At 70.0% G+C, this 57671-nt stretch carries 52 protein-coding genes (2 of these 52 running past the window's edge); 32 read left to right on the forward strand and 20 right to left on the reverse strand.

The window, feature by feature from the left end; genetic code table 11:
• Together LR394_RS04265 and LR394_RS04270 are read left to right on the forward strand one after the other, a co-directional pair.
• Positions 1-168, forward strand: the 3' end of a protein-coding gene (locus LR394_RS04265; RefSeq protein ID WP_231439025.1) for a helix-turn-helix domain-containing protein. Its footprint begins 1047 nt before the window's first position; 168 of the gene's 1215 nt are visible here — the last part of the coding sequence; its start codon lies off the left edge, out of view; it ends in the stop codon at positions 166-168.
• Positions 165-908: a RibD family protein gene (locus LR394_RS04270; protein ID WP_231439026.1), complete on the forward strand. Its 744-nt coding sequence runs from the start codon at positions 165-167 to the stop codon at positions 906-908. The genes LR394_RS04265 and LR394_RS04270 overlap by 4 nt, the downstream gene beginning before the upstream one ends.
• A 6-nt stretch (positions 909-914) precedes the next feature.
• Here the strand turns inward: LR394_RS04270 and LR394_RS04275 are convergent, their stop codons facing one another.
• From LR394_RS04275 to LR394_RS04300, 6 genes are all read right to left on the reverse strand, one after another.
• A complete protein-coding gene (locus tag LR394_RS04275) occupies positions 915-1316 on the reverse strand; it encodes a hypothetical protein (RefSeq protein WP_231439027.1) in 402 nt (133 codons plus the stop codon).
• Positions 1313-2071, reverse strand: coding sequence for a glycosyltransferase (locus tag LR394_RS04280; protein ID WP_231439028.1), 759 nt, complete (start codon positions 2069-2071; stop codon positions 1313-1315). Before LR394_RS04280 ends, LR394_RS04275 begins: the two co-directional genes overlap by 4 nt.
• On the reverse strand, positions 2068-2622 hold the full coding sequence (locus LR394_RS04285; RefSeq protein WP_231439029.1) for a class I SAM-dependent DNA methyltransferase: 555 nt from the start codon (positions 2620-2622) through the stop codon (positions 2068-2070). The genes LR394_RS04280 and LR394_RS04285 overlap by 4 nt, the downstream gene beginning before the upstream one ends.
• A 49-nt stretch (positions 2623-2671) precedes the next feature.
• Entirely contained in the window at positions 2672-3439 is a 768-nt protein-coding gene (locus LR394_RS04290) for a PIG-L deacetylase family protein (RefSeq protein ID WP_231439030.1), read from the reverse strand.
• A complete protein-coding gene (locus LR394_RS04295; protein WP_231439031.1) occupies positions 3436-4530 on the reverse strand; it encodes an acyl-CoA dehydrogenase family protein in 1095 nt (364 codons plus the stop codon). The genes LR394_RS04290 and LR394_RS04295 overlap by 4 nt, the downstream gene beginning before the upstream one ends.
• An 87-nt stretch (positions 4531-4617) precedes the next feature.
• Positions 4618-4998 carry a hypothetical protein gene (locus LR394_RS04300; protein ID WP_231439032.1) on the reverse strand — a complete coding sequence of 127 codons (381 nt, stop codon included), beginning with the start codon at positions 4996-4998 and terminating at the stop codon, positions 4618-4620.
• A 718-nt stretch (positions 4999-5716) separates the two neighbouring features.
• On the opposite strand from LR394_RS04300, the gene LR394_RS04305 reads away from it, so the two are divergent.
• The 6 genes from LR394_RS04305 to LR394_RS04330 all read left to right on the forward strand — a co-directional run bounded on the left by LR394_RS04305 (position 5717) and on the right by LR394_RS04330 (position 14707).
• Complete coding sequence (locus LR394_RS04305) at positions 5717-7096, forward strand: helix-turn-helix transcriptional regulator (protein WP_231439033.1); 1380 nt, start codon at positions 5717-5719, stop codon at positions 7094-7096.
• The gene (locus tag LR394_RS04310; RefSeq protein ID WP_231439034.1) at positions 7093-8139 is read left to right on the forward strand and encodes an aminoglycoside phosphotransferase family protein; all 1047 of its coding nucleotides are present in this window, start codon (positions 7093-7095) and stop codon (positions 8137-8139) included. Before LR394_RS04305 ends, LR394_RS04310 begins: the two co-directional genes overlap by 4 nt.
• A gap of 39 nt (positions 8140-8178) precedes the next feature.
• Positions 8179-9348, forward strand: coding sequence for an ATP-binding protein (locus tag LR394_RS04315; RefSeq protein ID WP_231439035.1), 1170 nt, complete (start codon positions 8179-8181; stop codon positions 9346-9348).
• A gap of 7 nt (positions 9349-9355) precedes the next feature.
• Complete coding sequence (locus LR394_RS04320) at positions 9356-12766, forward strand: DUF5682 family protein (protein ID WP_231439036.1); 3411 nt, start codon at positions 9356-9358, stop codon at positions 12764-12766.
• Positions 12763-14127 (forward strand): hypothetical protein, encoded by a 1365-nt coding sequence (locus LR394_RS04325; RefSeq protein ID WP_231439037.1) that lies wholly within the window; start codon positions 12763-12765, stop codon positions 14125-14127. The genes LR394_RS04320 and LR394_RS04325 overlap by 4 nt, the downstream gene beginning before the upstream one ends.
• A gap of 85 nt (positions 14128-14212) precedes the next feature.
• Positions 14213-14707, forward strand: a complete 495-nt coding sequence (locus LR394_RS04330; protein ID WP_231439038.1) for an SPOR domain-containing protein — start codon at positions 14213-14215, stop codon at positions 14705-14707.
• Here the strand turns inward: LR394_RS04330 and LR394_RS04335 are convergent.
• Positions 14678-15331, reverse strand: coding sequence for a TetR/AcrR family transcriptional regulator (locus tag LR394_RS04335; protein ID WP_231439039.1), 654 nt, complete (start codon positions 15329-15331; stop codon positions 14678-14680). The genes LR394_RS04330 and LR394_RS04335 overlap by 30 nt on opposite strands.
• 187 nt (positions 15332-15518) lie before the next feature.
• Between LR394_RS04335 and LR394_RS04340 the strand changes: the two genes are divergently transcribed.
• Complete coding sequence (locus LR394_RS04340; protein WP_231439040.1) at positions 15519-17033, forward strand: MFS transporter; 1515 nt, start codon at positions 15519-15521, stop codon at positions 17031-17033.
• A 53-nt stretch (positions 17034-17086) separates the two neighbouring features.
• Positions 17087-18238: a GTPase family protein gene (locus LR394_RS04345; RefSeq protein ID WP_231439041.1), complete on the forward strand. Its 1152-nt coding sequence runs from the start codon at positions 17087-17089 to the stop codon at positions 18236-18238.
• 83 nt (positions 18239-18321) lie between these two features.
• On the opposite strand, the gene LR394_RS04350 is transcribed toward LR394_RS04345, so the two are convergent.
• Complete coding sequence (locus LR394_RS04350; protein ID WP_231439042.1) at positions 18322-18924, reverse strand: PH domain-containing protein; 603 nt, start codon at positions 18922-18924, stop codon at positions 18322-18324.
• Between the two features lie 208 nt (positions 18925-19132).
• Between LR394_RS04350 and LR394_RS04355 the strand changes: the two genes are divergently transcribed.
• From LR394_RS04355 to LR394_RS04365, 3 genes are all read left to right on the forward strand, one after another.
• Positions 19133-20467 (forward strand): FAD-binding oxidoreductase, encoded by a 1335-nt coding sequence (locus LR394_RS04355; protein WP_231439043.1) that lies wholly within the window; start codon positions 19133-19135, stop codon positions 20465-20467.
• Between the two features lie 42 nt (positions 20468-20509).
• Positions 20510-21274: an SDR family NAD(P)-dependent oxidoreductase gene (locus LR394_RS04360; protein WP_231439044.1), complete on the forward strand. Its 765-nt coding sequence runs from the start codon at positions 20510-20512 to the stop codon at positions 21272-21274.
• Between the two features lie 117 nt (positions 21275-21391).
• Positions 21392-21958: a GAF domain-containing protein gene (locus LR394_RS04365; protein ID WP_231439045.1), complete on the forward strand. Its 567-nt coding sequence runs from the start codon at positions 21392-21394 to the stop codon at positions 21956-21958.
• 217 nt (positions 21959-22175) lie between these two features.
• On the opposite strand, the gene LR394_RS04370 is transcribed toward LR394_RS04365, so the two are convergent.
• Together LR394_RS04370 and LR394_RS04375 are read right to left on the reverse strand one after the other, a co-directional pair.
• Positions 22176-23183: a hypothetical protein gene (locus tag LR394_RS04370; RefSeq protein ID WP_231439046.1), complete on the reverse strand. Its 1008-nt coding sequence runs from the start codon at positions 23181-23183 to the stop codon at positions 22176-22178.
• Position 23184: 1 nt separating this feature from the next.
• On the reverse strand, positions 23185-23934 hold the full coding sequence (locus LR394_RS04375) for a hypothetical protein (protein WP_231439047.1): 750 nt from the start codon (positions 23932-23934) through the stop codon (positions 23185-23187).
• Positions 23935-24529: 595 nt separating this feature from the next.
• Between LR394_RS04375 and LR394_RS04380 the strand changes: the two genes are divergently transcribed.
• The gene (locus LR394_RS04380; protein WP_231439048.1) at positions 24530-26824 is read left to right on the forward strand and encodes a putative bifunctional diguanylate cyclase/phosphodiesterase; all 2295 of its coding nucleotides are present in this window, start codon (positions 24530-24532) and stop codon (positions 26822-26824) included.
• 3 nt (positions 26825-26827) lie between these two features.
• Here the strand turns inward: LR394_RS04380 and LR394_RS04385 are convergent, their stop codons facing one another.
• The 4 genes from LR394_RS04385 to LR394_RS04400 form a co-directional block, all read right to left on the reverse strand.
• The gene (locus LR394_RS04385) at positions 26828-27367 is read right to left on the reverse strand and encodes a GNAT family N-acetyltransferase (protein WP_231439049.1); all 540 of its coding nucleotides are present in this window, start codon (positions 27365-27367) and stop codon (positions 26828-26830) included.
• 108 nt (positions 27368-27475) lie between these two features.
• Complete coding sequence (locus LR394_RS04390; RefSeq protein WP_231439050.1) at positions 27476-28027, reverse strand: GNAT family N-acetyltransferase; 552 nt, start codon at positions 28025-28027, stop codon at positions 27476-27478.
• Between the two features lie 141 nt (positions 28028-28168).
• The gene (locus LR394_RS42685; RefSeq protein WP_407936982.1) at positions 28169-28849 is read right to left on the reverse strand and encodes a CPBP family intramembrane glutamic endopeptidase; all 681 of its coding nucleotides are present in this window, start codon (positions 28847-28849) and stop codon (positions 28169-28171) included.
• 113 nt (positions 28850-28962) lie between these two features.
• Positions 28963-29919, reverse strand: coding sequence for an NAD(P)H-binding protein (locus LR394_RS04400; protein WP_231439052.1), 957 nt, complete (start codon positions 29917-29919; stop codon positions 28963-28965).
• A 218-nt stretch (positions 29920-30137) separates the two neighbouring features.
• On the opposite strand from LR394_RS04400, the gene LR394_RS04405 reads away from it, so the two are divergent.
• Complete coding sequence (locus LR394_RS04405; protein ID WP_231439053.1) at positions 30138-30539, forward strand: adenylyltransferase/cytidyltransferase family protein; 402 nt, start codon at positions 30138-30140, stop codon at positions 30537-30539.
• Between the two features lie 421 nt (positions 30540-30960).
• Here LR394_RS04405 and LR394_RS04410 read toward each other — a convergent pair whose 3' ends face one another.
• The 3 genes from LR394_RS04410 to LR394_RS04420 all read right to left on the reverse strand — a co-directional run bounded on the left by LR394_RS04410 (position 30961) and on the right by LR394_RS04420 (position 34679).
• The gene (locus LR394_RS04410; protein ID WP_231439054.1) at positions 30961-33009 is read right to left on the reverse strand and encodes a potassium channel family protein; all 2049 of its coding nucleotides are present in this window, start codon (positions 33007-33009) and stop codon (positions 30961-30963) included.
• Positions 33009-33395 carry a DUF6394 family protein gene (locus tag LR394_RS04415; RefSeq protein WP_231439055.1) on the reverse strand — a complete coding sequence of 129 codons (387 nt, stop codon included), beginning with the start codon at positions 33393-33395 and terminating at the stop codon, positions 33009-33011. Before LR394_RS04415 ends, LR394_RS04410 begins: the two co-directional genes overlap by 1 nt.
• 84 nt (positions 33396-33479) lie before the next feature.
• The gene (locus LR394_RS04420) at positions 33480-34679 is read right to left on the reverse strand and encodes an MFS transporter (RefSeq protein WP_231439056.1); all 1200 of its coding nucleotides are present in this window, start codon (positions 34677-34679) and stop codon (positions 33480-33482) included.
• 98 nt (positions 34680-34777) lie between these two features.
• On the opposite strand from LR394_RS04420, the gene LR394_RS04425 reads away from it, so the two are divergent.
• Complete coding sequence (locus LR394_RS04425; RefSeq protein WP_231439057.1) at positions 34778-35674, forward strand: phosphatase PAP2 family protein; 897 nt, start codon at positions 34778-34780, stop codon at positions 35672-35674.
• Here LR394_RS04425 and LR394_RS04430 read toward each other — a convergent pair.
• Positions 35663-36547: a LysR family transcriptional regulator gene (locus LR394_RS04430; RefSeq protein WP_231439058.1), complete on the reverse strand. Its 885-nt coding sequence runs from the start codon at positions 36545-36547 to the stop codon at positions 35663-35665. The genes LR394_RS04425 and LR394_RS04430 overlap by 12 nt on opposite strands.
• Before the next feature lie 69 nt (positions 36548-36616).
• On the opposite strand from LR394_RS04430, the gene LR394_RS04435 reads away from it, so the two are divergent.
• The 13 genes from LR394_RS04435 to LR394_RS04495 all read left to right on the forward strand — a co-directional run bounded on the left by LR394_RS04435 (position 36617) and on the right by LR394_RS04495 (position 52873).
• On the forward strand, positions 36617-37543 hold the full coding sequence (locus tag LR394_RS04435) for an EamA family transporter (RefSeq protein WP_231439059.1): 927 nt from the start codon (positions 36617-36619) through the stop codon (positions 37541-37543).
• Positions 37544-37551: 8 nt separating this feature from the next.
• Positions 37552-39897 (forward strand): GGDEF domain-containing phosphodiesterase, encoded by a 2346-nt coding sequence (locus LR394_RS04440; protein WP_231439060.1) that lies wholly within the window; start codon positions 37552-37554, stop codon positions 39895-39897.
• A 335-nt stretch (positions 39898-40232) separates the two neighbouring features.
• On the forward strand, positions 40233-41393 hold the full coding sequence (locus LR394_RS04445) for an LLM class flavin-dependent oxidoreductase (protein ID WP_231439061.1): 1161 nt from the start codon (positions 40233-40235) through the stop codon (positions 41391-41393).
• On the forward strand, positions 41390-42541 hold the full coding sequence (locus LR394_RS04450) for an acyl-CoA dehydrogenase family protein (protein WP_231439062.1): 1152 nt from the start codon (positions 41390-41392) through the stop codon (positions 42539-42541). Before LR394_RS04445 ends, LR394_RS04450 begins: the two co-directional genes overlap by 4 nt.
• 25 nt (positions 42542-42566) lie before the next feature.
• Positions 42567-44192 (forward strand): ABC transporter substrate-binding protein, encoded by a 1626-nt coding sequence (locus LR394_RS04455; RefSeq protein ID WP_231439063.1) that lies wholly within the window; start codon positions 42567-42569, stop codon positions 44190-44192.
• A complete protein-coding gene (locus LR394_RS04460; RefSeq protein WP_231439064.1) occupies positions 44189-45169 on the forward strand; it encodes an ABC transporter permease in 981 nt (326 codons plus the stop codon). Before LR394_RS04455 ends, LR394_RS04460 begins: the two co-directional genes overlap by 4 nt.
• An 11-nt stretch (positions 45170-45180) precedes the next feature.
• Positions 45181-46062, forward strand: a complete 882-nt coding sequence (locus LR394_RS04465; RefSeq protein WP_231439065.1) for an ABC transporter permease — start codon at positions 45181-45183, stop codon at positions 46060-46062.
• Positions 46059-47681 (forward strand): dipeptide ABC transporter ATP-binding protein, encoded by a 1623-nt coding sequence (locus tag LR394_RS04470; protein ID WP_231439066.1) that lies wholly within the window; start codon positions 46059-46061, stop codon positions 47679-47681. The genes LR394_RS04465 and LR394_RS04470 overlap by 4 nt, the downstream gene beginning before the upstream one ends.
• Positions 47678-48727 (forward strand): ketopantoate reductase family protein, encoded by a 1050-nt coding sequence (locus LR394_RS04475; RefSeq protein ID WP_231439067.1) that lies wholly within the window; start codon positions 47678-47680, stop codon positions 48725-48727. The genes LR394_RS04470 and LR394_RS04475 overlap by 4 nt, the downstream gene beginning before the upstream one ends.
• Positions 48705-49559, forward strand: a complete 855-nt coding sequence (locus LR394_RS04480; protein ID WP_231439068.1) for a sulfurtransferase — start codon at positions 48705-48707, stop codon at positions 49557-49559. The genes LR394_RS04475 and LR394_RS04480 overlap by 23 nt, the downstream gene beginning before the upstream one ends.
• 70 nt (positions 49560-49629) lie before the next feature.
• The gene (locus LR394_RS04485) at positions 49630-49995 is read left to right on the forward strand and encodes a rhodanese-like domain-containing protein (RefSeq protein WP_231439069.1); all 366 of its coding nucleotides are present in this window, start codon (positions 49630-49632) and stop codon (positions 49993-49995) included.
• A 342-nt stretch (positions 49996-50337) separates the two neighbouring features.
• The gene (locus LR394_RS04490) at positions 50338-52350 is read left to right on the forward strand and encodes an acyltransferase family protein (RefSeq protein WP_231439070.1); all 2013 of its coding nucleotides are present in this window, start codon (positions 50338-50340) and stop codon (positions 52348-52350) included.
• A gap of 157 nt (positions 52351-52507) precedes the next feature.
• Positions 52508-52873: a response regulator gene (locus LR394_RS04495; RefSeq protein WP_231439071.1), complete on the forward strand. Its 366-nt coding sequence runs from the start codon at positions 52508-52510 to the stop codon at positions 52871-52873.
• A 187-nt stretch (positions 52874-53060) separates the two neighbouring features.
• On the opposite strand, the gene LR394_RS04500 is transcribed toward LR394_RS04495, so the two are convergent.
• The gene (locus LR394_RS04500; RefSeq protein WP_231439072.1) at positions 53061-53429 is read right to left on the reverse strand and encodes a response regulator; all 369 of its coding nucleotides are present in this window, start codon (positions 53427-53429) and stop codon (positions 53061-53063) included.
• A gap of 134 nt (positions 53430-53563) precedes the next feature.
• Complete coding sequence (locus LR394_RS04505) at positions 53564-54136, reverse strand: TetR family transcriptional regulator (RefSeq protein WP_231439073.1); 573 nt, start codon at positions 54134-54136, stop codon at positions 53564-53566.
• Between the two features lie 142 nt (positions 54137-54278).
• On the opposite strand from LR394_RS04505, the gene LR394_RS04510 reads away from it, so the two are divergent.
• The 3 genes from LR394_RS04510 to LR394_RS04520 form a co-directional block, all read left to right on the forward strand.
• Entirely contained in the window at positions 54279-54857 is a 579-nt protein-coding gene (locus LR394_RS04510; RefSeq protein ID WP_231439074.1) for a TetR/AcrR family transcriptional regulator, read from the forward strand.
• Positions 54858-54959: 102 nt separating this feature from the next.
• Positions 54960-56693 (forward strand): ABC transporter ATP-binding protein, encoded by a 1734-nt coding sequence (locus LR394_RS04515; RefSeq protein WP_231439075.1) that lies wholly within the window; start codon positions 54960-54962, stop codon positions 56691-56693.
• Positions 56690-57671, forward strand: partial view of an ABC transporter ATP-binding protein gene (locus LR394_RS04520; RefSeq protein WP_231439076.1) — the 5' portion only. It continues 755 nt past the right edge of the window; the window shows 982 of its 1737 coding nt (coding positions 1-982); the start codon lies at positions 56690-56692; the stop codon falls past the right edge of the window. Before LR394_RS04515 ends, LR394_RS04520 begins: the two co-directional genes overlap by 4 nt.

Here is a 57671-nt window from a genome sequence, read left to right on the forward strand (position 1 = left end):
GACGTGGGTTCCTCGGCGCTGGAGATCGCGGTGGACACCGGATCGCGGCGTACGCTGGACGAGCTGCAGGCGATGACCGACGTGGCGGCCGACCAGGACATCGCCGACCGGCGGGTGATCGAGTTCGGCGAATCGCTGGTCGGGGCCGTGCAGGCGGGTTCGCAGTGACGCTGACGCTGGGCCGTACCATCGAGGATCTGGTCGGCCGGGACGAGTGGGCGGCGGTGAACGAGCTCGGCCGGCCGTTCGTGGTGTACAAGTTCGCCGCCACGCTGGACGGCCGGATCGCGGCCGCGGACGGCACCAGCCAATGGATCACCAGTGCGGCCAGCCGGGCCGAGGTGCATCTGCTGCGGGCCGGTTGCGACGCCACCGTGGTGGGTTCGGGCACCCAGCAGGCGGACGACCCGAACCTCGCGGTCCGGGGGAACGACGACCCCCGGCTGGACCTGTCCGCGGTGCAGACCAAAGGGCAGCCCTACCGGGTCGTGGTCGACACCAATGCCCGCACACCCGCGTCCGCCAAGGTGCTCGACAACTCGGCGCCGACGATCATCGCGGTGGCGCCCGACGCGTCCGCCGGTCATCTCTCCGGGGTGGAAGTGATCCGGATCCCGCGCGCTCCGCAGGGGCTTTCGGTTCCGGACCTACTGGATGTGCTCTACCGCAAGGGCATCCGGGCGGTCTTCCTGGAAGGCGGCCCCACGCTGGCCGGTTCGTTCATCGCCGACCGGCTGGTCGACCGGGTGATCAACTACGTGGCCCCGGCGCTGCTCGGCTCCGGCAAGAGCGGTCTGCTGAACGCCGGGATCGGCACGATGTCCGACATCCTGCGCCTGGAACTGCTCGACATCGCCCGCTCCGGGCCGGATCTGCGCCTGGTCGCCCGGCCCGCGCAGACCTACTGAGCCGGATCAGGCCGCGGCACAGGCCTGGTCGCGGGTACTCGCGGCCAGCGCCTGCCCGCTCTCGCCGAGCACGTCCACCGCGGTGACGGCCTGGTCGGCGTAGGCCAGTTCGGCGGCGGACGCGCAGACCAGCAGGGCCAGATCCACCTGCTGCCCGGTCAGCGCAGTGCTCACCGCGATGCTGTGGCAGTCGCCGACCACCTCGACCTGGGTGACCCGCGGATCGCTGAGTTCGTGCGCCAGGTCGGTGCCGGTCGCGCACTCGGCGGGCAACTCCTGGCCGGTGCTCGGCATCGGGCTCGGGACGGCCTGGTCGGGCTTCGGTTCCGAGGAACTGCTGCAGGCGGCCAGCGTCACCGCGGCGCCGGCGACGAACCAGCCCCTGATCAGGATCCCCGAGAACTTCATGAGCGGGAGCGTAGTACCTGCCGAGGGATAATCAGCGCATTCTGCCGCTCGTCCCGGGCCAGTCGGCTGAGCAGGCTGCCGAGGCCACCGTCGGCGCGCGGCGCAGTGCGGCCGCTGGTGTTCACGACCACCTCCGGTGCGCTGGCGACCGGCCAGCCCTTCGTCCGCAGGGCGGCCAGCAGCGCCGAGTCCTCACCCGGAACCTGTTCCGGCCAGCCGCCCACGTCCAGATACGCGTCGGCACGCACGGCCAGATTGGCGGCGTAGACGTGGTCGTGCCCGTCGCTGCGCAGGCCGGCGTGAACGATCTTCTGGTAGGCGTGGTTGCTTTCCCAGCCGTTCACCCGAACCATTCCGGCGACCGCGGCGCTGCCGGATCCGAAATACGGCCGGTAGCCTTCGATCCAGTCGGGCGGCACCCGGCTGTCCGCATCGGTGGACAGCAGCAGAGTTTCCTCGAACGGGATGCCATAAGCGGCGAGCAGGTAGAGCCCGGCCATCGCCCCGGCCGAGCGCGCGGTGGCCACGTTCCCGTCGTTCAGCCGGAGCACCATGCCCTCGGTGAGGCCCCGGGTTCTCGAGAGAATCTGCCGGGCAACGTTTTCGGTGGAATCGCTGCAGTGGTGGGCGACCAGGACGACGGCTACCGGCCGACGGGTGGCGGCGGTGGCGGCGAGGACCGAATCCAGGCAGTCGCCGACCAGGCCGGCCTCGTCCTTGGCCGGGATCACGATCGTGAAAGCTTGTGGTTTCATGGTTTTCTGAAGACGTCGAGGACGAATTCCTCGTCCTGGTGGGTGATCAGATGCTGCCAGCCGGTCCGGGAGCGCAACTGCCGATGAGTCTCGTCCCCGGACAGATAGGTGTCCTCGGCCGACCGCCGCCAGTGCACGACGACCAGGTCGCCCTGGCTCTCGAGGGCGTCCCAGGCCTTGTGCAGAGTCTGATCGCGATCGGAATCGTCGAGATAGTAGAGTATTTCGGAAAGGACGACGAGGTCGGCGCCGGTGGGTGCGGGAGAGTCGGGCAGCTTTTGGACGCTCCACGCGACATTGGCGGGAACGTCACCGGAGCGGGCCTGGGCCACCGCGGTGGGGCTGAGGTCGGAGGAGATCACTTCTTCGGCCCGGGTGGCCAGCAGCCGCGTGAGAACCCCGATCGAGCAGGCCGGTTCCCAGACCCGGCGGTACCGGCGGCGGGGCAGGCAGGCTGCGGTGACGGCGTACTTGCGCTGCTCGTACCACGAGTCGCGATAGTTCCAGGGGTCGATGTCCGTCTGATAGCGCTGCTCGAAATCGGTAGTCACCGGTGGTTCTTTCGGCAAGGGCCCATTCCTTGTCGTGATGCGGGACTCTTCAGGGGTGGAGCGGGCGGAAGAACGGTTCCAGGCCGTCGGCGAACAACTCGAGCACGTGGTCGGGCAGAACCGGGCCGAAACGCGGGAAGGGCGAGTGGAGCTGGCTGACGTGTGCCTCGACCGCCCGGCGTTTGGCCTGCCGTTCGGCGGCCGACAGGCAGACCACGGTGAGGTCGGCGGCCAGCACCCGGGGATCGTCGGGCCGGATGGAGTGGCGCATCCAGATCGGGTACTGCCACAGCTCCACCCCGGCTCGCACGGTGGCCAGGCGGGCGGCCCGGCCCACGGCCTGATGGTCGGGATGCGGATCGTCCGGCCAGGGAGCCAGGACCAGGCCGTCGGCGGGCAGGAGAGCGGCGATGCGCTCGGTCACCTCGTCCTCGTGCTGGGTGGCCTCGCCGTCGGCGATGTCGAAGAACACCGGCTGGGCGCCGTTTCGGCACAGATGCCGGATGGCGTCCCAGGTTTCGCGTCGTCGGGTGCGGATCAGGTCGCGGCGCTGGGCGGTGGTGGCCCCGGGGTAGCCGGCTGAGCCGTCGGTCACGATCACCACCGTCGGGGTGCAGCCGGCCGTGGTCAGGCGGTGCAGAACTCCACCGGCGCCGAGGGATTCGTCATCCGGATGAGGAGCGATCACGGTGACCGGGCAGCCCGCGGTGATCGGCAGCAGGCGGGGTGCGGGGGCGGCTTCCAGAGTGGGGCGCCACAGACTCGGCGGCAGGCCTTGGGCGGTGACTTCGACCGGGGCGGGGAGCTGATCGGTCACCGGAAGGACCGCCCGAGCAGCGTGCCGTGTTCCAGCAGGTGCGTGCCGAGCAGCTCGTAGTCCGCCTCCGCGTGGTGCTGGCGCACGTAGATCTCCAGATCGGCCAGCCGGTGGGCGATCTCGCCGTTGCGGCACAGACCGTTGGGGCCGGTGACCCGGGGCGCGCGGGCGAGCACCTCGTTCACCGCCTGCTCCACCGCGGTGCGGGCGGCGGTCATGTCCGTCGCAGTTGGGTCTTCGTCGGTCTCGCGGGCTTGGCCGGCCTCGTGGCCGAGCTGGGTGAGCAGCGCGTCGGCGGCGGCGATCGCGGTAGCCATCGCGCCGAGGTGGGCGCGCTGGTGTGCGCTCGCGCGTTCCGGATGAGTGGTGGCCAGAACCGCATTGAGGACGCCGTGGGCGCCTCCCAGCCAGACCGCGGCAACGCCGGCCCCACCGAGCGCGAAACCCGGACGATCAAGGTAGAAACCGGGCTCGCCGACGGCGGCCGCGGCGGGCACCTTGAGATCACGCACCTCGATGTCCACGCTGCGGCTGGCGTCCATCCCGAGGGCCGGCCAGGTGTCGTCGAGCCGGGTGAGCGCCGGGTCCTGCACATCGATGTCGACCAGCAGCTTGCCCTGGTCGGTGGCGACCACGGTGAGGGCACGGTCGAGGAACCAGGCGCCGGAGCAGAACCGCATCGTGCCCTCGACCCGCCAGCCCTGCTCGTCGGCGGTGGCCCTCAGCCCGGTGCCCCCGGAAGCGGAGGCCCAGACTCCGTAGATCGCCTCGGCCACCGGTTCCCGCCCGGCCTCCCGCAGGATCCGGACCGCGTCGATGTGCCCTTCGGTCAGCCGGGCCACACACAGGTCGGCCCGGCCCAGAGCGGCCAGCGTCTGCCACAGCCGGGGCACCGGCGCGTTCGCGTCTACGCCACGGGCCTGCTCACGAACTGCTTCGGCCACTCGTTCGGCGGCGTCCGGGGCCGTCCGGTCCACGTGGGGGCGGCCGGCCGGGGCGAGCAGCGTTCTCGGCGTTCTCGGCCCGGAGCCGGGACCGGCAGGGGTCTGCTCCGGGGGTGTCGTCAGGGTCGGATCTGTCAGCACTCCCACGCGATGAATCCTGACGCGGGAGCGGCGATCCGGCCCGTCCAGATGCCCCGCTCACCGATCGCGGGCGCCCGGACGGGCCGGCGGCCCTCAGATCACGTTGTCGAGCCGCTGCACCACGAAGTCCGGCACGGCGTAGGTCAGGCCGCCGATGACGATGTAGATGCCGTCGGCCTCGCTGGTCCACACCACGTCGTCGACCGGCAGCGGGGTACCCGGGCGCAGCAGCCAGTCGCGGAAGTCACCGCGGTCGATCACGGCGCGCTTGCGGGTGCCGTAGGTGATCGTCAGCTCGGACAGGTCGACGTCCACCACCACGGTGCCCACCCGCCAGCCGCGGCCGTTCTTGGCATCGAAGGTGAGGCGCCCCGTCCAGGCCTCGAGGTTGATCGTCACCGCGCTCTCGCGGATCGGGCTGTAACTGGTCGAGACACCCCCGACGGCGCCTGCACTCCTGCTCACCTGGCTCATGACCGGACCTCCATGACCTGCTGATCGGTATTGCTCACTGCTGTTCGTCACTCCTGCCATCAATCGGTGCCATCTGAGATGGCGAAGAGTCACTGGGTGCGCTATCGGTGAAAGAGCGCCTTCCGTTACGCCCCGTCGGAAACTGGGCCGAACGGGCGGGGTGCTCTTCATCCGGTGGTAGGGAATTCCACTCACGGTTTCCGGAAGCTGCCTGAGAGTCATCGCAGGATTCACCCAGAACGGTGATCGGTCACCCGGTATGGAAGCTGCTCCCGGGGTGCACCGGCGTTGCCGTGAGGCCCCTGGGGTTGCACTTCCGGATGGCAATGTTTCGTCCCGGCCGCCGAAGCGGCGAGGCCCCCGTGGACTCGCCGCTTTCGGGCCGAACGGGCGCCGGGACGGGTGGAGGGTGTCGGCGGGTGACTGTCACCCGTCCCGGCGCTGTTGGAAGAGCATTGCGCCCGGGCCGTCGCGGCGTACAGCCGTCGTGTGGAACGGCTCTCCTCCTCGCGCTGCCTACCGCCGGTGACTCGCCCGGCTAGGCGGCTCGGCAAGGCAGGGTGAATCTATCGGATATAGAGGACAAACCGGATGTATTCATCGACTGCCTAGTCGGACTAGTCGGCTTGGCTACATTCTTTTTCAGTCGTTAGCCAATCCGTGACGGATCCCCTACCGTCGGTCAAGACGGGGAAAACGGGGAAACAGGAGTCGAGCGATGAACGTGGAGCCAAGAAGTCCACTGCCCGCCGGCGAGGTCTGGGAACGCCTCGACATGCGTCGTGCGCTCGCGGCCCGGGACCTCGGCACGGTGTTCCGGTTGCTGCAGAAGCACGGCACGTCGCAGCGCACCATCGCGGCCCTCACCGGGATGTCCTCGTCCGAGGTGTACGAGGTGCTGCGGGGCCGCCGGGTGATGGCGTACGAGGTGCTCTGCCGGGTGGCCGACGGCTTCGGCGTCCCCCGCGGATACCTCGGCCTCGCCTACGACAACGACACCGCCTCCTGGCTGGACCAGAACCTGGTGCCGGCCCAGACCCGCACCGACCACGAGGACGACGCCCGGGGACACGCGCTGCTGGCCTACGCGGCGGAAGTGACCGTGGGGACGGCCGGTGAGCTGTCCTCGGAATGGTCCACCGTCCCGTCCGCCGCCACCCCCTTGCCCGGGCAGGTCGGCCCGGAAGACGTCGAGCAGGCCGAGGCGGTCACTGCGCAGCTGCGCCACCTCGACTACCGCTTCGGCGGCGGGGCCTGCCGCGACGCGGTCTCGGCGCACGCCCGCTGGGTGGACAAGCTCTGTGATCTGCCCAGCCGCCCGGCCACCGGGACCCGACTGCGGGTGGCGGCCGCCGACGTCCACAATCTGGCCGGCTGGACCGCGTTCGACGTGGGCCTCTACAACGTGGCCGGGCGCCACCTCGCGCTCGCTCTGGACTTCGCCCGGCAGGCCAAGGTGCCGTCGCTGACGGCCAACGTGCTCTACCGGGCCGGGCGGGTCTACCTGCACCGCAAGCGGGTCAGCGAGGCACTGCGGTTCTTCCAGCTGGGTCAGCTGGCCGCGCAGGACTCCGGCTCGCGCCGCACGGTGGCGATGCTGTGCGCCAACATCGCCTGGACGTACGCCGAGATGGGCGACGAGGCCCAGGCGATCACCCACCTGAACCGGGCCGCCGACGAGTTCTCCCGGGCCGAGGACGCCGACAGCGAGCCGTGGGTGCAGTTCTTCCACGAGCTGGACGTGATGGCGCTGGAGGGGATGACCCGGCTGGCCATGGCCCGGACCAACGAGGTCTACGCCACCCCGGCCCGGCAGGCACTGGAGCGCAGCGTGGCCGAGCGCACCGACAAGATGGCCCGCAGCCTGGCCTTCGAGCAGGGGGCCCTGGCCACGGCCTGTCTGCTCACCCACGACAGCCAGGCCGCGCTGGAGTTCGGCGAGCTGGCCCTGGACCAGGCCCACCGGTTGCGTTCGCGCCGGGTGACCGACCGGCTGGCTCCGCTGCAGGAGCTGGCCCTGGACTGCCCGGACCGGGGAGCGCGCGGCGACGAGGTGCGCGACCTGGGCCGGCGGATAGAGCAGGTACTGCTGCCGTGAGTCAGGCCGAGTCCAGTCCCGGGCTCGATCGTCCGGCGCTGGATCCGGCTGAGATCACCAGTACGGTGACCGCGGCCTGCCGGATCCTCGGTCTGGACCCCCGGGACCACACAGTTCTGAAGTTCACCAACAATGCGGTGCTGAGGCTGCCGCACGCCGGGGTGGTGGTGCGGATCGCCGGTTCGGCGGCGGTCGGTGACCGGGCCCGGCGGGTGGTGCACGTCGCCCGGTTGCTCGAGCAGCACGGGGTACCCGCGGTGCGACTGGCTCAGCCGGCCGACCAGCCGATGCTGGTGCGCGGGCACGAGGTCACGCTCTGGCACGACGTGCAGCCGGTGCGCGATCCGGTGCCCGAGGACCTGGCCGAGCTGCTCAAGGCGGTGCACGCGGTGCCGATCGAGGCGCCGGCCGCTCCGGTGGTTCCGGCCCGGCGGGGGCGCAGCCGGCGTCGTCCCTCGGTGCCGGGGCAGAACACCGGGCCGTTGCCGGTGCAGTCCTCCTCCGCGGCCGACGGTGAGCTGGTGCGCTGGGGGCCGGTGGCCGGGATCCGCCGGCGGATCGCCTCGGCCGGTCTGGTGCCCCGCGAGGACCTGGCGTTCCTGCAGGCCGAGACCGATGCGGTGGCCGAGGAGCTGGCCGCGCTGAGCGAGCTGGAGCCGTTGCTGCCGGCCGGGCTGATCCATGGGGACTCGTTCCTGGGCAACGTGATCGTCGGTGAGAACGGGCCGGTGCTGTGCGATTTCGACTCCACCTGCTGGGGGCCGCGGGAGTGGGACCTGACCCCGATCGCGGTCGGGGCGCTGCGCTTCGACTACGGCGGCGACCTGGCCGCCCGGTTCGCCGCCGGGTACGGGTACGACGTGCTGTCGTGGCCGGGTTTCCCGACCCTGCGCCGGCTGCGGGAGCTGCAGCTGGTCACCAGCGTGCTGCCGGTGCTGGCGGCCAATCCCGGGTTGCAGCCGCAGTGGCGCTTCCGGGTGGACAGCCTGCGGCGCGGTGACCCGGAGGCCCGCTGGAGCACCTACGGCCAGGTCGCGGTCTGATCCCCAAGACTGTCGGAGGGCGTTGATAACGTCCGCTGTGTGACTGGGAACCAGACGGCGGGCAGTGCGCCCCGGCAGGTCGATCCGCCGGAGCACCGGTATGCCGCCGAGCTGCAGTTCCTGGCCGCTTATGACGACGGCGCCCGGCCTCCGGGGTGGTTGCTCACCCCGCGGGCCGTGGTGACCTTCGTGGTCGGCAGCGACGAGCGCCCATTGGTGTTGCCTGCGGGCACTGCGGCGCCCGAGGGAGTGCCGCCGCAGCTGGCGATCTCGGAAAAGTTCGTCGGGGAGCGGGCTCTGGTCGAGCGCTGCGTGGTCACGCTGGCCGGCGAGCGCGGCCTGCTGCTGGTCGGGGAACCGGGTACGGCCAAATCCATGCTGTCCGAGCTGCTCTCGGCCGCGGTGTGCGGTACCAGCGCTCTGGTGGTGCAGGGCACCGCCGGTACCACCGAGGATCAGCTGCGCTACGGCTGGAACTATGCGGCGCTGCTGGCCCAGGGTCCTACCCGTGGCGCGCTGGTTCCTTCACCGGTGATGAGCGCGATGTCGGCCGGTGCGGTGGCGCGGGTCGAGGAGGTCACCCGCTGCCTGCCCGAGGTGCAGGACTCGCTCGTGAGTATCCTGTCCGACCGGCGGATCGCGGTTCCGGAGCTCTCCGGTGAGGACTCGGCGGTGCCCGCTGCCCCCGGCTTCTGCCTGATCGCCACCGCCAACCTGCGCGACCGCGGGGTTTCCGAGATGTCGGCCGCGTTGAAGCGGCGGTTCAACTTCGAGCAGGTACACCCGATCGCCGACATCGAGCTGGAGACCGCATTGGTACGGCGCCAGGCCGCGGCGGTGCTGGAGCGGGTCCATGCGCCCTTCGCCGTGGACGATGCGGTGCTCGAGGTCCTGGTCACCGCCTTCCGCGACCTGCGCACCGGGAGCACGGCCGAGGGCTGGGAGGTGGAGCGCCCGTCCACGGTGATGAGCACGGCCGAGGCCGTTTCGGTGGCCGCGGCGCTGGGCCTGGCCTCGGCGTACTTCCCGGCCGGGCACGATGCGCTGGCTCTGTTGCCGGGGCACTTGCTCGGGGTGGTGCGTAAGGACGACCCGGCCGACGCTGCGCGCCTGCTGGGCTATTGGGACGGTGCGGTGCGGCGTCGGGCCGAGCAGGGTGGCCAGTTGTGGCGCCAGGCCTGGGAACTGCGCGAGCAGCTGGAACTCTGAGGGTGCCATGTCTCGTTCCTGGCCGGAGCCGCAGGCCGCGGTTGCCGAGTTGGTTTCTGCTCAGCCCTTTCTGATCGGAGTGCGGCATCATTCGCCTGCCCTGGCGGCCGTGATTCCGGCGCTGCTCGATGCCCTGCAACCAGACGCGCTGCTGATCGAGTTGCCGCCCCAGTTCGCCGATTGGCTGCCTTGGCTGGGGCATCCGCGCACGGTTGCCCCGGTGGCGCTGGCCGGGTCGGGGGAGCCGTTGCCGTTCTACCCGTTTGCGGACTTCTCGCCGGAACTGGTGGCCATCCGCTGGGCGGTCCAGCGCGGTGTGGAGATTGTGCCGTGTGACCTTCCTTTGGGCGATGCGGGATGGGCCGAGCGTGGCCCGAGGAGGCGGAAGAGCTTTGGCTCTCCTTTCTCCCAGGCGCTACGGAAAGCTCAGACCGGCCGGGACGGTGACGACCTGTGGGATCGGGTGGTCGAGGCGCCGGCTGCGGGCTGCACTCCGGAGCAGGTGCGGCGGGCGGCACTGGCGGTGGGTTGGGCGATGCGGGCCGATGAGGCTGCCGACGGCCGGGTTGCCGGGGTGGACCTGCGGCGGGAAGCGCAGATGCGGGCGGTCGTCCAGGATTATCGGCAGCAGCATCATGAGGCACGGATCGTATTGCTGGTCGGTGCATTTCATGCTCCGGCGTTGATTGATTCTGCAACGGTGGACCCGGCTCGGGAATACAGGGTCGCGGCGCTGGACGAGCCGCGGCCGGTCCTTCAGGTGGTCACCAGCCTGGTTCCTTATGCAGATCCGTTGCTGGACAGTCGTTCTGGCTATCCGGCGGGCATTCGAGACCCACGGTGGCAGGCGGAGACGGTTAAGGCGGGCGGTGATCCGGTCAAGCTTTCGGCTGCGGCGGCTCGGGTGGCCGTGGAGGTCTGTGCGGCGGTCCGGGAAGGCGGGCATCCGGCTGGGCCGGGAGAGGCTCGCGAAGTTGTCCGGCTGACCGAGGATCTCGCTCGGTTGCGGGGACTGCCGGCTCCCGGGCGCAGCGAGATCGTCGAGGCACTGACCACGGTGCTGGCGCAGGGCGAGACGCTGGGGCGGGGGCGAGTGGTGGCTCAGGCGATGGAGCAGGTGCTGATCGGTGAGCGTCGGGGTCGTCTGGCGCCGGGCACTCCCCGGTCGGGGCTCGGGCCTTCGCTGGAGGCCCTGCTCAAGGAGCTGAAGTTACCGAATCCGGATGCGCCGCTGCGTAAAGAGCTCCGGCTGGATCCGCTGCGCAGTCCGCTGGACCGCCGCCGCGAGGTCACTCTGCAGCGTATTCAGGCCTGCGAGATCTACTACGCCCTGGCCGCCGAGGTTCAAGGGGTTGGCGCGGCGGCGGCCCTGACCACGCACTGGCTCGCCGCCTGGACGCCCACCTGTGCGGCGCTCACCGAGGTCGCCGGTCTGCTCGGCGTGACTCTGGAGCAGGCGTCCGAGGGCACCCTTCGGCGTCAGCGGGAACGTGAGCGGGCCGATGGCGGAAGTACCGCCCAGCAGGTGCTCGACGGATTGCTGGCAGCCGCCGAATGTGGCCTGTCCGCGCTGGCTTCCGACCGGCTGGACGATGTGATCCGGGTGTTGCCGACCACGGCCACCCTGCCCGAGCTGCTCACCGGCCTCGATCTGCTCAGCCGGCTGGAACAGGGTACCGTGCCCGGCATGGTCGGTCACCCGATCAGCGCTCTGGGCTCGGTCGTGGAGGAGGTGCACACCGCGGCGATTCGCCAGGTCGACGGGCTGGCCGGTTCCACCGATCTGGCCGATGCCCGGGCCCTGCTGGCTCTGGTGGTCCGCCACGACCAGATCGGCGCCGGGCTGCGGCTGGATGCAGCGCTGAAACGGCTTGCGGGTGAGGGCAGTCCGCTGATGCGTGGGGCCGCAGCGGCGGTGCGGGTGCTGCTCGGGCTGGACGAGGCGGCCGAGCTCGGTGACCGGGCGGCGGCGTGGCTCGACCTGGATGCCCCGGGTGAGATCACGGCCCGGTTGTCCGGCCTGCTCATCGTGGCCGGCCCGCTCCTGGAGGCCGGTGGCGACGTGCTGGATCCGTTGCTGGCCCGGTTGGAGCAGATGCCCGAGACGCTGTTCCTTCGGCGGTTGCCGGCCGTGCGGGGCGGCTTCGACGTGCTCACCCCGGCCGCCCGCAGCCGGTTGCTCACGGCGGTGGAAGCCCGGCTGGAAGATCGGCTCGACCTGGGCGTATCAACCGATCCGGGGTTGCTCGGGCGCTGGGCCCAGGCCGATGCGCACGCCCTGGAGGTTCTGCGGGAACGCGGTCTGGCCAGTTCGGTCGCCCTTGCTCCGGCCGATCGCTGGCGGCTGGTGCTCGGTCAGAAACAGGAGCAGTTGCCCGCCCAGGCCAAGCGGTACGGCGTGGCGTTGGACGAGCTCTACGGGCAGGACCGGGGCGAGGGAGCGGGCGGCGATCTGCGGGGGCCCGGTGCCGGAGACGGATCCGGGTATCCGGGCGTGCGGGAATGGTCCGAAGAGCTCACTCACCTGTTCGGCGCCACCGTGCGGGAAGAGGTGCTGGCCGCCGCTGCGTCCGGGGGCCGGGTGGATGCCGCCCTGGCGATTGACCCGGCTCTGGCCAGGCCTTCGGTCGAGCTGCTGACCAGTGTGCTTTCGCTGGTGGGGGCCTTGCCGGAGCGAACGGTGGCTCGGTTGCGCCCCCTGGTGGCCAAGGTGGTCGCCGACCTGACTCAAGACCTCGCTCGCACCCTGACTCCGGCTCTGACCAGTCTGACCTCACCTCGGCCCACACGTCGTCCGGGCGGTCCGATCGACCTGCACCGCACCATCCGGGCCAACCTCCGGACGGTACGCCACGGCCCCGACGGCACGCTCACGGTGATTCCCGAGCACCCGGTGTTCAAGACCCGGAGCAAACGCACCACCGATTGGCGGGTCATCCTGCTGGTCGATGTCTCCGGTTCGATGGAGGCTTCCACGGTCTGGTCGGCCATCACCGCTGCCGTGCTTTCCGGTGTGCCCGCGCTGACCACGCATATGCTGGCGTTCTCCACCGACGTCATCGATCTCACCGGCGTGGTCAGCGATCCGCTGTCACTGCTGCTGGAAGTCGATGTCGGCGGCGGAACTTCGATCGCCACCGGGCTGGCGGCCGCCCGTGAACTGGTCACGGTGCCCAGCCGCACGATGGTCGTGGTGGTGAGCGACTTCGAGGAGGGCGGGGCGATCGGCCCGTTGCTGGCCCAGGTGCGTCTGCTGGTGGATGCGGGGGTGCGGGTGCTGGGTTGCGCCGGCCTGGATGAGACGGGCGCGGCGCGGTACAGCGTCTCGGTGGCGAGTCAGCTGGTGGGGGCCGGCATGCCGGTCGCCGCGCTGAGCCCGTTGGAGCTGGCGCGCTGGGTCGGGGAGCAGGTCCGGTGAACCTGCCCTGGAAACCGGCGGAACGGGCTGCTGCTCAGCTGGTTTGGGACGCGGCCGGGCAGTTGCTCGATTGCGGGCTGGCAGGAGCCGGGGCTGCGCTTCAGGGGCAGCTGCTGGCCGGAGTGCACCAGGCTCGGTTGCGTGCGTTGCATCGGCTGGCCTCGGCGACGACCAGGGTGGCCAGCGGGATTCGGGCGGCGCAGGCCGATGACGGGGACTTCTCGCTGCCGTCGCTCACGGCCGATCTGCTGGAGGTGCTGTCGGTTGCCCATGCCGTGATCAGCGGGCGCGGCGATCCGGGGGAGTGGCGGGGGACGGCGCGGACGGTTTACCAGGGTGTGGGGGATCTGCGGCTGGCCGGGTTGTGCATGGAGCCGGTGGTGAGTTCGGCGGGGTACGCGGGGGTGGTGGTCTGGCTGATTGATGCGGACGGACGGCTGTGGTCGGTTTCGGACGTCAAGCCGGGTGGGGCGGAACGCGTGCCGGGGTCGGCGGCCGGTGCCGTGGCGGTCGGGGAGACCGGGCTTTCGCACCGGGAACTGTCGCGCGCGGGGATGATCATGACCGCTGCTACTGCCAACAATGATGGACGTCTCGGGTCGGGTCACGCGGTCGGGGCGGTTCGTGCGGCAGGGCTCGCCTGGACGCAACCGCAGCTCGTGAGGCGGTTCGGTGTAGTGAACGCCGGTACTGCCCGGGCGAACGTTCCTCGTCTGCTGGATCTCACGGTCTGTGGCCACGAGCGCGCTGCCGTCCTGGCGGTGGACCGGGCGGGTACCGGGGTTCGTCTCGTTGCGCCGCCCGGGCCGGTGCCGCAGGACAACCTGCGGGTGCTGGCGGGCAAGGCCGGTCTGCGATTCCTGGCGGTCGCCCGGCCGCGGTCCGACGACGTCAACGCCTCGGCTCGATTCCTCGGGGTGCCAGGCACGATGGAGCTGGTCTCGGTCGGTGGTGCGGAGCTACGGCTGCCGGCGGTGCTGAACGGGCACGCCGACCTGGGGTTCGATCGGCTGAACGCGCGCTCGCTGCGGCCCTCCGGCCCGGTGCCGGAGTATCCGCAGGTGAGTGATGTCACCGATCCGCTGCTCGGGTACCGGCGCCGGCTGGAGCGGGTGGTCTCCGGAGGCAGGCGCACGCTTTCCGTTCCGGGGGTGCCCCAAGAGGTCCGGTCGGAAGCTGCGCGCCTGCGCAGTGAGCAGCTGACCACCGCGGCCACCCTGCTGGAGAACCTGCTGCAGGCGGCTCATCCGCACCGACGGGATGAGTTCGGCCGGCTCGCCGGTCCGGCCGATGACGCTCTGGCGAAGGCCTGGTTGGCCGCCGCTACTTATCGGCGGGCCCTGCTCGGAGCGCCCTTGTGATTCTTGGTGAATTTGAGGCTGGAGAGGCTGTGGCCTGGGCGGATTTAAGGGAGCGCGCCGAAGTAGCGCCTAGACTCCGGTCATCGTGACGGAGTTGAGCAGCGCCTCCCAGCCGGAGGCCGAGCAGGAGCAGGCGGCTGAGGGCGATTCCGTCGCCGTCTCGCGGTGGTCGCTCCAGGCCCCGGGGATCGACGTGTTCTGGCCGATTCTCGCGGCCGTTCTCACCACCATCGTCATCGTGGTCGCGTTGGTGGCGCACTCTTCGATGGCGGCGGTCGGCGTGGGTACTCCGCGGACCGACTGGGCGCCTCGGCCCACCCCCGAGGCCGACCAGCCGTTCGTGGTGGTGCAGGTGGCCAGCTTCCCCAGCCGGGACGAGGGGCAGAGCGAGGTGCGCAAGCTGCGGCAGTCCGGCCTGGACGCGGCGGTGCTGAAGTCCGACCGCTACGCCCCGATGAACGAGGGCTGGTACGTGGTCTACATCGGGCCGTTCACCGCGGACGCCGAGGGCCGGGCGCAGGCCAAGAAGTTCACCAAGGACATCGAGGGCTCACTCGTGCGCACTCTCCACCGGCGCTGAGAGCCCCACCGCGGGCAGGATCACGTGGTCGATCAGGCGCAGCATGCTCTCCCGGGAGGGCGCCTTCTGGTGGTACAGCGCCCGGAACATGCCCATGGCCGGGCCGAGTGAGGACATCAGCTCGACGTCCACCCCGTCCTCGATCTCGCCGCGCTCGATCGCCCGCTGGAACACCGTTTGGTAGGCACTGGCCCGCGGCCGGAGCATGATGTCGTTGATCGCCTCGAGCAGTTCCGGGTGGGCGGAGATCATCGAGGCCACGCCGAGCATGATCCGCAGGTGGCGATTGCTGTCGCTGACCGCCTTCGGCTTCACCATCGCCACCAGGTCGCCGCGCAGCGTGCCGGTGTCCGGCGGCAGGAACACCTGGCCCTGGCCCGGGCCCGGATGCTGCTTCATGCAGGCGATCGCGTCGATCACCAGCTCGGCCTTGGACGGCCAGCGGCGGTAGAGCGTGGCCTTACCGGCCTTGGCCCGGGTGGCCACCATGTCGACCGTCATGCCCTCGTAGCCGACCTCGGCCAGGACGTCGAGCGCGGCCTCGAGGATCTCCGGGTCGCGGGAGTGGTCGCGCTTGCGACCGACCCTGCTCGGCCCGGCCGGCTTCGCCGTCGGCGTGGTCATCTCGGTGGCACCTCGGTTCGTTGTCCGGACTGCGTTCGCGTTGCCCGTCAGGACAACGACGCCCCGAGGCAAAGAGTACCCGGGATGTTCCGGAACTGCCCGGTTGCGGAACTCCTGGGTACCGGAACGGAGCAGTCCCGGAACTTTCTTGTTCCGGAACTGATGAGTCTCGTATATGGTGGCCGTCATGTCCATGACCACCGCGGCGCCGTCCGCATCCTCCGGCCGGTGGCTGACCCTGACCACGGTCGCGTTCGCCCAGCTGATGGTCGTGCTGGACACGACCATCGTGAACATCGCGCTGCCCTCCGCCCAGGCCGACCTCGGCTTCTCGGACGGCGACCGGCAGTGGATCGTCACCGCCTACGCGCTCACCTTCGGCAGCCTGCTGCTGCTCGGCGGCCGGCTCTCCGACCTCATCGGCCGGCGCCGGGCCTTTGTGATCGCCCTGATCGGATTCGCCGTCGCCTCGGCTCTCGGCGGCGCCGCCTCCTCGTTCGGCTGGCTGGTCGCGGCCCGGGCCCTGCAGGGGGTCTTCGGCGCCCTGCTCGCCCCCACCGCGCTGGCCGTGCTGGCCACCACCTTCACCGACCCGGTGGAACGCCGCCGGGCCTTCGGCATCTTCGGCGCCATCGCCGGTATGGGCGGCGCCATCGGCCTGCTCCTGGGCGGCTTCCTGACCGAGCACTTCGACTGGAGCTGGACGCTCTACGTCAACTGCGTGATCGCGGTGATCGCGGTGATCGGCGCCCTGTTCTTCCTGCCCAACGTGCAGCGCACCGGCTCTCGCCCGCGCCTCGACGTGCCCGGCACCGTGCTGGTCTCGGCCGCGCTCTTCTCGCTGGTCTACGGCTTCTCCCACGCCGAGACCGAGGGCTGGTCCAACGGCCTGACCATCGGCCTGCTGATCGCCTCGGTGGTGCTGGGCACGGTGTTCGTCTGGTGGCAGACCCGGGCCGAGCACCCGCTGATGCCGCTGTCGATCGTGCTCGACCGCAACCGCTCGGCCTCGTACCTGGCGGTGCTGCTGGCCGGTATCGGGATGTTCGGCATCTTCCTGTTCCTGACCTACTACCTGCAGCTCACCCTGGGCTACTCGCCGATCCGGACCGGTGTCTCGTTCCTGCCGATGATCGTGGCCCTGGTCTTCACCGCGCAGATCTCCAGCAACTTCCTGCTGCCGCGCTTCGGCCCCCGGGTGATGGTGCCCTCCGGCATGTTGTTCGCCGCCGTCGGCGCGTTCTGGCTGACCGCACTCGACCTGAACAGCTCCTACGCCCCGGGCATCCTGTTCCCGCTGATCCTGATGGGCATGGGCTTCGGCCAGATGATGCCCGCCGCGATCCAGACCGCCACCCTGAACGTCGACCCGCGCTTCGCCGGCGTGGCCTCCGCCCTGGTGAACACCGGCCAGCAGGTGGGCGGTTCGCTCGGCACCGCGCTGATCAACACCCTGGCCGCCTCCGCCGCCACCTCGTACCTGGCCGGCCACCAGCCCGCCACGACGCAGGTGCTGGCCGAGGCTGCGGTGCGCAGCTACAGCACGGCCTACGCCTGGGTCGGCGGATTCTTCCTGGCCGGTGCCCTGCTGTCCGCCCTGATGTACCGCTCCCGCACCTCGACGATGCAGGTCACGGCCACGACCGGCGCCCCGGCCGGGTCCGGCGCAGCCGACGATGCCGAGCCGGTGATCATGCACTGAACCGATCTGGTTCCTGACCTGCGGGTCCTCGCAAAGATGCGAGGATTACCCGCATGGCACCGGCTCCTCGGGATTGGTTCAGCAAGCAGTTCGGCGACACGTTCGACGAGAAGGCGCGCGAGATCGGCCGGTTCAACCTGGCCATCTTCGGCAAGACCGGGGTGGGCAAGAGCACGCTGGTCAACGCCATCTTCGGGGAGGACGTGGCCGAGACCGGGATCGGGCAGCCGGTCACCCAGGACAGCCACCTCTACATGCACGCCGACGGTCACTTCGGGGTGCTGGACACCCGTGGCCTGGAGATCGGCACCGACGACGAGACCATCCTGTCCGAGCTCAAGGACTACGTGCGCCAGATGCGGCGCCGGCCGCAGGCCGAGCAACTGCACGTGGCCTGGTACTGCGTGCGCTCGCTGGACCGGCGTTTCGAGGAGACGGAAGAGCACTTCATCCGGGAGCTGGACCGGCTCGGCCTGCCGGTGCTGCTGGTCCTGACCCAGGTCCCGATGCGCGAGGGCCGTTGTCACCCCGACGCGGTGGCGCTGCGCGACGACATCGCCGCGCGCGACCTGCCGCTGGTCAAGGACGAAATCTTCCTGACCAACGCCAAGGCCGACGACTTCGCCGGCCTGGAGGCGCACGGGCTGCAGGAACTGCTCGATGCCACCTTTCGCGTTGCCCCGGCCGGAGTCGAGGAAGCGCTGGTGGCCGCTCAGAAGATCGACCTGACGCGGAAACGGGAATCGGCGAACAAGGCGATCCGCACCGCGGTCGGGGCGGCCGCCGCGGCCGGGGCCACGCCGATCCCGTTCTCCGACGCCGCAGTGCTCGTGCCCATCCAGCTCACGATGATGGCGTCGATCGCGCACATCTACGGGGTGGGTGTGGACCGGGCCACGGCGGCGGCGCTGGCGGCTACCGCGGCGGCCACTGCTGGTGGGCGTTCCCTGGTGACCGGGCTGATCAAGTCGGTACCAGGGGCGGGCACGCTGATCGGCGGAGGCATTGCCGCGGCGGTCGCCTCCAGCGTGACCTGGGCGGTGGGTCAGGCCTGGACCACGGTCTGCTCGCACCTGTCGCAGGGCAAGCTCACCGGGGTTTCCGGAGCGCTGGACAGCGATGCGATCCGAGAGCTCTTCCTGGACGAGTTCCGTGGGAACATGCGCAAGAAGCTCCCCGGCGGCTACAGGCAACCAGGCGACTGAGACACGTCCTTAAGCTCTGAGACCCAAGGTGCCGGCCAGACGTCCGCAAGCTCCGCAACCAAGGTGGCAACGGACGTCCGCCATCAGTTCTTGCGACGCCACCAGGCCTGCTCGGGCTCGGAGATCGGCACCCGCGAACCCGGTGCGGCCGCCTTCTGCGTGACCTTGCCCTCCGAGGGCGCGAAGATGATCTGCGAGATCTGCTGGTAGTGCAGGTCCGAGTCCGGGATGTAGTTGATCGTGCTCAGCGCCTGGTCCTGACCGGCCGACTCCATCACGAACTTGCCGTACCCCAGCAGCTGGCCGGTCACCGTCCGGTCGTACCGCATGTCGGTGACCTTGCCCATCGGCATGATGTCGACCTGACGGGTGATGATGCCGTGGACCAGCATCAGCCGGCGGTCGGTGGCCAGGAACAGCTCCTCGTACCACTCCCAGGCCCGCAGGATGGTCCGGGCCAGCAGGAGCAGCCACAACCCGGTGAGGATCTGGGTGAGCAGGCCGGGCACGTTGTCCAGGCTGCTGGCCCAGGCCAGCAGGATCATCCCGAAGACCGACGTCGCCACCGGCTCGGCCAGCACCACCCAGTGCCGGCGCAGCATGAAGACGATCTGCTCGCTGGGGATGAGGTAGCGGTCCAGTTCTTTGGGGACGCCTGGGCCGAATCGTTCTGAATGCCCGACCATGCGGGTCACTCTAGGGCAGCTCAGCGTGGTTGTGGCTGATCAACTCGGGAATGTCACGCCTCGATATTCCCCTGAGGCAACTGTCGGCACTGTCGTCTCACTGCACCACAAGAAATTATGTCGACAGGAAAAATCGAGAAAGGGGTGTGTCATCACTACGAGCAAACTCCAGGCGCTCCGGGCCGCGCTGCCCGAGGCGAACCTGATCGTGGACGGCGACGTCCTGGCGAGTCTCAGCCAGGACGACGCGGAGTGGGCACCGGTCGGCCGGGCCCTGGCGGCGCTCCGGGCGACGAGCACCGACGAGGTCAGCCGGGCCGTGGCCGCCTGCGCCGACCTGGGCATCCCGGTGGTCAGCCGGGGAGCCGGCACCGGCCTGTCCGGCGGTGCCAATGCGGTGGACGGCTGCCTGGTGATCGATCTGTCGCGGATGAACCAGGTGCTCGAGATCGACGTGGAGAACATGATCTGCGTGGTCCAGCCCGGCGTGGTCAACAACGACCTGAAGGCCGCGGTCGCCGAGCACGGCCTGTGGTATCCGCCCGACCCGGCCAGCGCGCCCTGGTCGAGCATCGGCGGCAATGTCAGCACCAACGCCGGGGGCCTGTGCTGCCTGAAATACGGCGTGACCCGGGACTACGTCCTCGGCCTGGAGGTCGTGGTGGGCGGCCCGGCCGGCGCCTACGGCACGGTCACCCGGCTCGGCCGCCGGACCACCAAGGGCGTGGCCGGCTACGACCTGACCGGCCTGTTCGTCGGTTCGGAAGGCACGTTCGGCGTGATCACCGAGATCACCCTGCGCCTGCGCCCGGCCCGTCGGGAGGCCCCGCGCACCGTGGTCGGTGCCTTCCCCAGCCTGGTCGCTGCCGGTGCGGCGGTGGCTGCGGTCACCGCCGCCGGCCTGTTGCCCACCGCGCTCGAACTCCTCGACCGCGCCTGCCTGGAGGCGGTCGAGGACTGGAAGCACCTGGGCCTGGAAGCCGACGCCGAGGCTCTGCTGCTGGCCCAGATCGACACCCCGGGCGAGTCCGGCCAGCTCGAGGCCGCCGCCATGGCCGAGGTGTTCGAGAAGGCCGGTGCGCTGTGGGCCGCGGTCTCCACCGACGAGCAGGAGGCCGAGGCGCTGTTCGCCGCCCGCCGGCTCGCCTACCCGGCGCTGGAACGGCTCAGCCCGGTGCTGACCGAGGACGTCTGCGTCCCCCGCTCGCAGGTGCCCGCCATGCTGGCCTCGATCGTCGAGATCGGCGAACGGCACGGGGTTTCGATCGCGACCATCGCGCACGCCGGGGACGGCAACCTGCACCCGCTGATCCGTACCCCGGCCGGTGACGAGGCCGCGCGGGTGGCCGCTCAGGCCGCGTTCGAGGAGATCCTGAGCTCGGCGCTGGCCAAGGGCGGCACGGTCAGCGGGGAACACGGCATCGGCCTGCTGAAACGTGAGGGCCTGCGTAAGGAACTGCCGGCCGAGGTGCAGGCGATGCAGCTGGCGCTCAAGCAGACCCTGGACCCGCTGAACCTTTTCAACCCCGGCAAAGCGATCTGAGGCCCCTTTCGCCCGGGTGCCGGCCCGGATAAGACTGACGGCATGCGGAGCTTCGTTGTCACCGGCGGCGGCCGAGGAGTTGGACGGGCGGTCGTGGAACGGCTGTTGCTGGGCGGCGATGCGGTGGTCGCGGTCGAGCTGGACGCCCGCGCCCTGACCTGGATCGAAGCGGCGGGTGGGAAAGCGGTCGCGGTACGTGGAGACGCCTGTCTGGAGGAGGTGGCCGAGCGGGCGGCGCATCTGGCCGAGGAGATCGCGCCGCTGGCCGGCTGGGTCAACAACGCCGCGCTGTTCCGCGACGCCTCGCTCGACACCGACGATGCGGCAACCATTCTCGACCTGATCACCAGCAACCTCGCGGCCGCGGTGACCGGGTGCGCGGTGGCGGTGAAGCATTTTCTGGCGGCCGGGAGCGGGGGCGCGATCGTGAACGTCTCCAGCCACCAGGCCCAGCGGCCGGTGCGCGGGGCTCTGCCCTACGCCACCGCCAAGGCCGCGATCGAAGGGCTGACCAAGGCTGCCGCCGTCGACCACGGCCCGGCCGGGATCCGGGTGAACGCCGTGGCCCTGGGCTCGATCGAGACCGAGCGCTACCAGCAGTTCCTGGCCGGGCGGAACGCGGCCGAGGTGGCGGTGGTGAACGCGCAGATGGCCGAGCTGCATCCGCTGGGGCGGATCGGGCTGGCCGGTGAGGTGGCCGACGCGGTGGCCTACCTGCTCTCCGACACGGCCTCGTTCGTGACGGGGGCGGTGCTGCCGGTGGACGGCGGCCGGGCGGTGCGCGGCCCGGATCCCGAAGAGAATTAGGGACGAGGTGCTCACCTGAGCAGATACATGACTGTATGCATGTTGTTGCTCACGAACAGTGGTCTAGGATCGCCGCGTACTGCTGCATACCGGTCCGATTCGGGGAGGCCACCCTTCATGAGCACGGATGTCCCGCAGACCGCTGAGCCCACCGTCACCGGTGCTCCGGAGATCACCGACCCGCGTCTGGCGGCGGTGCACAAGTTCACCGACGAACTGGGTGCCCCGCAGGACGGCGCCTTCGACCGGATCGCGCAGATGGCGGCCAAGATCTTCGGCACGCCGATCGCCACGGTCAGCATCGTCGACGAGGACCGGGTCTGGTTCGCCGCCACCGAGGGCCTGGACGGGGTGGCCCAGGTCGGCACCGAGCCCGGCCTGTGCGCCTCGGTGGTCCACCAGGAGGGGCCCTACATCGTGCAGGACGCGCAGAACGACCCGCGCACCGCCGACCACCCGCTGGTCACCGGCGACCTGGGGCTGCGCTTCTACGCGGCGGCGCCGATCGAGGTGGAGGGGCACGCCCTGGGCACGGTCAACGTGATCGACCAGAAGAGCCGCCCGCAGCTCGACCCCACCCAGATCAGCCTGCTGGTGGACCTGGCCGCCACGGTCGCCCAGCTGATGGAGATCCGGCTGGTCGCGCTCACCGCGATGAAGGAACGCAAGGTCGTCCAGGTCTGAACGTTAAGACCTGATCAGGCTGCATTCATAAAGTCTCCACATGAATTGACCGGCCCGGCGGCGCCGGTATTACATGGGCGGCAGGCCCGGTGCGCAACCTGGTGACGCGGTTTCCGCAGCCTCGGAAATCCGCTGTCTCCGGCCGGTTTCGCCCGGTGCCCGGCGGCGGCGTGACCGCTTCGCGACGACCCTGACCGTCGCGCAATCGGTCACGCCGTCAATCAGCCCGTTCCCGGCTGGCCCGGGTCAGGTCCACGATCAGGTCCAGCCCGTCGGGCGCCGCGGATCCCCGCCCGAACGCGGTGCCGAGCACCGAGTCGTCACGGTGCACGCTGAGCCCGGGCGCGCTGCCCGAACGGCCCTGAAGCCGGCCGAAGATGTCGGGCAGGACGTTCGGCCCGGTGTAGCGGATCAGCTGCCGCAGGATCGCGATCCGCCAGATGTCCTGATGCCCGGTGTCCTCGCGCAGCCGGCTGAACAACGCGTCGAACAGCGTGAGCAGCTCGGCGAACCGGTCGGTCTCCAGCGGGTTCCCGCTCTGCCGGGGCACGAACGCGACCGCGCTGTCCACCGTGCGCTTCAGCTCCTCCGGGTCCATCTCCCGGGCCTGCGGCAGCAGCGCGTGCGCCAGCTCGGCCACCTGGTCGCGGGCGGACTGCTGGGTGGCGTGCGAGCGGGTCAGCAGCGCCTTCTCCAGGATGCTGAACTCGGTGATGCAGTCCGGGTCCAGATAGCCGGACGAGGACAGCGGCGCCACCCGCCGGATCCAGCGGGCCAGGCGCAGGTTCGCCCGGCGCTCGGCATTGTGGGCCAGCAGGTAGAGGGAGAGCGCGAACCCGGTGAGGACGGCGACCGCGGGGGCGTAGGGGAGCCAGCCCAGCGGGGTGAAGGCCTCGGGCCCGAAACCCAGCCACCAGAGCCCGGCACTGCCCAGCGCGGCCAGCCCGGTGATCCAGGCGAACAGATCCACCACCAGGACCAGGAACCCCCGGCCGCCGCGGCGGACATGGCGTTCGGTGATCTCCTCGGCGGCCAGGCGTGCGCTCTGGTCGAGATCCTCCACCCGGTAGGGGCGGATCGCCGCGCTGATCGCGTCCTGGGCCAGGGCCCGCCGCAACCGCCGGATCCCGGCCCGGCAGAGCCCGAAGGCCAGCACCGCACCGCCGAGAACCACGCCGAGCCAGAGCGTCTCGCCGCTCAGCCGGGCGGTCAGTTCCGCCCCCACCTCAGGTCACGTTCTCGGTGACGGCGTACGCGTAGCAGACCCGGTCGCCGCGCAGGTGGCTGCTGATCCGGCCGCTCTGCTGCAGCACGATCAGGGCGTGGGCCACGTCGTCCCGGTCGAACTGGGTGCCCAGGATGATGTCCACGACGTCGAGTTGCAGCCACGGACGCCGGGCCAGGTAGGTCATCACGGTTCGCGCGGTGGCGATGCGGTCCGCGTTGGGGACGAACCCACGAGCGGACGCGGACGGGCGGCGCTGCGGGGTACGTCGGGGCGGCGTCTTGTCACGCAAGGACGTCCGTGGTGAACGTTGTGAGGGAACCGCACCGGTGTTGTTCAGGGGCAGCGGGGCAGCGGACATGCCCGTCCGGCTCACGGTCGGCGCGGACCGTCGGCGGAGCGGCTGAACAGGAGACGGTTGCGCCGGGAGTACGGCCAGTTGCCCGGGCTCCTCGTACCTGCCTACCCGCGCGCTGACATCGTCCTCTGGTGGTTCTTCTTCCTCCTGATACCGGCGGGCCAGGGTCCGCTGGTAATCGGCCTGGTAGGCCGCCCGGTCGTCCTCGACGGTCTGGTTGTAGGGCTGGTGATACACCTTGTCGAACTGCGGATTACCGGCCGCCGGCTCGTCGTCGTAGTACTCGTCCTCGTCGAAGTCCTCGTCCGGCTGCGAATAGTCCGGGCCGGGATAAGCCTCGGGGTAACCGTCGGAGGATGTTTGACTCCGAAACGATTCTTCGTCGCCGGCCATTGTCCCGAGTGATTCACCGACCGGTCCGGAATCGGGATTTTCACCGGCTTCGTAAGAATCTTCCGGCCATTGTGAACTGGAATGGCGGGGTCGACGGCGATCGCGCCGGCGCGGGTACGGCGTCGCGGAAGAACCCGGATCCCCGGCTCGGTAAGAGTTGGGGGCGGGGAAGGGGTCTGGGCCTCCGACGGGCGAGCGGTACTCCGGCACGGCGCGACTATAGCCCTGGGTATTTGCCTGATAGCGCTATGTGTTCACCGCGCCACGCCGCAACTTGCCGAGTGCCGGGAGTTATCGGCTAAACCGGGCGGTCGAGATCCGGCGACCGGGCATTGCAGCGCCGGTGCCATGGCCTCCGTCATCCTTTTCCGGTAATTTTGGCCCGAAGTTTCGTAAGGCACCGAGCAGGCGCTATCGCGGGACTTTGTCCATGGCGCCCGTTCGGACGGTGAGTTCGTATTCCGGCCGCAAAAAACCGGCGCAAACGCCCGGAGCGTCTTATATTGACTTCGCCCAGCGGCTGCTTCAGCTTCAGGCACCGGGGGAGTGCGTCGAAGAGCCAGGTAACTATCTGACCGCTTCCGGGAGGACATCGGTGCTGGACGCTCGCCGTGCCTCGTACTTGGTCGTGTTCGTCGGCCTGGTGCTGGCCGGGCTGTACGCCCTTCAGCTCGGGCCGACCGTCGAGGCGATCAGTTCGGCAGTCGTCGGGGTGGGGACCCTCGCGGTCATGGCAGTCGGGTTCCTGGTCCACCGCCCGGAGCACCGGCCGCCCTGGTTCGTGCTGTTCCTGGGCGCCATCAGCTTCCAGATCGGGGTCCTCGCCCGGCCGTGGGCCACCGAGCAGTCCGGTCCGGCCTCCTTCACCGCCGACATCTTCTCCGTCGGCGGGTACGCCCTGGCCATCCTGGCCCTGCTGCTGATGTTGCGCCGGCAGGCCGGGCTGCAGCGGCACGCCGTGGTCGACGGCGTCATCGTGGCGCTCGGGGCCGGGCTGATCGCCGTCGAGTTCTTCGCGCTGCCGGCCGCCCGGCTCGGCAACCGGCCCGAACTGGTCTCCCTCCTGGCCGGCCTCTACCCGCTGTGGGACATCGTGATCCTGCTGCTGGTCGTGAACCTGGGTTTCACCACGGCCACCCGGCTACCCAGTTTCCGGTTCCTGGCGCTGTCCCTCACGGCTGTGTTCGTCGGTGACATCGGCTACGCGATCATCGGCGCCCGTGGCCAGCTGACCGGGTCCGCCTTGCTCGACCTGCCGTTCCTGATCGCCTTCCCCCTGCTCGCGGCCGCCACCCTGCACCCCTCGATGATCGAGATGAGCTTCATCCGGCCGCGCCAGGTCCAGGCCTGGTCGCCGCTGCGGCTGGCGCTGATCCTGCCCGCGCTGGCCACTCCGCTGGTGGTCATCGTGGTGATCCACGGCAACGAGAGCAACAACCTGGTCCTGGCGCTGGCCACCGGCGGGCTGATCGGCGCCCTGATGTTCCGCTCGGTCTCCGCGGTCCGCAGCAACGCCGAGATCCAGCGCGGGCTGGTCTTCCGGGCCACGCACGACCCGCTCACCCGGCTGCCCAACCGCGATCTGCTGGCCCAGCACGTCGACGAGATGCTGCAGGCCCGCCGGCAGGACGGGATCTGGCTGCTCTACCTCGACCTGGACGGGTTCAAGCTGGTCAACGACCACTGGGGGCACGAGGTCGGCGACCTGCTGCTGGTCGAGGTGTCCAAGCGGCTGCACGAGATCACCCAGCCGTTCGCCGTGCTCGCCCGGATCTCCGGCGACGAGTTCGTGGTGGCCGACCACGGTCCGGCGGCCCAGGCCGAGACGATGGCCGAGAAGATCCAGGCCGAGCTGACCAAGCCGATCGAGCTGCCCGGGATCGAGCTGGTGACGGTCGCCTCGATCGGGATCGCCCAGCTGACCGACCAGCGCGACGCCGAATCGCTGCTGCGCGACGCCGATCTGGCGATGTACCGGGCCAAGTCCGAGGGCCGGGGCCGGATCAAGGTGTTCGACGCCGGGATGCGCCAGACCGTGCGCGAGCGGGTGGAGATCGAGCTCGCCCTGCGTCAGGCCGTGCAGCGCAACCAGCTGTGGCTGTCCTACCAGCCGATCGTCGACCCGCTCACCGGCCGGGCCGGCGGTGCCGAGGCGCTGATCCGCTGGACCCACCCGGAGCGCGGCCCGATCTCACCGGTCGAGTTCATCCCGGTGGCCGAGGAGACCGGCCTGATCGACCAGATCGGCACCTTCGTGCTGGAGGAGTCGCTGCGGCAGATGGCGCTGTGGCGGGACGAGGGCCTGCTGCCCGAGCGCTTCTACATGTCGGTCAACGCCTCGGCCCGGCAGTTGCGCGACCACACCCTGCGCGGCCAGATCGCCGACGGTCTGCGGGTCTACCGGCTCGGGCCGGAGCGGCTGACGATGGAGATCACCGAGTCCATCCTGGTCGGCGACAGCACCCAGGTGGTGGACGTGCTCAACAGCCTGCGCGGGCTGGGGGTCGGCCTGTCGGTGGACGACTTCGGCACCGGCTACTCGTCCCTGAGCTACCTGAGCCGGTTCCCGGTGACCACGGTGAAGGTGGACCGGGCCTTCGTCACCGGCCTGGGCGTGGACCCGGGTGACGAGGCGATCGTCCGGGCGATCGTGGCGATGTCGACGGCGCTGCACCTGAACGTGATCGCCGAAGGTGTGGAGACCACGGCCCAGCGCGACGCCCTGATCGCCCTGGACGTGTCACGCTGCCAGGGCTGGCTGTGGGGCAAGGCGGTGGCTCACGACGAGTTCGCCGAGAAGCATCTGCGGGTGCTGCAGGACGAGTCGGCCTGGACCCCGCCGCTGCAGCAGACCGCCGGAGCACCGCAGTCCGGGGTCAGCAACAACTGACAACTAAGCGGTCTTCGGCTCCGGGAACTCGTAGCCCCAGAAGACCTGGGCGTCGAGCCGGACCCGCTGGACCCCCGGCAGAAAGTTGTCGGTCAGCTGCTCGAGGACCCCGGCCAGCCGCGCCCGGGTGGCGTGCTCGCAGATGTCCAGGCAGATCAGGCCGGCCGCGCCCTCGGCATCCCGGCAGACCATCTCGATCAGCTGGGTCATCGCGCCGGTGCCCTGGTAGGCCGGGTCCACCGCGACGAAGCTGACGTACCAGATCCGCTGCTGCTCATACAGGTTCGGCCAGCGTCGCTGGAAGTACTCCGGCGAGATCAGGTGTACCGCATCGAGATTGGTGGTCACGGCCGCCAGCGCGGCGGCCCGCCCGAGCTCGGGATCGCGGATCGCGTACTTCGTCACCCGCTTGTCCTGCATCAACTCGTCGAACTCGGCCCGCAGCATCAGGTGCCGCTGGACCGCCAGGCTGCGCAGGTCGTCGAACGCGTTCTCGTAGAGGGACCAGTAACCGCCGTCGTCGTCCTCGAGTCTGCCGGACACGATCTGCTCCACCGCCGGAACCCCTCTTCCCACGCGACCTGATCGAATGACACCACTTCGTGCAGACGATACGCGCTGAAAGCGAGGTTTATGGGTGTTTCTACCCTTTTAGGCAGCCGTCGCGTCCGGGAACTCGTAGCCCCAGAACACCTGGGCGTCCAGGCGCTTGCGCTTGAGGTTGGGCAGGTGCTGGGCCGCCATCCGCTCGATCCCGATGGCGAACATCCGGCGTGAGCGGTGCTCGCAGATGTCCACCACGAACATTCCGTCGGCGGCGTTGACGTCGGCGCACATCCGCTCGATCAGCTGGCTCGCGGCCGGGCTGCCCTGGTAGTCCGGCGCCACCGCGAGGAAGCCGATGTACCAGATCCGCTGCTGGGCATACAGTTCCGGGTACTGGTGCTGGAAGTACTCGGGGGAGACCAGCGGCACGGCGTGCAGATCGTTGGTCATCGTGGAGAGCGCGACGAGCCGGCCGGTCTGCGCGTCGCGGACCATGTACTTGGTCACCCGCTCGTCGAGCATGACCTCTTTGAACTCGGTGTCGTACATGAGGTGGCGCTGGACCGCCTGGTGCCGCAGGTTCTGGAAGGCGTCCTGGTACAGGGCCCAGAATTCGCCGTCGTTGTCCTCGACGCTGCTGGTGACGATCAGTTCCACCGTAGTTCCTCCGCACGTTCCGTTGTTCGTGAGGATGACGTTAGGTGGTCGCGAGGGCGACAGGTAGTGAGCTAGAGCCCAGCTGAGTGACTTAGCGTGCCCAATTGCCCCCGCTGGGACGTCAGTGGTTACTCGCTGTTGCTAGCTGAACAACTGAGGGAGAGTGATCAGCATGATCAGTGACCAGGTGGCGTGGGTGGCCATCGGCGCCAGGATCCCGCCGGTGGCCCGGCGCTCCAGGCCGAGCACGGCCCCTAGCACCAGGGCCGCGAACACCAGCATCGGATTGCGGGTGGCGATCGTGGCCACCGCGTAGACCAGCGTCGAGATCAGCACCGGATGCCGGCGGCCGATCGCCGCGAACAGGGCGCCGCGGAAGAACACCTCCTCGGCCAGGCCGTTCAGCAGGGTCACCGCCGCCACCAGCAGCACCGCGCCCTCGCGTTCGTGGGCCAGCACGTGCGTCACGAAATCACGCAGCGGCGGGATCTCCCGCACCACCAGAGCGCCCGCTACGAAGATCGCCCCGGCCACCAGTCCCAGCGCGATTCCATTCAGCAACGGACGTCGCAGGGCGCCTTCGCGAGTCGTCCAACCTAGGTGCAGTGGTCCGGAGGCCAGCCCGCCGACCGTCCAGATCACGGCGACCAGCAGGGTAAGGGGGTAGAACACGGGGTCGCCCGGTTCCACCGACAGGGAGATCCCGAGCAGGACGGCCCCAAGGACGAGCGTGACTGCGGTGACGATGCGCCGGCGGCGAAAGCGCGAGTCCGGCTCCCAGTGATCGCGCGGCACTCTTTCAATCAGGGACGATCGCAGCAGGTTCTCGACGGCCCGTCCGGTTGCGGTACGGCGTAGGTAGCGGTGCGACTGCTCGAGCCGGCGGCTCGCCCGGGCCTCCAGCCCCGAACGGGTCGGGTTCTGGGTGCCCTTGGTCACGACGAGGTTTCCCGCGCCTCGCCCTGCTCAGGTTCGCGCTGGTCCGGTTCGTGCTGCTCTTGTTCGGCCCGTTCGCGTTCGGCCAGGGCCAGCCGGACCGCCTCGTCGTAGCCGATCGAGGGCCCGGGGACGATCTGCTCGATCGAGCGGTCGCGCACCACCACCTCGTTGATCATCGAGTCCACCAGGGTGCGCCCGGTGGCCGTGTCCACGTCGGTGACCAGGGCCAGCCAGCGCGAGGAGAGGCCGGGCGTGAGCAGCGGCACGGTGACGTTGGGCAGCCGTTTGTCCATGATCTGCGCGGCCCGGGCCAGCATGTCCTTGTAGCGCAGCACCTCCGGGCCGCCGATCTCGAACACCCGGCCCCGGGCCGCCTCCGGCTCCAGCACACCCTCGAGGTAGCGGATCACGTCGGGCAGGGCGATCGGCTGGGTCCTGGTGTTCACCCAGTGCGGCGTCACCATCGCGGGCAGGTGGTCCACCAGCTGGCGGGTGATCTCCCAGCTGATCCCGCCGTGCCCGACCACCACGGCGGCCCGCAGCACCGTCACCGGCACCCCGGCCAGTGGCAGCAGCTGCTCCACCTGGCGGCGCGAGCGCAGATGGGCCGAGAGCTGCCCGTCGTCCTCGCCCAGCCCGCCCAGGTAGACGATCCGTTCCAGCCCGGCCCGGGCGGCGGCCTCACCGAAGTTGAGGGCGGCCTCGGCGTCCTTCTGCTCGAAGTCCTCGGACTCCAGCGAGTGCACGAGATAGTACGCGGCGTCGCAGCCGGCCATCGCCGCGGCCAGGCTGTCGGTGTCGGTGACGTCGCCGAAGACCGCTTCGCCCGCTCCGGAGTAACGATCCGGCTTCCGGGTCATCGCCCGCACGGTGTGACCCTTGCGTTCCAGACGCTGCGCCAGGTGTGAGCCGATGAACCCGGAGGCGCCGGTGACCAGCACTGTTCTTGCCATGTGCCCAGTCTCGCGGCGCCGGGCGGATCGGGCACCCGCAGTCCGCCCGGCCCGTTTGCTCCCGATCGGCCCAGAGCTGGTGATCCCGCCGCGCCCGGTGAGGCAGAATAGTTCGCTCACCGGACATACCTCGTTCACCGGTTCGACGGCCCGGAGCCATCGACGGCCCGGGGATGCCGGACGGCCTGCGTCCCCCTGGTTCTTACGGAGCTCGTGCAATGAAGACTGTGATCACCTTCGGCACCTTCGATGTCCTGCACATCGGTCACCTGCGCATCCTGGAGCGGGCCAAAGCGCACGGCGACCGGCTGGTGGTCGGCGTCTCCTCGGACGCGCTGAACATGAGCAAGAAGGGCCGCAACCCGATCTTCAGCGAGACCGAGCGCAGCACCCTGATCGAGGCGCTGCAGGTGGTGGACGAGGTGTTCGTCGAGGAGTCGCTGGAGCTGAAGGCCGAGTACGTGCAGAAGTACGGCGCCGACGTGCTGGTGATGGGCGACGACTGGGCGGGCCGGTTCGACTGGATCAAGGAGCACTGCGAGGTGGTCTACCTGCCGCGCACCCCCTCGATCTCGACCACCGCGGTGATCGAGAAGATCTCCAAGCTGCCCAGCGCCTGAGAAGCCGCACCGCCCGGTGTCCGGTTTAGCTATTTATGCTGAATTTAGCGCCGAATCGGTGGACGCCGATCAGCGTGGCGCGTAGATTTCAGGGATAGCGAAAATCAGATTCGGGGGCGTCTGAACAGGGGTTGATCCGGCGGTTCTGGCCACATTTGTGCTGGTCAGCGCGAGTCAAAGGGGCGGCTCGCCGGAGATCGGCTTTATCGACCGAAATGGCAAGGCGCATTCAAGTTGTGCCGCTTTTGTCGGTATTGCCAATAATTCTTGTTCAGCTGAAGGCGTCAGCCGGAAACTTTTCGTCAGTGGGCTTTCAGTCCACGCCGCACAGGCCCTCGGGCGGTGCTCCGACCCCTCCCGGAGCACTGCCCGAGTCTGCTGTCCAGGCCCGCCGGGCGGGCAACCGGTAGGAGCCGTCGCTCTACTGCGGCAGCCGCCGGCCGGCCAGCTGCCGCCAGATCCAGCTCTCCGGCATCCGCGCCCCGGTGACCACGTACTGCGCGGTGCCCTCACTGAGCAGCGTGGTCTGCAGCTCGCGCTGCGCCACCCGGGTCCCGGCCACCAGCAGTTCGTCGTTCAGGTGTAGTTCGGTGTCGTCCGCCGGGGCGATCGTCGCCTCCCCGTCGCGCAGCAGCATCAACGGCACCACCGGCAGCCGCTCGTCCCGGTCGTCCGGGTCGCGGAACAGGTCTCCGATGGTCAGCGGCACCCGGCCCTCCTGACCGGCGTGCCGGCGCTGACGCTGGCGCGGCGGAACCGCCTCCGGATCCAGGTATCCGGCCAGGGCGGGCGCCTGCCACGACGTCAACTCGACGTTCCAGACGTCCTTCATGAACTGCCCGCACCGGTCCTTGATCCGGTGGATCAGATCGATCGCCTCCTGCTCGCCCCGCTGCGGCATCTCCTCCAGGAAACGCCAGAGCGTCGGGGTGGAGAGCCGGGCGTACGCCTCCCGGGCCACCATGTCGGCCGGCACCAGCAGCATGTCCAGGTGCATGGCGGTGAACAGCGACTGGTTGGTCGGCAGGTTCTGCCGCCCGGCCACGTACAGGTCGGGGTTGCGCTGCCGGGCCGCGGCGATCAGCGAGAGGTTGGTGGTGTCGTCGTCGGTGCCGGCCACGAAACCCACCGCGTGGTCGATCCCGGCCTCGTCCATCACCTCCGGCTCCGAGCCGTCGCCGTGGATCACCTTCGGCAGGCGCTCGATCGGGATTCCCAGCTCAGCGGCCAGGAACTCGTCCGAGGGCGGGTCCGGCTCGATCACCACGACGTCCAGGCCCTCGGCAAGCAGGTCGCCCACCACCTCCTGGCCGAACCGGCCGTAGCCGCAGACCACCCACAGCCCGTCGGCCGGTGGGGAGCCCGGCGGCGGCTGCTCCGAGCCCGGGCCGGCCTCCAGCCAGGAGTACAGCCGGAACGAGGCCGGGGCGCTCAGCGCCATCCGCAGGTGGTCGCCGAACCGGTCGAACGGGTTGATCACGGTGGGCGAGCCCCAGGCCAGCATCCGGTCCTCCACCGGGGCCGAGATGGTGCGGGCGATCACCGGCAGGTCCGGCCGCAGCAGCGCCGCGGTCATGGTGATCGCCAGGTTCACGTCGTCGTCGTCGGTGAGCGCCAGCACGGCCTCGCAGTGCGGGTTCTTCAGCCCGGCGAGCTTGAGGTTGAACGGGTTCGAGGCATCGGCGTTCAGCCCCGGCGGGTCGGCGTAGTACTGGTCCACGTCGAGCGACTCGATCCGGGTGGCTTCCTTGTCCACGGCCACGAAGTTGCGCCCGAGGTGGTCCCAGGCCTGGCCCAGTCGCTGCCCGGTGTGCCCGTAGCCGGCGATCAGCAGGAACGGCTCGCGCATCCGCTCCACCCGGCCGGTGAACCGCCGCATGTCCAGCGCGGTCCGGAAACCGCGGTCCTGCAGCAGCGACAGCAAAGTACCGATGGCGTACGCCCAGCCGACCACGCTCAGGTAGATGCTGGCGGTCATCACCAGGCGCTGCTCGGCGGTGAACGGGTACGGGATCTCGCCGAAGCCGATCGTGCTGGCCGTGTAGGTGATCACGTAGAAGGCGTTGAACATGCCCATCCGGTGCGGCTCGCCCTCGGGCGTCTCACCCGGGGCCACCGCCAGCGCGAACGTGGTGATCGCGACGATGATGATCAGCACGATCAGCGGGGTCCGCATCCGGCGCATGATCAGGAAGATCGGCGCCGAGACGGCCTCGATCCCGCGCGAGCTGAGCGGGCCGCCGCTCGGGCCGGGCAGGTCACCGGCCTGCCGGAACCGGGAGATGGCCTGCCACCGGCCGGCCCCGGTGATCAGCGCGTTGGTGGCCACCGGGTCGTGGTTGAGCGGGGCCGGCTCCAGCGGGGCGCCGGGTTTGCGGGCACCCGGCGGCCGGCGGGTGCCGTAGCGCCGGCCCGGATGCCGGTCGTGCCAGCGCTCCTGCTCGGTCCGGGGTCTTTCGGGCGGGTGCATCAGCGGCGGTGGAACGAAACGGTCTCGATCACCAGCAGCACCACCGAGACCAGGTTGGCCAGCAGGGCACCGCCGGACAGCGACACGATGCTGGCCATCGCGTGCTCGTCGAGACCGGAGGTGGAGATGTAGTCGGCGTAGATCCAGACCAGCGTGGCGGCGATCAGCTGCAGGTCGGCGACCAGGCTGGTGGCCAGGTGCACCGCGCCGATCTGGGTGCGGTCACCGAACTTCAGCACCGTGGTGATCAGGCTGACCACCACCGCGGCGTACAGCTCGTACTCACTGTGCAGCTCGTGGTTGGAGATGTCACCGATGAAGAAGCCGAAGTTCAGCGTGGCGGCAAGCAGCACGAAGAAGCCGAAGATCACTTTCTCGAGGTTCATCGACCCCTCCGGTCGAACGGTGCACGACGGTGTACGTGATGAAACAGGACGGATGCATCCTGCACCCCACCGATGCGTGAACGCTCATCGGGATGCCGCAGTGCCCGTCGGCCGGGCTCCGATCCCCAGCGATCCGCCCACCGCCATCACCACGATCATCCCGGCGACCAGCAGCATCGGCGGGACCCAGGAGCCGGTGGCCGCATGCACCGCTCCGACGATGATCGGCCCGAGCGCGCCCAGAATGTAGCCCACGCCCTGCACCGTCGCGGACATCCGCCGGGCGTCGTCGGAGTTCAGCGCCCGGGCCACCACCACGCTGAAGATCACCGTGAAGCCGCCGCCCTGGGCGAAGCCGCCCAGGCAGGACCACAGCACCCACAGCGCCGGGGCGAAGGCCAGGCCCAGCGGGAGGCTGATCCAGCAGGTGCAGACCAGCAGCAGGGCGGCCCGGCTGGACAGACCCCGCCGGATCGCCCAGGGCAGGCCGAACGCCGACACCAGGGCGAGCATCTGGAACAACGAGGCGCTGCCGCCGGCCTGGGTGGCGCTCAGGCTCTGCTGATCGGCCAGCAGGGTGGGCAGCCAGGCGGTCACGCCGTAGTAGCTGAACGACTGCCCGGCGAAGCAGAACACCATCCCGGCCACCAGACGCCGGTTCATCGGGGTTTTCGAACTGGGGACGCCGGTGGGCTCGGGGGGTGCGCTCTCCTGGGTGACCGGGGTGGCCCGTTTCCAGGCCAGTGCGGCCAGGAGCACCACCAGAGCCCAGGTCAGCAGGGCCCAGCGCCAGGTCAGCCAGCCGGCCAGCGGCGCGCCCAGGGTGGTGGCGGTCATCGCGCCCAGGTTCATCGCAGCCGTGTAGAAGCCGGTGACCTCGGTGGTCCGCCCGGCGAAGTCCCGCCCGATGATCACCGGCACCACCACGTTGGCGATGGTGATGCCCAGCCCGATCACCACGGTCCCGGCCAGCGCGGCCCCCAGGCCACCGGCCGAGCGCAGCACGATCCCGGCCAGCACCACGGCCAGCGCGATGTGCATCGAGTTGTTGATCCCCGAGCGTCGGGTGAGCACCAGCACCAGCGGGGTGGCCAGGCCGAAACAGATCACCGGCAGGGTGGTGAACAGCCCGGCGGTGGCGCTGTCGATGTCCAGAGCGGCCTGGATGTCGGCGATCGCCGGGGCCACGGAGATGAACGGGGCCCGCATGACGAACGCGATCAGCAGCAGTCCGGCCAGGAGCACCAGGGGCAGGGTGGTGCGCCGGGTCTCGGTGATGGTCACGGGCGCCGAGTTTAGGCAAATTCGTAGGATGAATTTGCCAGGGGCCTCGCGCCCGGCCTGGTCACCGGCCCGTACCCTGCCGTTCATGTCCTTGCGCAGTGCCCGTCGAACCCCTGCGGGGAATGCCCGGTGAACCCTGGCAGGGAATGCCCGTCGAACCCCGGCGGGAACCGATGACCTACCTGCACCCGAGCTGGCAGCTGTCCGCCGGCTGCGCCGTGCTGCTCGCCGTCCTGTGGGGCGCACTCTCGCTGAGCCCGCGTTCCGGCCCGGTGGAGGTGCTGCGCTCGTTCGCCCGCGAGTTCGCCGTGGTGATGACCCTGCTGGGGATCTGGCAGTACGTCGGCCGGCTGGTCCGCACCCGGGTCGACGGCGCCTACCAGCACGCCGAGCAGGTCCAGGAACTGCAGCGGCTGCTGCACCTGCCGGACGAGCTACGGCTGCAGGAACTGGTCCTGCCGCACGACTGGCTGGTCCAGGCGATGAACGTCTACTACGCCTTCGCCCACCTCAACGGCATGGCGATCTTCCTGGTCTGGATCTGGTGGCGACGCCGCGAGTCGTTCCGCGCGGTCCGCAACACCCTGGTCGGCACCACCCTGATCTGCCTTCTGGTGCAGATGATTCCGGTTGCCCCGCCCCGGCTGCTGCCCGGTGCCGGCTTCGTAGACACCGCCCTGCAGTACGGGCAGTCGGTCTACGGCGAGTACGCCACCGGCGTGGCGGCCCAGCTCACCGCCATGCCCTCGGTGCACGTGGCCTGGGCCGCGATCGTCGGCTGGTACATCACCGGACTCGGCCGGGGCCCGCTGCGCTGGATCGGCCTGACCCACCTGGTGCTCACCGTGCTGGTGGTCGTGCTCACCGCCAACCACTGGTGGCTGGACGGGATCGTGGCCGCCGCGATCATGCTCGCCGTACTGACCGTGCAGCGGCTGGTCTCGACCGCGCTCGCCCGCAGGCCGGAACCCGAGCCGGTGCCCTCACCGGTGTGACGCGTACAGCTCCTTGGCCAGGGTGACCAGTTCGCGCACCAGCAGGGGAGTTTCGTCGCGGCGCCAGGCCAGCCACACTGGTGAGGGCTCGGCGTCGCGCACCGGGCGGTAGACGACGCCCGGCCGCGGGTACTGCGCCACCGTCGCCTCCGACGTCATGCCCACGGCCTGACCGGCGGCGATCATGGTCAGCCACTCGTCGACCGAGTGCGAGTCCAGAACCTGGGCCGGACCGGCTCCTTCGGGCCACAGGTCCAGCGTGGTGGTGCCGGTGCGCTGGTCGACCGAGATGGTCCGCCCGGCGAAGTCCCGCAGCCGGACGAAGCGGCGCCGGGCCCACGGGTCGTCGGTCGCCACCGCGGCGAAACGGGCCTCGGTGGCGATCAGTTCGGTGGTGATGTGGGCGTGCCGGGACCCGGGCAGAGGCCGCCGGATCACCGCGACATCCGCGGTGCCCTCGGCCAGCCCGGCGGTCGGGGTGTTGGACTGCACCAGAGCCAGCCGGGTGCCGGGATGCTGCCGGGCCCAGGTGCGCTGCAGGGCCACGGTGTGCCGGCCGAGCGCCGACCAGGCAAAACCGAGCCGCAGCTGCGGATCCACGACGTGCTGCAGCTCGGCCACCTCGGCCAGGATCCGGCGGGCCCGGGCGATCACCGTGACCCCGACCGGGGACGCCTCGACGTGCCGGGTGGTGCGGTGCAGCAGCACCACGCCGAGCTCGGCCTCCAAGGCCGCGATCGAACGGGAGACCGCGGCCTGGGAGACCCCGAGCTCGATCGCCGCGTCGGTGAAGGTCCCGTTCTCGGCCACCGCCACCAGGCTGCGCAGCTGGCGCAGCTCCAGACCCGGTCTCGGGGGCCGCTGGGGATTCATGACTTCATCGTATGAATAGCGACTGCGCTGCATTTCTCCAACCCGCCGCAGGAGTCGCACAGTGGCGGTATGACGACGGTAGAAGACCTGATCGAGCCCCGCCGGGCCGAGCGCGACGGCTTCCACGGCAGTCTCCCGATCTCCATCGCCACCATGCTCTTCAGCGGCACCAGCAGCCAGGTCGGGGCCGCCGTGGGCGCCCAGGCGTTCGGCGCGATCGGCCCGGCCGGAGTGGTCGGGGTCCGCCAGCTCGTGGCCGCGGCCGTCCTACTGCCCATCGCCCGGCCACCGATGCACCGCTTCACCTGGCGCCAGTGGTGGCCCACCCTGGCCCTCGGGGTGGTGTTCGCGGTGATGAACCTGGGCCTGTACACCGCGATCGACCGGATCGGCCTGGGTCTGGCCGTGACCCTGGAGTTCCTCGGCCCGCTGAGCGTGGCACTGGCCCGCTCCCGCACCCGGCTGGACGCCGCCTGCGCGGTCCTGGCCGGAGCCGGAGTGGTGGTGCTGGTGGCGCCCGGCCCGAGCAGCGACTGGCTGGGCATCGGCGCCGGACTGCTCGGCGCCCTGTGCTGGGCCGCCTACATCCTGCTCAACGCCGAGGTCGGGGCCCGGCTCCCAGGCCTGCAGGCACCGGCCGCAGCCTCCACGGTGGCGGTGATCCTCTACCTGCCGGTCCTGATCACCCTGGCCGTGAACGAGAAGTTCACCCTGGCCGCGTTCGCCGTGGCGGCCGCGGCCGGCCTGGGCTCCTCGGCCGTGCCCTACGCCTGCGACCTGATGATGCTCCGCCGGGTCCCGGCCCAGTTCTTCGGCGTCTTCATGAGCGTCCAGCCGGTCCTCGCCTCGGTGGTGGGCATCGTGCTGCTGGGTGAACTGCTCGGCGCCCGCGAATGGGCCGGCGTGGTCATGGTCATCGCCGCCAACGCGATCACCACCACCCGCTCGTACACCCGGGCCCGCAACGCTCAGGCCGGGACCGGAATCAGCCGATAGACCTTCCTGTGGAGACGGGCCGCGAGGGCGGAGCCGACTTCGGGTCGGCGGCCCGGGGCGTGCTCGCCGACCTGCGTGCCTGGGTCGGCCTGGAGAGCTGGGCGATCCTGCGCCGCGACGACGAGGAGCTCGTCGTCATGCTCACCATCGACGACACGTTCGGCCTGTTCGACGGCCAGACCCGGCCCTGGGCCGAGTCGTACTGCTGCCAGGTGGTGGAGTGGGGCCGGCCCGAGGCGGTGCCCGACGCCGCCGAGAACCACCTGCTGACTCAGGCCTTCAAGAACGACCGGGTGCTGGCCGGTGCCGCGCTGATGGTGCCGTTGCGATCCCCCGAGGGCAAGGTGCTCGGCGCTCTGAGCGGGCTCTCGGCCCGGCCGGTGCCCGATCTGGAACGCCACCTGCCGGCCGTGCGCCGTCAGGCCGCCCTGCTCGGGGCCCTGCTGGGCTACGAGCTCTCCGTACAGCGCGAGGACCGCCGCGACCAGAGCCCTCCGGTGGAGTTCACCGACCTGCTCACCGGCCTGGCCAACCGCCGGGCCTGGGACGACGCGCTTCGGGCAGAGGACGCCCGGGCCACCCGTTACGCCGGCTCGGCCGCGGTGCTGGTGCTCGACATCGACGGCCTGCGCCGGGTCAACTCCGGCACCGGGCACGCCAGCGGCGACGACGTACTGATCACCACCGCCACGGTACTGGCCGGCCGGATGCGCTCGGTCGACTTCGTGGCCCGGATCGGCGGCGACGAGTTCGGCGTGCTGATGCCCGAGACCACCGCCGAACAGGCCAATATCGTGCTCAGCGACCTGCGCAAGGCCCTGGCGGCGGCCGGGGTGACGGCCTCGTTCGGGGTGGGCCAGCGGCGCAGCAACACCGGCCTGCAGGCCGCCTGGCGAGCCGCCGACGTCGAGATGTACGCCGACAAGATCCAGACGGCCGGCCGCCGGATCCCGCGCCAGCCGAGCGTCTCCTCCGAAGAGGACGGTCCGAAGGAGCCCTACGTCGGCCCGGAACGGCGCCGCAACGTGGGCCGTCGTGACGAGGACGAGGCCGTCCGGCAGATCCCCGAACAGCCCAAAAAATCTGCTGAAGAACAGATCCCGGGGCAGGCCGAGGCCGAGGCCGTGCAGGCGCTCGCGGTGGAGACCGTAGGGCGCCGGCTGACCAGCGTGGACGCCCTGCTCCAGCTGGCCAAGGACCAGCTCGGGATGGACGTGGCCTTCCTGGGCACGTTCGAGGGCAGGACCGGGCAGCAGCGGGTGCGCAACCTGGTGGCCTCGATCGACGTGCCGGTCAGCGTCGGCCAGCTGCAGCCGATCGACGACACGTACTGCAAGGCGCTCACCGACGGCCGGCTCGCCTCGGTCATCCCGGACACCGCAAAAGATCCGGTCACCCGGGCCCTTTCGCTGACCCGCGAACTGTCGATCGGCTCGCACGTGGGGATACCGCTGCACCGGCGCGACGGGCGGCTCTACGGCACCCTGTGCACCTGGTCCACCGCCCCCGACGAAGCCCTGCGCGAACGCGACGCCGAGGTGCTGCGGGCGATCGGCACGGTGGTGATGGACCTGGTCGACATCGAGGACCGGACCGAGCGCGACCGGCACCAGATGCTCGACCGGATGGACCGGCTGATGGCCAACGGCGGGCCCGGCGTGGTGTTCCAGGCGGTGCACGCCCTGGAGGGCCTGAGTACCGTGGGCGTGGAGGCGCTGAGCCGGTTCCCGGCCGGCAGCGGCCGCCCGGACGAGTGGTTCACCTCGGCCAGCCGGGCCGGGGTGGGCCTGGAGCTGGAACTGGCCGCGGTCCGCAACGCCCTGACGATTCTGCCTGCGCTGCGCGGGTTCCTGGGGATCAACGTCTCCCCGCGTACCCTGGTCTCGCCCGCCTTCGGCCGGCTGGTCACCTCGCTGCCGCTGAGGAGCATCGTCATCGAGATCACCGAGCACGAGGCGGTCGACGACTACGACGCGCTGAACGAGGTGCTGCGGCCCTGGCGGGAGCGCGGGATGCGGGTGGCGGTGGACGACGCCGGGGCCGGCTTCGCCAGCATGCGGCACGTGCTGACCCTGGTCCCGGACTTCATCAAGCTGGACATCTCGCTGGTGCGCGGCATCGACGAGGACCCGGCCAAGCGCGCCCTGGCCGGGGCGCTGGCGGCCTTCGCCCAGAAGATCGGCAGCAGCGTGATCGCCGAGGGGATCGAGACCGCGGCCGAACTGTCCTGCCTGCGCAGCCTGAAGGTGGAGTTCGGCCAGGGTTACCACCTGAGCATGCCGGGCCCGCTGGCCGACGAGATGCGCAAGGACGGCGAGAGCCTGCCCGAGCCGGCGACCCATCACCAGACGTGATGGCTGACCCTCGTCGCTGTGATGCGTCGGGGTCTGGACAATCTCTACTGTCTAGGTAGAGTAATCGACATGGAACAGGTGAGCACGTCGACGGCGGGGCCGTGTCCCGCCGCTGCGGCCGGTTGTTGTTGTCGCTGCTGACTCTTCGAGAGATCACTGCCTGAGGACGCCGGTGGGCGCCCGTCCTTCGTATCGTCCGGTTCCGTCCGGCCCGGGTTCCGGGTGACCGGCGGACCGTCCTGAAAAAGCACTGAAAAACGCACGCCACCCGACTTTTGCCGGTCGGTGGTGCGCTGCCGCACGGCCACATCCATGATCCGGGGAGACGGTGCACCATGTCTGTCGAGTTCATCAGCGCGATCAACGTCAATCCGGCCAACGAGATCAACCGGCTCGGCCGGTTCGACATCGACGTGCCCTACCTGAAGCGCTACTCCCGCCTGCTGGAGGACGGCGGCTTCGACTACACCCTGGTGCCCTACGGGTCTCCCGGGCACGACCCGTTCACCATCGCCTCCGCGGTGACCCAGTACACCGAGCGGATCAAGCCGATCGTGGCGCTGCGCCCGAACACGCTGTACCCCACGGTGGCGGCCAAGGCTCTGGCCACGCTCGACCAGCTCTCCGGTGGTCGCGCAGTGGTCCACTTCATCGCCGGCGGCAGCGACCATGAGCAGCTGCGCGAGGGCGACACCCTGGACAAGGTGAGCCGTTACGAGCGGCAGGAGGAGTACATCCGCATCCTGCGCCGGGTCTGGAGTGAGACCGAACCCTTCGACCACGAGGGAAAGTACTACCGGTTCAAGGATTTCGTCTCGCGGGTACGGCCGGTCAACGGCACCGTCCCGGTCAGCGTCGGCGGTTCGTCGGACGAGGCCTACCGGGTGGGCGGTGCGCTCGGCGACATCTTCGGCCTCTGGGGCGAGCCGCTGGCCGAGACCGCGCAGCAGATCAGCCGGTTCAGCGAAGAGGCACGTAAGGCCGGGCGTAGTGACGTGCCGCGTACCTGGGTCACCTTCCGCCCGATCATCGCCCCCACTGAGGAGCTGGCCTGGGAGAAGGCGCACCGCACGCTGGAGGTGCTGAAAGGTACCACCCAGGGCGCGAAGTCGTTGTGGTCGCAGGCCAAGAACTGGAACGGCCCGGAGGGGCCGGCCAACGTCGGCTCGCAGCGCCTGCTCGAGATCGCCTCGAAGAAGGATCTGCACGACCGCGCGTTGTGGACCCCCACGGCCACCGCGACCGGCGCGGCCGGGGCGTCCACTGCTCTGGTGGGCAGTTACGAGACGGTGGCCGCGGCCATCCTCGACTACATCGACCTCGGCGCCGATCTGATCTCGATCCGCGGCTACGACAACCTGAACGACGCGGTGGACTACGGTCGCTACCTGATTCCGCTTGTGCGGCAGGAGCTTGCGCACCGTGAGGCCACTGGTGAGCGCGGTACCGTGGTCCGGCAGGATCCGCTGGAGAACAGTGGCCTGGTGACGTCGTGACGCTGCAGATCGCTGATGTCGAACTGGGGGACGACCTGCTCCAGGACGTCAAGGAGCGGCTGGCTGAGGGGGCGGCCGAGAACGATCGCACGGGCGAGTTTCCGTGGGTCGGCATTCAGATCGTGCACGATGCCGGGCTGCTGCGGGCGGGGATCGGAAAGGAATACCAGGGAGCGGGTCTCAGCGCGGTCGACAGCGTTCGCCTGTTCCAGGCACTGGGGGCCGGCGATCCGTCGGTGGCGCTGCTCACCGCTATGACGGTGTTCCAGCACCAGGCACAGGCCAAGGCGCCGTGGTGGCCGGAGGAGTTGTACCGCCAGGTGGTGGCCGACTCGTACGACCGGCCGGTACTGCTGAATGCGGTGCGGGCCGAACCCGAGTGGGGTGCCCCGGCCCGGGGTGGCCTGCCGGCGACCACGGTGCGCAAGGTCGAAGGCGGCTGGATCCTGAACGGCCGCAAAGGTTTCGCGACCGGTTCGGAAGGGTTGGCCTATCACCTGGTGTGGGCCACCACCTCCACCGATCCGGACGACAACCCGCTGCTCGCCCACGCCGTGGTTCCGGGTGACGCCCCGGGCATCGAGATCATCCGTACCTGGGACCATCTCGGCCTGCGGGCCAGCAGCACCCACGACGTGATCTACACCGACGTCTTCATCCCCGAGGACAACTTCCGCGGGGTTCCGCTCTCCGAGCAGGGCCGCGACCTGCCCGGCGCGCTGGGCCTGGGCCTGTCCGCGCTGTACGTCGGCGTCGCCCGCGCCGCCCAGGCCTGGTTCGTCAAGTTCGCCAACGAGCGAATCCCCACCTCACTCGGCCGCCCGATCGCCAGCACCGAGCGCATCCAGTCGGTGGCCGGTGAGATCGAGGTCCAGCTCATCCAGGCCGAAGAGGTGCTGCTCGGCCTGGCCGCCGGCCTCGATGCGAACGACCCCAGAGCCGGCCGCCGGGTGCTCAGCGCCAAGATCATCGCCACCCGTAGCGCGGTCATGGCCGTGCAGACCGCCGTGGCGGCCCTCGGCAACCCGGCGCTGACCCGGCACAACCCTCTGCAACGCCACCTGCGCGACGTGCTCTGTTCGAGGGTGCACCCGCCCCAGGACGACGCGGCCCTGCTGATCGCCGGCCGCACCTCCCTCAAACGCTGAGCCCGCACAGGAAGTGACCCCAAAGATGAGATACAGACGTCCTCTGCTTGCCCTGACCGCCCTTGCCACCCTGGCCGCCTGCGGCGGGGGAGCGGACGCCGCGAACGACGGCGACGGTGGCAACCCGGTCAAGGGCGGCACGCTGCGCATCGCCTTCTGGGACGACGCCCAGGGCTGCATCGATCCCAACCAGGTGTACTGGATCGAGAGTCGTTCGCTGAACCGGCAGTTCGCCGACTCGCTCACCGACCAGGATCCGGAGACCGGCAAGATCGTGCCCTGGCTGGCCGAGAGCTGGGAGGTGAACGACGACGCCACCAGCTACACCTTCAAGCTCCGTGACGACGTCACCTTCTCCGACGGCACCAAGTTCGACGCCGCGGCGGTCAAGACCGCCTACGACGCGACCCACGCCCTGGGCGCCAAGTCGCTGCTCGGCCTGACCTACACGGCCGGTTACAAGTCCACCGAGGTGGTCGACGACTACACCGTCAAGGTCGACTTCGACCAGCCGAACAGCGCCTTTCTGCAGGCCAGTTCGACCACCACGCTGGCGATCCTGAGCCCGGAGACGTACCGGCAGACCCCGGAAGAACGCTGCACCGGCGACAACCTGGTCGGTACCGGCGCCTTCACCCTGGACAGTTACACCGCCGCCACCGAGGCCAAGCTCAGCCGCCGCGACGGCTACGCCTGGCCCTCGGAGCTGATCGAGAACCAGGGCGACGCCTACCTGGACGCGATCGAGGTCAGCTACATCAAGGAGGACAGCGTCCGGGTCGGCAGCCTGACCAGCGGTGCGATCGACATCGCCTGGCCTCGCCTGCCGATCTCCGAGGCCGACCAGAAGGTGATCGAGGCCACCGGCGCCGGCATCGAGTCGCGTTCGCTGCCCGGCATCAGCAGCAGCTACTTTCCCAACGTCGGCGCGGGCAAGCCGCTGGCCGACGTGAAGGTACGTCAGGCGCTGCAGAAGTCGATCGACCGTAAGAGCTACGCCAGCACCGTGTTCTGGGACGGCTACCCGGTGGTGAGCGGGCCGTTCGACAACACCACGCCGTACGCCACCGACTCCTCCGGCGTGCTGGCCTACGACCCGGAAGGTGCCAAGGCCCTGCTCGACGAAGCCGGCTGGACAGCTGGGGCGGACGGCTACCGGGCCAAGGACGGTGAGCCGCTCACCCTGACCATCCCGGCGCAGAACACCACCCCGGGCGACCAGCTCGTGCAGGACCAGCTCAAGCAGGTCGGGATCAAGGTCGAGCTGAACGTGCTCACCCTGGCCCAGTACCAGGCCGCGGCCGCCGACGGCGACTACGACCTGCTGGCCACCTACTACACCCGGGCCGACCCCAGCGTGCTCGGCTCGGTGCTGGACTCCGGCGTGAGCCAGGCCGGCACCGCCCAGCTCTCCCAGGACCCGGCCACGAAGAAGGAGATCAGCGGGCTGTTCGCCGAGGGCCTGCAGGACGTGGCCGAGGACAAGCGGGCCGGTACCTACGCCGATCTGCAGAAGCTGATCCTCGAGCAGGGCGTGATGTTCCCGCTGTACGAGCGGGTGCAGACGGCCGGGGTGGCCTCGAAGGTGCACGGGTTCGCCTGGACCAGTGAGGCTTTCCTGCGCGCCAACGACATCTGGATCAGTCAGTGACGTCGGTGAAGTGGCTGACCAGCTCGACGGCCAGGTACCTGGCCGGGCGGGTGCTGCAGGCGGTGATCGTGCTGTGGGCGGTGTACACCGTCACCTTCGGCATCCTCTACCTCCTGCCCAGCGATCCGGTGGAGCTGCAGCTGGCCGCGGCCAACGTGCAGGTCGACGAGCTCAGCCCGGCCGAGCTGGCCGCGGCCAAGCAGCAGTACGGCCTGGACCAGCCACTGGCCACGCAGTACTTCGACCAGCTGGGCGGGTTGCTGCGCGGTGACTTCGGGCAGTCCATCTCGCTGCACCGCCCGGTCGGTGAGCTGCTGGCCGAAAGGCTGCCCTCCACCCTGGCTCTCGGCGCGACCGCGATCGGCCTGGCCCTGGTGCTCGGGGGCACCCTGGCCTACCTGGCCGCCTACGTTCGCGTGGCCTGGTTGAAGACGGTGCTGAACCGGCTTCCGGCCGTGGGGGTCTCGCTGCCGCCGTTCTTCGTCGGGCTGCTGCTGATCCAGGTGTTCGCGTTCGAGCTGGGCTGGTTCCCGGCCACCGGTACCCAGGGCGCGTCCAGTCTGGTCCTGCCCGCGATCACCATGGCCGTGCCCACCGCGGCGATGCTGGCCCAGGTGCTCACCCGCAGCCTGGACGACCAGCTCGCCGAGCCCTACGTGGCCACCGCCGCCGCCCGCGGTCTGAGCCGTCAGTATGTGCAGGCCCGGCATGCGCTGCGAAATGCTCTGCTGCCCACGCTGACTCTGCTCGGGTTGCTGCTCGGCGCCACGGTCACCGAGGCCGTGGTGGCCGAGACAGTGTTCTCCCGGCCCGGGGTGGGGCAGATGGCCCAGCAGGCGGTGCTGGCCCAGGACGTGCCCCTGGTCCAGGCGATCGTGGTGCTCGCGGCCGCCGTGTTCGTGGTGATCAACCTGCTCATCGATCTCGTGTACCCGCTGTTCGACCCGCGGATCACGCACACCCCACGGGTCTCTTAGGAGAGTTGGTCATGTCGGTCGATCTCGCACCAGAACTGGGGACGCGGGTGGTCCCCGAAGTCGCTGCCGGGCAGCGGAGTCCGCGGAGACTGGGACTGCTCACCGCCCGTCCCGGGCTGATCCTGGCCCTGCTCTTCGTGGGTTTCGTACTGGTCTCGGCGGTGGTGCCGGGCTGGTTCACCCGCTACGACCCGAACGCCACGGCCGGGCCGGACAAGCTGCTCGCCCCTTCGGCCGAGCACTGGTTCGGCACCGACGAGCTGGGCCGCGACCTGTTCAGCCGGGTGCTGCACGGTTCCACCCTGACCATCCAGGCCACCCTCGGCGCGATCGTGATCGCCGTGGTGGTGGGCCTGACCCTGGGCGTGGTCTCCGGCTTCTTCGGCGGCTGGCCGGACTCGGTGCTGATGCGGGTGGTCGACGTGCTGCTGGCGATCCCGCGCCTGCTGCTGGCCCTGACCATCGTCACCGCCCTGGGTTTCGGCACGCTACCGATCGCGGTGGCGGTGGGGGTGGGCATCGTGCCCGGCTTCGCCCGGATCACCCGCGCCCGGGTGCTGAGCATCAAGGCCCTGCCCTACATCGAGGCGGCCCGCACCGGCGGCGCCTCGTGGACCCGGGTGCTGGTGCGGCACATCCTGCCCAACAGCTGGGGGCCGGTGCTGGTGCTGGCGGTGCTGGACTTCGGCGTGGCCATCCTGGCGATCTCGGCGCTCAGCTTCCTCGGCTTCGGGGCGGCCCCGCCCGCCGCCGAGTGGGGCACGCTGATCTCGCAGGGCCGTAGCTACCTGATCACCTCACCGTGGCTCACCCTGCTGCCCGGGCTCTTCGTCGGGCTGACGGTGTTCAGCCTGAACCACATTTCCCGCAGCCTTGAGGAGCTTCAGCGATGAGCGCGATTCTGGAGATCCAGGGACTGTCGGTGGCCTATCGTCCGCATCGTCACCGCCCGCCGGTACCCGCCGTCCGGGACATCTCGCTCAGCATCGGCCGGGGCGAAACCGTTGCCGTGGTGGGTGAATCCGGATCGGGCAAGAGCACTCTGGCCGCAGCGGTACTCGGCCTGCTGCCCGGAACCGGAGCGGTGACAGGCGGTTCCATCACCGTTGCCGGCAAACCGGTCACCGGCGCGAGCGAGCGCGCTTTACGTGATCTGCGCGGCCGCGTGGTAGCGCTGATCCCGCAGGACCCGACGGTCACGCTCAACCCCACTCGGCGGATCGGCCCGCAGGTGGCCGAATCCGTACGCCGCAGACAACCGGAAGTACCAAAAAGAAGTGTGGACGCGGAGGTCTTGGCTGCGCTGTCGGCTGCCGGTCTGGAGAACCCGGAATTGCGGGCCCGGCAGTATCCGCACGAACTCTCCGGCGGCTTGCGGCAGCGGGTGCTGATCGCGGCCGGCCTGGCCGGGGAACCGGAGCTGCTGATCGCCGACGAGCCCACCAGCGCTCTGGACGTGACCGTGCAGAAGCGGATCCTCGACCACCTGGACCGCCTGGTGGCCGGGCGCGGCATCGCTCTGCTGCTGATCACCCACGACCTGGGTGTGGCCGCCGACCGGGCCGACCGGGTGGTGGTGATGCGCTCCGGCGAGGTGGTCGAGAGCGGTCCGGCGGCAACGGTTCTGGGTTCACCGCAGCACGAGTACACCAAGGAACTGCTCCGCGCCGCGCCGGGCTTCTCGGTGACTGTGCGCGAGGCCGGAGAACGCACCCCCGAGCCGATCCTGCAGCTGGAAAGGCTGACCAAAGACTATGCGCTGCCCGGCGGCGGTAACTTCCGCGCGCTCGACGAAGTCACGCTCCAGGTCCCCAAGGGCCAGACCCTGGGCCTGGTGGGGGAGTCGGGCTCGGGCAAGACCACGGCCCTGCGCTCGGCGCTCGGCCTGATCACCCCCACCGCGGGGCGGATCCGGTTCGACGGCCAGGACATCACCGATCTGGGCTGGCGGCAGCTGCGCCCCCTGCGCAGGCGCTTCCAGCTGGTGCACCAGAACCCGTTCGCCGCCCTCGACCCGCGCTTCAGCGTGGAGCAGACGATCGGCGAACCGCTGGTCTCGTTCCGGGTGGGAGATCGCACCACGCGCCGCCGGCGGGTGCACGAGCTGCTCGACGCGGTCGGCCTGCCGCGTGACTTCGCCGGCCGCCGGCCCGCCGAGCTCTCGGGTGGGCAGCGGCAGCGGGTGGCCATCGCCCGGGCGCTGTCGCTGGAGCCCGACCTGCTGTTGCTCGACGAGCCGGTGTCGGCGCTGGACGTGCGGGTGCAGGAGCAGATCCTGAACCTGCTCACCACGCTGCAGAACGACCTCGGCCTGAGCTACCTGTTCGTCTCGCACGACCTGGCCGTGGTGGCGGGCCTGGCGCACCGGGTGGCCGTGCTGCGGGGCGGGCGCCTGGTCGAGGAGGGCCCCACCGCCGAGGTGTTCAGCAACCCGCAGTCCGAGTACACCCAGGAGCTGCTGAGCGCGATCGCCGGCCGGAGCCCCCGGGAGCATGCCGGGACCACATCATGAGCAGCCGCTACGTGATCATCGGGGCCGGGGCGATCGGTGCCCTGCTGGCCGCGCAGCTGCACCTGGCCGGCAAGCCGGTGGTGCTGGTGGCCCGGGGCCGCAACCTCGAGGCGATCCGGGCCCACGGGGTGCGGGTGCGCAGGCCAAGCAACACCGAGCAGGTACGGGTGCCGGTGGTCGCCGGCCCGCACGAACTTCAGCTCACCTCGGACGACGTTCTCGTGCTGACCACCAAGACCCAGGATGCCGAGCAGGTGCTGGCCGAGTGGGCCTGGCAGCCGGTGGCGCCGGACCGGGTGGCCGCCGACCTGCCCTTGCTCACCTTCCAGAACGGCCTGGCCACCGAGGACCTCGCCCTGCGCCGGTTCGCCCAGGTGTACGGCGTCTCGATCGGGGTGGCGGCCAGCTATCTCACCCCCGGCGAGGTGGTCTCCCCGTCGTACCCGATCATCGGTGTGGTCTGGCTGGGGCGTTACCCACGGCCCGCCGCTCATGAGCCGCACGCCGAGCAGTACCTGCGTGACCTGCGCGAAGCCGGCTACGACGGGAGCCTGGTCGAGGACATCCGCGCCTACAAGGCCCGCAAGCTCCTGCTCAACCTGGCCAACGGCCTGGGCGTGCTGCAGGGCAGCGACAGCGAGCGCGACCAGGCCCGCGAGAAGCTGGTGCAGGAGGCCCGCGCGGTGTTCCGGGCCGCCGGCATCGAGGTCACCCAGGCTGCGCCGGGCCATCTCAGCGTGGAACCGGTACCCGGTCACGAGCCCGGCCACCTGTCCACCTGGCAGAGCTTCGCCCGTGGGGCCTCCAGCGAGGTGGACTACCTGAACGGCGAGATCGTGCTGCTCGGCCGTCGGCACCGGGTGCCCACCCCGGTCAACGAGCGGCTGCAGCGACTGCTCGGCGCTCAGGCCGCGGCCGGTCTACCGCCCGGCACCCACCACGTCGCCGACGTCCTCACCAACGACCGCTCACCGAACTACGTTGGCCCTCGCAACCGCGTCGGCCGATCCGAAGGAAGAACGCATGAGCCCGCTCATCACCGTTGACGAACTTCTCACGCTCCAGCAGAACGGATCGCCGCGACTGCTCGACGTGCGCTGGAAGCTCGGCGGCCCGCCCGGACCGGACGAGTTCCGGGCCGGGCACATCCCGGGGGCGGTGTACGTCGACCTCGACGAGCAGTTGGCCGCGCACGGTGGCCCCGGCACCGGCCGGCACCCGCTGCCCAGCGCCGAGGCCTTCCAGCGGTCGGCCCGCTCGTGGGGCCTGAACAACACCGACACGGTGGTGGCCTACGACGACGCCGGCCTGCTGTCCGCGGCCCGGCTGTGGTGGCTGCTGCGCTGGGCCGGGTTCGACGGCGAGGTGCGTCTGCTCGACGGTGGGCTGCGGGCCTGGAAGGAGGCCGGGCAGGCGCTGGCCACCGGCGACGCCCCCGAGCCGGCCGCCGGCAATGTCACGCTCGGTGAGGGAAAGCTGCCCACCATCCCGGTCGAGGGTGTGCTGCCCTTCGTCGCCGACGGTGGGCTGCTGCTCGATGCCCGCCCGGCCGAGCGCTACACCGGCGAAGCCGCCTCGATCGACCCGCGCCCGGGCCACATTCCTGGCGCAGTGAGCGCTCCCGCGGTAGGAAACATCGGTGACGACGGACGATTCGCCGCCCCCGACGTCCTCAAGCAGAAGTTCGAGGCTCTTGGCGTGAGCGACGAGCGCCCGGTGGGCGTGTACTGCGGATCCGGCGTGACCGCCACGCACGATCTGCTGGCCCTGGCGGTGGCCGGATTCGACCCCGACCGGGTGCCGTTGTACCCGGGGTCCTACTCGCAGTGGGCCGCACTGCCCGACACCCCGGTGGTCACCGGCCGCGAACCTTTCTGAGACAGGCTCTTTCACCGCAGCTACCACGGAAGATCCGTCGGTGGAACATGTTCGGCCAACAGGAGAGATCATGAGCGACAACCTCGAGACCCGGCCCGAGACGCTACCCGAGGCGCCGTTGGTCGGCGCCGCCGAAGCGCGGGAGCGGGTGGCCGCCGGCGCGGTGCTGCTGGACACCCGCAGCCCGGGTGGGCGGGAGAGGACCGGCCCGATCGAGGGTGCGGTCATCGTCGACCGTGACAACCTCGACGCCGAGTTCGATTTCGGCTCACCGGTTCGGCATGCCGAGGTGAAGGCGCTGGACACTCCGATCGTGGTGATCTGCGGTTCGGTGAACGGGTCCGGGCCGGTCGCGCAGGACCTGATCGCCCGCGGCTTCGTGAACGTGGTGCACGTCGAGGGCGGGGCGCCGGCCTGGCACGAACTCGACCGCTAGGCTGTGTGTGGCAACTCACACCAGGACGCGGGTCGGAGAGGTTGGTCTCAGGCCCGCGTCGTGCGTTGCGGCACTGGTCGAGGGCGGAAAGTGCACGATCGCGAGGGTGATCGGGGCAGGCCGCTCACCGCACCGGCGAGAATCTGCGGATCTGGGCCGGGCAGGGTCCTGACCTGCGCCTGAAGTTGCGAACTAGGCTGTACGAGGGACCATTTCGCACCGCTGCGGCATCGGCGCCACCCCGAGTGACCTCGTCCTTCTGACTCGCCGTCGTCGTCCGAACACCCTGTGATGCGCGCTTCGGTGTGCGTCTCACAAGCTCGTTGGGCACGATAAGGAATCATGACGAGCACTGCCGGGTGGGCCGCGAACGCCGATGTCAGCGCATCCGTCCAGGCGCCCGCGCGCAAGGACAGCAAACGCGCGGACATCCAGGGCCTGCGCGCACTGGCTGTGGTGCTGGTCGTGGTCTATCACGCAAACCTGCCGCTGCCAGCGGGTTTCGCCGGTGTGGACGTGTTCTTCGTGATCTCCGGCTTCGTGATCACCGGGCAGATCGAGCGGCTGCGCCGCACCGGCCGCTTCGGCTTCGGCTCGTTCTACGCCCGGCGGATCCGCCGGCTGCTGCCCGCCATGGTGGTCATGCTGCTGGCCGTCCTGCTGCTGTCGTTCCTGTTCCAGTCGCCGATCGGGGCGCAGTCCGACACCGCCGGCACCGCACTGGCCGCGGTGCTGCTGGCCGGCAACTTCAACCTGCTCAGCACCTCGGGCGACTACTTCGCGGCGGGGGCGGTGATGAACCCGCTCACCCACGTCTGGTCGCTCAGTGTGGAGGAGCAGTTCTACCTGTTCTTCCCGCTGATGCTGGCGCTGACCTGGAAGCTCGGCCGGGGCGGGGCGCGCAGCCAGATGATCGGTCTGGGCCTGCTCACCGCGGGCAGCTTCGCCCTGTCCATGTGGCTGTCGTTCGGCGAGTTCCGGGTGCACGGCTACCCGGCCGGCGACGTGGCCTTCTACTCCTCGCCCACCCGGGCCTGGGAGTTCGGCGTGGGCGCGATGCTGGCGGTCTGGGTCTCCTCGCGGGCCGCCCGGCACTACTCGGCCGAGCGCATCGTGCTGCCGGTGGTGCTGGGTGCGGCCGGGCTGGCGCTGCTGGTCTACCTCAACCTGACGGTCACCCACGAGACGGTCTGGCCCGGCTCGGCGGCGATGATCCCGGTGGCCGCGACCGCGCTGCTGCTGCTGGCCGGCTCGATCGGGGAGGGCCCGATCAAGCGGGTGCTGTCCTCGAAGCCGCTGGTCGTCACCGGTGACCTGTCGTACAGCATCTACCTCTGGCACTGGCCGCTGATCGTGATCGCCACCCTGCTGTGGCCCTCGCCCTGGATCGCGGCCGCCGCCGCTGTGGTCTCGCTGATCCCGGCCTACCTGAGCTACCGCTTCGTGGAGCAGCCGCTGCGCCACGGCAGCGTGCGACTGCCCAAGGTCTACCTCGGCGGGGCGGTGTCGGCCGGGCTGGTCGTGGTGGCCGCCCTGACGCTGCAGGTGGCCGGGCCGTGGGCGGTGCCCAACGCTGCGGCTTATGCCGGGCAGCGCGACGAGCTCACCTTCGGCCGGGAGAACGGCTGCCTGGTGCGCAACCGCCCGTACGAGGAAGCCGACTTCGACCGCTGTATGACCACCGTGCCGAACTCCAAGGGCTGGGTGATGCTGGCCGGCGACTCGCACGCCGAGGCGCTGTCCACCGGCCTGATCGACGCCAACCGCGAGCTCGGCTACAGCACCCTGGCACTGACCGGCGCCAGCTGCCCGTTCATGCGCGACGCCCGGCCCAGCCGCGAGGTCTCCAACTGCGGCAGCCTGGCCTCGGCCCTGCTGGACCGGGCGACCAAGAGCGACGACCCGCCCTCGCTGGTGGTGATCTCCAACTGGGCCCTGGCCCGGCACGACGTCGACGGCAAGTGGCCCGAGCAGCTCAAGCCCGCACTGGAGGAACTCAGCGACGCCGGTATCCCGGTGCTCTACGTGATGGACGTGCCCAACTACGCCACCCAGTCGATGAACCGGCAGACCGCGTGCAGCGGAGGCTGGCTGAACTTCGTCTGCGACAAGAAGCAGAGCGCGGTCCTGGACTACCAGGCCGACTCCCGCCAGGCCGAGTGGGACGTGGTCAGCAGCGTGCCGGGAGTCAGTATCTACGACACCTGGGACCGCTTCTGCGACGGCGAGGTGTGCAGCCCGCTGGTCGACGGCAAGCTGGCCTACTGGGACTTCAACCACCTGAACCGGATCGGCTCGGTGGCGCTGACCGACGAACTGAAGACGACGGTGGGCGGGATTCTCGCCCGACAGTAACCGTCGACTACAACCAGTAGTCGAAAGACCCTTCCGCGCTGCTCCGGACGAGTGACACGACGACCCGGGCGCTCAGCTGTGCACCGGATCTGGCGATACGGATGACTGTCAGCAACGAGCTGACGATCGAACGGTGTAATCGTCGGAAGGGGCGGTCATGGCCAAGGTGCTCGTCGTCGAGGACGATCCGGACAACCGCCGGCTGCTGGAGTTCCGCCTGACCGGCATGGGCCACCAGGTGCTCGGCGCCGGCTGCGCGGGCGAGGCGCTGGCCCTGATCGGCCAGTTCGGGGTGCCCGACCTGGCGGTGATGGACATCGTGATGGAAGGCATCGACGGCCTCGACCTGCTGATGATCCTGCGCCGCGTGCCCACCTGCGTGGGGATGCCGGCGATCATGCTGACCGCCCGCCAGCTGGACGGCGACCAGCGGCTGGCCGCCCGGCTCAACGCGCAGTACATGCTCAAGCCCGTGGTGGCCGCGGACCTGACCCTCGCGGTCGACGCCGCCCTGGCGGCCTGAGCCCGAGGCCGAAAGCCCCAACAGACCTGCCGACGGTTCGTGAAGCAAGTGCGAGCCCGAGGCCGACCCGGGGGAAGCCGGACAGCTGGACCTGTCCGGCTTCCCCCGTCCTCCCGGCTGGTCGCGGGTTCTGCCCGGCGGGGGCGGAACCCGCGACCATGTCGTCGTTCCCGCCGGTAGCGCCGGATCAGGAGGCCGAGAGCACCTGGTCCAGCACCCGGTTCAGGCTGGCCGCCTCGATCGGTTTCTGCATCAGGTGGGCGTGCAGTTCCCGCGCCACCCTCTGGTCCTCCTGCAGGTCGCGCGCGGTGAGCAGGATGACCGGCAGATCCTGCGCCTCGGGCGAACTGCGCAGTTCCCGCAGCAGTTCCAGGCCCGAGGTGCCGTGCATGACGATGTCCAGCACGACCAGGTCCGGCACCCCGTAGCGCCGGATCGCCTCCTGGGCGTCGTCGGCCGAAGGCACGCTGATCACGGTGTGGCCCATCCGGGCCAGCCGGATCTCCAGCAGCCTGCGGATGTCGCTGTCGTCCTCGACGACCAGAACCTTGGACACTTCCGGCGACCCCCCAACTTCGCGGACGTGGTTGCCCGGTAAAGCGAGATCGAACCCCGCGCCACGGGTCTTTAGCCCCCGCGACCTCTCGTCCGGGACCACTGCGAAGAACGAACCGGGGACGTCGGTGGTGGTCAGATCCCGAGAATCTCACTCAGATGGGCCTGCGGGTCCGCGGGGGCGTCCGGGCCCAGCGCATCTTCCATCCAGACCCGGAACGCGGCCACCCCCTGGGCCACCAGCAGCCGGGTGCGCCAGTCGGGGGTGAGCACCGGCCCGTCCGGAACCGCGCGATTGACCAGGTCGACGGCCAGCTGCTGCTCACGGTCGGACAACCGCACGTACGGGCTGACCCGGACCGCGGAGGCCCGATGGAACCCGCGCAGCTCGTGCCGGCGCTCCATCACGTGCTCGGCCAGGTCGTGCAGGGCCAGCGTGAACACCGCCGTGTCGTCCAGCTCCAGCGGCGCGGTCACGAAGAACTCCCGGACCCGCACCGCCATCTGCTGGGCCGGCTCGGCCAGCACGTCCTCCTTCGTGGCGAAGTACCGGAAGAAGGTGCGCGGGGCGATGTCCGCCGCCGAGCAGATGTCGGCCACCGTCACGTTCTCGAACCCGCGCTCGGAGAACAGCCGCAGGGCCACCTCGACGGTGAGCGCCCGTGAGGCCGCTCGTTTCCGTTCGCGCAGTCCCTCGCCCGTGGTCAAGCCCCTACCTCCCGGTCGACGTCGAAGGCTGGCCGTCGGATTCGGCAGCCAAAGGTGGAACGAGCCGCAGGTGTTCGACGTCCCCATCCGTTCTGTGACCGCTCGCACACTGCGATCTGCAGGTCGCCACTACCCTCGGAAGATGGCGCAGGCTCCCTACGATCCGAAGACCGGGACGCGCCGCCGCGGCCGTCCGCCGGAGCTGGAACGCACCGCGATCGCCCAGGCCGCGCTGGCCGAGATCAGCGGATTCTCGGTGGCCAAGGTGGCCCGGCGGCTGGGCTCCACCCCGGGCGCGCTCTACCACCACGTCTCGGGCCGGGCCGAGCTGATCACGATGGCGGCCCAGGCGGCGCTGGAGGAGGTCCACCTGCCCGAGCCCGAACCTGGTCCGGCGCTCGACTGGCGCGGCTACCTGCACGATGTGGCCGAGACGCTGCTTGCGGCGCTGCAGGCGCACCCCGGTCTGGCGCTGGCCCTCACCGAGCTCAACGCCCCGCCGCCCAGCTACGCCCGGATGCTGCAGCAGGCACAGGTGGTGCTGGCCGGGCACGGCGTGGCCGAGCGCACCGCCCGGACCGCGATCCACCTGCTCGGGCACCTGGCGATGGACGAGGCGATGGCGGCCGCGCACCGGGAGCCGGAGGCCGAACTGTGGGGCTGGACCTTCCGCGAGCGGGTCGAACTGGTCCTGGACGGGGTCGCGTTCCGGCGGCCCTGACGGTTGCGGCGTGAGACAGGCGATTGCGAGGTAAGGCTTGCCTTATCTATTGTCTATGGGTGTTCAATAAAGAAGCCGGCCTCGCTCGGGTGAGGCACTGACATGTCCGCACTGCAAGAACTCCTGGCCCCGGTCCGCCGGGCCACCGGGCTGGCGATGGGGGTTGCGGCGATCGGCGCGGTCGCCGAGATCGTGCCCTTCGTCGCGATCGGTGAACTGGCCCGGGTGATCCTCGAACCGGGTGATCCGGATCGTGGCCGGCTGCTCGGGGTGGCCGCGGTGGTGCTGGTCGCGCTCGGCGTGCGGGCCCTGTGCACCTCGGCCGCGATCATGATCACCCACTACGCCGACGTGCGCCTGCAGTCCGTGCTGCGCCGCCGGATCGTGCTGCGGCTGGGCCGGGTCCGGCTGGGCTGGTTCACCGAGAACGCCTCGGCCGACGTGGGCAAGGCCGCGCAGAACGACATCCAGACCATGCACTACCTGGTCGCCCACCAGAAGGTCGAGACGGTGACCGGGATCGTGGTGCCGCTGACCGGGTTCGGCTACCTGCTGTGGATCAGCTGGCCGGCCGCGCTGCTCGCCCTCGTCCCGATTGTGCTCTACCTGCTCTCGTTCGCCTTCATGACCCGCGACATGGCGGTGAAGATGAAGCAGATGGACGATTCGCTGGCCGCGGTGAACGCGGCGGCGGTGGAGTTCGTCCGCGGCATCGCCGTGGTCAAGACCTTCGGCCGGGGCGGGCGCTCACACCAGGCCTACGAGACGGCGACCAAGGACTACGCCCGATTCTTCGCCGGCTGGGTCCGGCCGATGCTGCGGCTGGAATCTCTCTCCGGAATCGCCCTTTCGGCGCCGTTCGTGCTCACCCTGACCCTCGGCGGCGGGCTGCTGTTCGTGGACCGGGGCTGGATGGAACCGGTCGAGCTGCTCGTGGCCAGCATGATCGGCGTGGTGATCCCGGCCTCGATCACCCCGCTGCTGCACGGCATGCAGGGGCGGCAGCAGGCCGCGGCGGCGGCCGAGCGGGTGGCCGCGCTGCTGCGCACCGAACCTCTGCCCGAACCGGCCGAACCCCAGACCCCGGACGGCCATCTGGTCGAGATCAAGGGCATGTCGTTCGGTTACGGCTCGGCCGAGGAACACCAGGCGCTGCAGGGCGTGAACCTGAACCTGCCTCCGGGAACCGTGACCGCGCTGGTCGGGCCGTCCGGCTCGGGCAAGTCCACCCTGGCCGCCCTGCTGCTGCGCTTCCACGATGTGACCGAGGGCGAGATCCGGATCGGCGGCGTCGACATCCGGCAGATCGCACCGAAGGACCTCTACCGGACCGTCGGTTTCGTGCTGCAGGACGTGGCTCTGCTGCACGGTACGGTCGCCGGCAACATCGCCCTCGGCGAGGAACGGCCCAGCCGGGAGCGGATCGAGGCGGCGGCCAAGGCGGCCCAGATCCACGACCGGATCATGGAACTGCCGCGTGGCTACGACTCGGTGATCGGTGAGGACGCCCTGCTGTCCGGCGGTGAGGCCCAGCGGGTCTCGATCGCCCGGGTGATCCTGCACGACACGCCTGTCGTCATCCTCGACGAGGCCACCGCGCACGCCGACCCGGAGTCCGAAGCCGCCGTGCAGCAGTCGCTCTCGGCCCTCGCCGCCGGGCGCACCGTGCTGGTCATCGCGCACCGTCTGGACACCGTCCGCAGCGCCGACCAGATCGTGGTGCTGCGCGAGGGCGTGGTGCAGCAGACCGGCCGGCACGAAGAGCTGGTTCAGACCCCTGGCCTGTACGCCGACCTGTGGCGGGCCAGCCACGAAGAAGCCGGAGTGACCTCGTGATCCCCTCCCTGATCAACGTTCTCGGGCCGGAGCACCGCCGGGCGGTGAAGAGCTACCTGGCCTGGCTGGCCGCCTCGGCCGTGCTGGAGGGTCTGGCCGTGGCCGTCCTGGTGCCGCTGCTCAGTGCCGTGCTGCAGGACGACCTGGGCTCGGCCGGGCGCTGGCTCGGGGTGCTCGCGGCGGCCACCCTGGCGGCCTCGGTGGTCTATTACGTCCAGGGCATGCGCGGTTTCACCATGGCGCTGACCGTGCTGGACACCCTGCACGGCCGGATCGGGGCGCACGTGGTCCGGATGCCGCTGGGCTGGTTCGCCGGGGAGTCCGTCGGCCGCCTCAGCCGGATCACCACCTCTGGCGTCCAAGCCATCGTCAGCAGCATCGCGCACCTGATGCAGCCCCTGGTCCGCGGCGTCCTCGCCCCGGTCACCATCGCGGTGGTGGTCTGCTTCTACGACTGGAGGCTGGGTCTGGTCGCGATCATTGCCTCACCGTTCATCTACTGGTGCTTCCGGTTCTCGGCGCGGCTGCTGGGCGCCTCCGACGAGCTGGCCGACGAGGCTGCCGTCACCTCCGGCAACCGGGTTCTCGAATTCGCCCGGCACCAGCCGGTTCTGCGCGCCTTCGGGCAGTCGACGTCCGGGTACGCGCCGCTGGAGGCGGCGATCGAGAACCAGCGGCAGGTCGGGCGCAAGCAGCTGAACTGGACGCTGGGCGGGATGTTGCTGTCCGGTACCACGATTCAGCTGACCTTCACGGTGATGGTGCTGATCGTGGTGCTGCTGGCCGGTGGCCCGCAGACGCAGTCGCTGCAGCTGGTCGCGCTGCTGGCCCTGCTGGCCCGCTTCATCGGCCCGCTCGCCCTGGTCAGCGAGTTGTCCGGGGGAGTGCGGATGGCCCGCAACGACCTGGACCGGGTGCAGGCGGTGCTGGACGTCAAGCCGCTGCCCGAGCCCGCTGCCCCAGCGGTTTTCGACTCGG

Origin of the sequence: Kineosporia babensis, assembly GCF_021129305.1 — a bacterium.
Taxonomy (GTDB): Bacteria; Actinomycetota; Actinomycetes; order Actinomycetales; family Kineosporiaceae; genus Kineosporia; species Kineosporia babensis.

Bases quoted from the DNA above. Each gene is read 5' to 3' on its own strand.
- LR394_RS04275 (WP_231439027.1), bottom strand. From the start codon at position 1,316: ATGAAGTTCTCGGGGATCCTGATCAGGGGCTGGTTCGTCGCCGGCGCC.
- LR394_RS04280 (WP_231439028.1), bottom strand. From the start codon at position 2,071: ATGAAACCACAAGCTTTCACGATCGTGATCCCGGCCAAGGACGAGGCC.
- LR394_RS04300 (WP_231439032.1), bottom strand. From the start codon at position 4,998: ATGAGCCAGGTGAGCAGGAGTGCAGGCGCCGTCGGGGGTGTCTCGACC.
- LR394_RS04305 (WP_231439033.1), top strand. From the start codon at position 5,717: ATGAACGTGGAGCCAAGAAGTCCACTGCCCGCCGGCGAGGTCTGGGAA.
- LR394_RS04320 (WP_231439036.1), top strand. From the start codon at position 9,356: ATGTCTCGTTCCTGGCCGGAGCCGCAGGCCGCGGTTGCCGAGTTGGTT.
- LR394_RS04335 (WP_231439039.1), bottom strand. From the start codon at position 15,331: ATGACCACGCCGACGGCGAAGCCGGCCGGGCCGAGCAGGGTCGGTCGC.
- LR394_RS04340 (WP_231439040.1), top strand. From the start codon at position 15,519: ATGTCCATGACCACCGCGGCGCCGTCCGCATCCTCCGGCCGGTGGCTG.
- LR394_RS04345 (WP_231439041.1), top strand. From the start codon at position 17,087: ATGGCACCGGCTCCTCGGGATTGGTTCAGCAAGCAGTTCGGCGACACG.
- LR394_RS04350 (WP_231439042.1), bottom strand. From the start codon at position 18,924: ATGGTCGGGCATTCAGAACGATTCGGCCCAGGCGTCCCCAAAGAACTG.
- LR394_RS04360 (WP_231439044.1), top strand. From the start codon at position 20,510: ATGCGGAGCTTCGTTGTCACCGGCGGCGGCCGAGGAGTTGGACGGGCG.
- LR394_RS04365 (WP_231439045.1), top strand. From the start codon at position 21,392: ATGAGCACGGATGTCCCGCAGACCGCTGAGCCCACCGTCACCGGTGCT.
- LR394_RS04375 (WP_231439047.1), bottom strand. From the start codon at position 23,934: ATGGCCGGCGACGAAGAATCGTTTCGGAGTCAAACATCCTCCGACGGT.
- LR394_RS04400 (WP_231439052.1), bottom strand. From the start codon at position 29,919: ATGGCAAGAACAGTGCTGGTCACCGGCGCCTCCGGGTTCATCGGCTCA.
- LR394_RS04405 (WP_231439053.1), top strand. From the start codon at position 30,138: ATGAAGACTGTGATCACCTTCGGCACCTTCGATGTCCTGCACATCGGT.
- LR394_RS04410 (WP_231439054.1), bottom strand. From the start codon at position 33,009: ATGCACCCGCCCGAAAGACCCCGGACCGAGCAGGAGCGCTGGCACGAC.
- LR394_RS04415 (WP_231439055.1), bottom strand. From the start codon at position 33,395: ATGAACCTCGAGAAAGTGATCTTCGGCTTCTTCGTGCTGCTTGCCGCC.
- LR394_RS04430 (WP_231439058.1), bottom strand. From the start codon at position 36,547: ATGAATCCCCAGCGGCCCCCGAGACCGGGTCTGGAGCTGCGCCAGCTG.
- LR394_RS04435 (WP_231439059.1), top strand. From the start codon at position 36,617: ATGACGACGGTAGAAGACCTGATCGAGCCCCGCCGGGCCGAGCGCGAC.
- LR394_RS04445 (WP_231439061.1), top strand. From the start codon at position 40,233: ATGTCTGTCGAGTTCATCAGCGCGATCAACGTCAATCCGGCCAACGAG.
- LR394_RS04455 (WP_231439063.1), top strand. From the start codon at position 42,567: ATGAGATACAGACGTCCTCTGCTTGCCCTGACCGCCCTTGCCACCCTG.
- LR394_RS04465 (WP_231439065.1), top strand. From the start codon at position 45,181: ATGTCGGTCGATCTCGCACCAGAACTGGGGACGCGGGTGGTCCCCGAA.
- LR394_RS04470 (WP_231439066.1), top strand. From the start codon at position 46,059: ATGAGCGCGATTCTGGAGATCCAGGGACTGTCGGTGGCCTATCGTCCG.
- LR394_RS04475 (WP_231439067.1), top strand. From the start codon at position 47,678: ATGAGCAGCCGCTACGTGATCATCGGGGCCGGGGCGATCGGTGCCCTG.
- LR394_RS04480 (WP_231439068.1), top strand. From the start codon at position 48,705: ATGAGCCCGCTCATCACCGTTGACGAACTTCTCACGCTCCAGCAGAAC.
- LR394_RS04485 (WP_231439069.1), top strand. From the start codon at position 49,630: ATGAGCGACAACCTCGAGACCCGGCCCGAGACGCTACCCGAGGCGCCG.
- LR394_RS04490 (WP_231439070.1), top strand. From the start codon at position 50,338: ATGACGAGCACTGCCGGGTGGGCCGCGAACGCCGATGTCAGCGCATCC.
- LR394_RS04495 (WP_231439071.1), top strand. From the start codon at position 52,508: ATGGCCAAGGTGCTCGTCGTCGAGGACGATCCGGACAACCGCCGGCTG.
- LR394_RS04510 (WP_231439074.1), top strand. From the start codon at position 54,279: ATGGCGCAGGCTCCCTACGATCCGAAGACCGGGACGCGCCGCCGCGGC.
- LR394_RS04515 (WP_231439075.1), top strand. From the start codon at position 54,960: ATGTCCGCACTGCAAGAACTCCTGGCCCCGGTCCGCCGGGCCACCGGG.